Raw genomic sequence first — 57671 nt, 5'->3', positions numbered from 1 at the left:
GATCGTCTTATCATTATGCTGCACGGGGGCGTGGTGGCGCAGGGCACGCCGGATGAGATTCTCACGGAGTCACTGCTGTGGGACGTGTTCAGGGTCAAAACACAGATCGAGACGTCCCCGGTACATGGTAAAAAACATATTCATTTCTATGTGTGAATCCCCGCGGCGCGCCGTCAGGACGGCCGGTTACCGGCCATCAGTCTGACGCGCGCGGGGGCGCGTCCGTTGCCGCGTTATGACGGGCTTCTTTCCCTGCGGCACATCCCACCTGTGCAGTCACGCACGGTTGCCGGTGAGCGTCAGGTCATCGGGAGCAAGCACGGGAAACACTAAAGAATAAACCATTTACAGGATTTGGTTCCGGCCTCTCTTTTTAGCAGTCCACTGTTTTCCAGTTTTAACAGCCAGTTTCTTGCAGCATAAATAGATATATCGCACTCATCGGCGACGTCCCGGGTTAATATGCCTTCCGACTGTTTTTTAATAAGACACATAATGACGTCTTTCATCTGTGGTTTTTTCTCAGTGTCCTGAAGCTGATTCCATTTCGCGTCACATTGAATTTTATAAGCAAGCTCTTTCATGGCCGTTTCCCCGTAAAGTGTTAACACCTCAAAAATTAAATTTTCCGGCTATGTCTGTTATTTCGTTACAGCGCCAGGCTGTAACGAACCCGGGCATGCTGCCGATATGAGGATTTAACAATTACGGGGCTCAAATAGATACAAACACCTTATAATGGTTAATTTTAGAAAGGAAAAACTGTTTTTATAAATTTATATAAAATTAAATTCCACACAAGAGACGCTCGCTGTGCAGGGTAGCCACCAGAAGGAGGCGTAAACCCGCACACATTCCGCAGGGCAAGGACGTGCGAAACGGCGCTACCCGCGTCTGCGGACAACGCCATTAGCGGGTATGACAAACGATAAGAGGTAATACCCGACTGCCTACCAATATCGCATCCTCCATTCCTTTAATTTTCGAAATATAGAGATAGGCAAAGTGGCTGTTTAATATATTTTCCGGTACGTTGTCGCGCAGACCGCGACTCACACTATAGTGGTCGAGCTTATAAAGTGACTGAATATAGGGTGAATACTGAAATTCGACATTACGTCTTAAGATATACGTATTTCCCGCTTGATAGACCGTTCCATCAACGGACACCATGCCTTCTCCGGAATGACGCAGCGTCAGAACAAAGCTGGCATCCAGATGATAATTCCGGGTGAGATCGCGCTGTTGAAAATTCGCTGCGCAGGTAAATTCGAACATGGCGCGTTGCGATTTTACAGAGTACAGGCCTCCCGCAATAACCAGGATGGCACAGAGCAAAACCAGACTGAGCGACACGACGTTCTTCTTATTCATTCTCTGCCCGCCATCCGAGTTCAGAATAGTTTGAGCAGTAGGCCTGGCCGCCCGTTACGTGGCGGCAGTAAGCGACGTAGACATTGCCCCAGTGGCCAGCCGTCACGTTTCTGTCCGCATAAAACAGATATTTGCCGCCCTTCTGACAGGGCATGCCGCTGCTGGCGATGATTTTGCGCCACACGGGTTCTGGCGGGAAAGCCGATTCCCCCGGATGCACCGGCAGATAGAGTACCTCGCAGCCGTTGACGTCTGCCACGCTGACAGGCGCGATCGATTTTTCAGGCCGGAGAGAAGACAGCACCAGCACAGTCATGCCTGCCAGCAGGAGCACCGCAATACCTGCAGCGTAATAACGACGGTCGCGTCGCGGCAGAGCCGCCGTCGGAGAGACCGGATCCGCAGTGGGAGCCGCCAGTTCCGGCTCAAGGTGCGTCGTTTGAATCGCCAGCGTGGGATTGAAAACAAAGCCCACTTTATAAACGGTGGTGATAACGTCCTGGCTGATGCCCAGCGAGGCAAAACCGCGTCGAATAGACGATACATAGGCATTCAGGCTGTTGAACGAAGGCGTTGCGCCCGTTTCCTGCCAGAAATTATCAAGAATATGTTCCCGGGCCAGCACCACGCCGGGGCTTTTCAGAAACATTTCCAGTAAATGATTGCAGGCAGGCGATAAGGGCACGCTGGTTTCACTGGACTCGACCAGGCACAGTCGTCCCTGAGCGGGTGAAAACCGAACCAGACCTTCAATTACATATTCTGTCTGCTGCATTTCAGGCTCCGGCAACACACAGGCAAGGCAGTAAACAACAACGCATGCGGGATAACGATCCTCAATCATCGGGCAAAAAAGTCCGCGCATCATCAGCGCCGGTCGGGTGTGGTATGCATGGCCACTGAGCAAAATCTTCTGACGTGGCGGGCAGTGTGCATTACCGGCCGGGGAAACGGGCGGCGTTCAGATACGTGTCCGTTCGCTGAGCTAACACGCATGATGACGGCAGATCCCTCCAACCCGGATATTGTCAGGTCAGGTTAAATAATTTCGCTGTAATTGTATCAGAGAACGCCACGGCAAGAGCGAGAATGGCAGAAAGGTTCGTCTACGTTATCGACATCACGTTTTTTGCAATGATATAGCACAAGTTCACGAAGACGGGCCGTGCAGATGCGCACAGAGGGAAAACCGGTCAATGCCACCCTCACCTTGTGGCATTGACCGGCGATGTTTTTACGGCTGAAGCATTTAATACCAGCGGCCAAAGCGTTTGATGTACGCCATCTTCATTCCCTGCGCCACCAGACAGTAGCTAAACAGGGTGAGCACCAGCCAGGGGAAATAGTGCCAGGGCAGCGGAACTAATCCCACCAGCGTACCCAGCGAAGAGAACGGCAGCAGGATACCCGCCGCACAGATACCCATCGTGGTCAGCAGCACCGGCAGCCGGGCGCAGCTTTGAATAAAGGGAATTTTCTGCGTCCGCAACATATGCACCACCAGCGTTTGAGACAATAACCCTTCCACAAACCAACCAGACTGGAAAAGCGACTGGGCGCTTTCATGATTTGCCCCGAAGACGTACCACATCAGCGCAAAGGTCGTGACATCGAAAATAGACGATGTTGGCCCCATCCACAGCATAAAGCGCTTGATGTTACCGGCATCCCACTTACGCGGTTTACGTAAAAACTCGCGATCCATCTTGTCCCAGGGCAGAGCCAGTTGAGAGATGTCATACATCAGGTTCTGAATCAGCAACTGGATAGACAGCATGGGCAGAAAAGGAATAAATGCGCTGGCAATCAGTACGGAGAACACGTTGCCGAAATTCGAGCTGGCCGTCATGTTCAGATACTTGATGATATTGCCGAAGGTTTCGCGCCCTTTGAGGACACCTTCGCCCAGCACGGCCAAATCTTTTTCCAGCAAGATAATGTCCGATGACTCTTTGGCAATGTCCGTCGCCGTATCGACAGAGATCCCCACATCGGCCTCGCGCAGTGCAGGCGCATCGTTGATGCCATCGCCGAGGAAACCGACGGTATGACCATTCTGCTGCAGCAGTTTAAGCACGCGTGACTTTTGCTGCGGCGTCAGCCGGGTGAAAATCATGCAGCGCTCCACTTCCGTGCGCAGCACCGCGTCGCTCATGTCATCAATCTCATTGCCGGTCAGCATGGCTTCAGAAGCCAGCCCCACTTCCTGACAGACGCGCAACGTCACCAGCGGATTGTCGCCTGTCAGCACTTTGACCTTCACGCCACTGTCTTTCAGCGCCTGAATCGCTTTGCCCGCGCTCTCCTTAGGCGGATCCAGAAAGGTCAGCATCCCTTCAATGGTCAGCTCGCACTCATCATTGCTGCTGAGTGGCAGCGCTATGCCGTGCTCACGGGTTGCCACCAGGAGGACGCGAAAGCCTTGCTGATTATAATGCTGCGTCAGGTTCAACAGTTCGACGCGTTTCTGTTCGCACAGCGGAATGACCGACTCGCCCTGACGTAGTGTGGTCGCAGCAGCCAGCATTTCCTCGACCGCCCCTTTGCAGATTAACAGTGGACGGTGCGTTTGCAGATCTTCCACCACCACAGAGACACGACGGCGGACGAAGTCAAAAGGCAGCTCATCCACCTTCTGAAACTGGATGCACTGGGCCGCAGACAGGGTTTGCTCTCCAAATTTCAGTACCGCGCGGTCCATCAAATTTTTTGCCCCGCTCTGGCTGCTGCTGTTGAGCCAGGCCAGCAGCAATACGCGCGCATCCTCTACGCCTTCCCCGTTCAGATGCGCCGACAAAAAAATGTTGTCCTGCGTCAGCGTGCCGGTTTTATCGGTACACAGCACATCCATTGCACCGAGGTTTTGAATCGCGTTCAGCCGTTTAACGATGACTTTGCGCCGTGACATCGCAATCGCGCCTTTGGCCAGATTGGCACTGACGATCATCGGCAGCATTTCGGGGGTCAGACCGACGGCAACCGCCAACGCGAACAAGGTGGCGTCCATCCAGTCGCCTTTAGTAAAGCCGTTGATCAGTAAGACAACCGGCACCATCACCAGCATGAAGCGGATCAGCAGTCTGGACACGCTGTTTACGCCACGGTCAAACGCGGTCTGCGGACGACGACCTGAGAGCGAGGCCGCCAGCGAACCAAACCAGGTTTCACTGCCGGTGGCGACGACCAGTGCGCGAGCCGTGCCGCTGGCGACATTGGTCCCCATCAGACAGCTGTTTCTGAGCTCCAGTACGCTGCGACCGGGCTGCTCTGCGATCTCTTCACCTGCGCTGAGATCGTTTTTCTCAACGGGCAGCGATTCACCGGTCAGGATCGCCTGGCTGATAAACAGGTCGCGCGAGGCCAGCAAGCGCACGTCGGCCGGCACCAGATCGCCCGCACTCAATAAAATCACATCGCCGGGCACCAGTTCACGCATATCGATATCGTGACGGCGGCCAGTCGTGCTGCCTTCTTCACGACGCAGTACGGTAACCTGCGTGCGAACCAGCGACTTTAAAGCCTGCGCGGCGCGGTTGGTACGGAACTCCTGCCAGAAACGCAGCAGTCCACTGAGCGTTACCATGGTAAGTATGATGATCACGCCAGACAGATCGGTGTCCTGACCGGCCCGCAGCGGTAGCCAGTAATCGGTTACCCAGCTGACCAGTGCCAGCACCATCAGCACATAGATGAACGGATTGTTAAAGGCCAGGATCAGCTGGACAAACGCGGAAGGCGCTTTTTCATGCACCACCTCATTGCGACCATAATCACCTAATCGCGCCCGGGCTTCCGTGTGCGTCAGGCCCTCATAGCTGCTGTGGAGGTTGCTCAGCGTGACATCGGTGCGATTGCGTGCTTCGCGTTCAATGGCAAAGGGCGTTTTGGTTTTTTTAAGTGCACGCTGGCGGTTGTGAATCATCGCGGCGTGTTCGAGTTTCATGTCGCTCATGTCGACATCTCCCTGATTTAAAGCAACAGATATCCTGCATGCGAAATAAAGCATGCCTGTATTTCCGGTTATTTCCGGTAAAGAGGTTCAGTCAGTTTTTAATAAATAAGCGCGCACGTCCGCCGCGCAGAAAAATAAAAATACCGCGCAATACCGGACCTGGCGAAATAAACGCACAAAAAATGACTGTATGAGAAAGGGTGCGCAGCCCGCGGCTACGCCTGTCGAGGCGGAGGAAAAAGGGCCTGAATATACATAAACATAATGCGCTCTCGCAGTGACTACAGCGTGTATTTCAGGGAGAGCAATCGGATCGTACAGAGAAGATTGCTGCCCGCCAGGTGGCAAGCAGCGAAATGCAGTTAGCTTGCCGGAGTAATAACGTATTTAGGGTGACTGTCCAAAGTATGACTCCTGCGACTATTTTCACTTAGTATAATCTCAGCCCCGTTCGGGTAAAGAAAAATAACGGTTCAATCCCGGTTTCGTTTATTAACCGTTGTGACTTCAGCATGACCGCCTGATCAGCCTTATAACTGTGCTGCATTTGTTATAACTTTTTTGCATATCATTAGCCCATAATCGACTATTCTTTGCATGAGCCCTTTCGTACACTCGCGTTACTTTCTCAGGCAAGGATTTTCCATGAAAAAAATAATTCCATCATTACTGGCCTTGTCACTGGCCACCGCATTCAGCGTTAACGCCGCCACACCAAAAGATACCCTGGTCGTCGTACAGTCAACAGACGATGCAGACAGCTTTGATCCGGCGAAAGGGTTTGAACTGACCAGCGTGCAAGCGTTTACCAACATTTATCAGCGCCTGGTGCAGTCGGATCCACAAAACCCCACAGATTTAAAACCGACCCTGGCGACATCCTGGCAGCCAGGTAGCGATAACCGCAGCCTGACGTTTGCATTGCGTAAAGACGCCAAATTCGCCAGCGGCAATCCCCTGCGCCCGGAAGATGTGATCTTCTCGCTGGGGCGCGTGGTGAAACTGAATCTGGATCCTTCCTTTATTCTGACCCAGCTCGGCTGGAACAAAGATAATGTGGATGGCTTCCTGAAAAAGGTTGATGACAACCATGTGCAGATTAGCTGGACGGCGAACGTCAGCCCGGCTTACGTTCTTAGCCTGCTGTCCGCACCGGTTTCCTCCATCGTCGATGAAAAAACTGTCAGCGCGCACGCCGAAAAAGGCGATTTCGGTAACGGCTGGCTGGCCACCAACTCTGCCGGTAGCGGCCCTTACCAGATTCGTAAAGTGGTGATGCATCAGGCCGTCATCCTGACCGCCAACCCGACGTCACCGGCCGGCGCGCCGAAGATTAAAAATATTCTGATCAAAAATGTGCCGGAACCGGCGGCCCGCCGGTTGCTGCTTGAGCAAGGCGACGCTGACATCGCCCGTAACCTGGGGGCAGACCAGATTGCCTCGCTGCAGGGCAAAAGCGGTGTGAAAACCGACGCGATTCCGATGGCCTCGCTGTATTACATCCAGTTCAACATCGGCAACAAAAACAATCCGGCGTTAAAAAACCCGGCCTTCTGGGAAGCGGCACGCTACCTGTTCGACTATAAAGGCATTGCCGGACAGCTGCTGAAAGGGCAGTTCGATGTGCACCAGACGTTTCTGCCGAAAGGTTTTCTGGGTGCCTTAAACGACAACCCGTACAGTTACGATCCGGAAAAAGCGAAAGCGATCCTGAAAAAAGCCGGCCTGACGAATGTCAGCTTTACCCTGTCCACCAGCAATCAGCCCCCGTATCTGGATATTGCCCAGGCCCTGCAGGGCAGCTTTGCTAAAGGCGGCGTAAAAGTGGAAGTGTTGCCGGGACTGAGCTCTGAAGTTTCTACCCGCGTCAAAGCGCATAACTACGAAGGCACGATCAACGCCTGGGGCGCAGACTACTTTGATCCGAATACCAACGCCTCGTCGTTCGCCTACAACCCGGAAGATGGCAGCAAGACGATTGCTTACCGTTCTGACTGGCATATTCCAGAGCTGAATAAGCAGGTGCTGGCTGCAACCGCGGAAAGCGATCCGAAAAAACGCGTTGAACTTTACCAGGCGATGCAACGTGAAGTGCTGAAAAGCTCGCCTTATGTTATTGGACTGCAGGCGAAAAACCTTATCGCCCTGCGCGATAACCTTAAAGGCTACGTTCAGGGCATTAACCCGGACATGGTTTACTATTCGCAGGTTACTAAGTAATGGCACACTCTGCCTCTTCTGCCGGGTCCGCCCGGCATTTTTGGCGGCGCGCTGGCCGCCTTTCATCAGACTTACTGTCACTGGTAATCACTCTGTCAGGATTGCTGGCGTTTACCTTTATGCTGTCGCATCTCTCGCCGATCGATCCGGTACAGCAAATCGCGGGCGATCATGCCAGTGAAGCGACCTATGCGCAGGTTCGTCACGATCTCGGGCTGGATCAACCGGTACTGATGCAGTTCTGGCACTACATTGCGCATCTGATGCGCGGCGACCTCGGCGTTTCGCGTCTGACGAATCAGCCCGTCAGCAGCGACCTGTTGCAGACGTTTCCGGCCACCATTGAGCTGGCCACCTGCGCAATGATTTTTGCCGTGATCTTTGGCGTTTCACTGGCGTTGCTGGCCGCCTGGAAACCCGGCAGCGTGATCGATAACGTGGCACGCTTTATCTCTCTGTTGGGTTACTCCGTGCCGGTCTTCTGGCTGGGCCTGCTGGGCTTATTGCTGTTTTATGCGGTGCTGCACTGGTCTGCCGGACCGGGACGGCTGGATGATATCTGGGCCTATACGCTGGAGCCGAAAACCGGCTTTGTGCTGATTGACAGCTGGCTGTCGGGCGACCGGGAAATTTTCTGGAACGCGGTGGCCCATCTCTGGTTGCCGGTGGTGATTTTGGGCCTGCTGGCGATGGCGGGCATTACCCGTTTGCTGCGCGCGGCGCTGCTGGAAGAGAGCAGTAAAGAGTACGTGGTGCTGGCGCGGGCAAAAGGCGCGGGCCGGGTGCGGATTCTGCTGCGCCATATCTTCCCGAACGTGCTGGGTACGCTCATTACCGTGATTGCGCTGTCCTATGCCACGCTGCTGGAAGGCTCGGTGCTGACAGAAACCGTGTTTGCCTGGCCTGGTGTAGGGCGCTATATGACCAATGCGCTCTTCTCTGGCGATGTGCCAGCCATTCTGGGGGCCACTCTGTTGATTGGAAGCTGTTTTATTCTGATCAATGCGCTGGCGGACGCCCTCACCTGGTTAACCGATCCGAGAACACGATGACGCAACAACTTACTGAACTTGAAACGGTGCGACCACGACGCAGCCGCCGACGCATCACCTCGTTAACCATCGGGTTAACGCTGGTGGCGATTGTCATTCTGATGGCAGTGCTGGCACCGCTCATCGCGCCTTACGATCCCAATCTGCAAACCATCTCCAGCCGCCTGCTGCCGCCTTCGGCTGCACACTGGTTTGGCACCGATGGCTTTGGCCGCGACCTGCTCTCACGGGTGATCTATGGCGCACGTCCGACGCTGCTGCTGGTATCACTGATTCTGATCCTCACTATCCCGGTGGGCCTGCTGGTGGGCATTACCGCCGGCTATACGGGCGGCTGGACCGAGCGCGTCTTAATGCGCATCACCGATATTTTTCTTTCACTGCCAAACCTGGTGATTGCCCTGGCGCTGGTTTCCATTATGGGACCGGGCCTGATGAACGGTGCGCTGGCGCTGGCGCTGACCAGTTGGCCGCCGTTTGCCCGTCAGGCGCGCGCCGAAACCCTGGCGTTGCGGCGCAGTGACTATCTGGCCGCCGCCCGTATGCAAGGCATTACCGGCTTTCGCCTGATGTTCGGCCATATTCTGCCGCTGTGCCTGCCCACCGCCGTGGTGCGCGCGGCGCTGAGCCTGGGCGGGATTATCCTGGCCGCTGCCGGACTGGGCTTTCTGGGCATGGGCGTGCAACCGCCTACCGCCGAGTGGGGTTCAATGGTTGCGGAAGGCAGTAAGGTGATCTTTGACCAGTGGTGGGTGGCGGCGGCTCCCGGCGCGGCCATTCTGTTTGCCAGCCTGGCGTTTAACCTGACAGGCGATGGCCTGCGTGACCGACTGGATACCCGACATGCAAAATAACATTCTTGTGGAGTCACTCAGCATCCGCAGCGAGGCGGCGACACTGGTCGACAATATCAGTTTCTCCATCGGGCGGGAGCGCGTGGCGCTGGTCGGTGAATCCGGTTCGGGTAAATCGCTGACCGCCCGGACGTTAATGGGCTTACTGTCCCCTGCCCTGCATCTGCAGGCCAGCCAGCTTCAGGTCGCGGGTGAAAATGCCCTGACCCTGAACGAGCGCGGCTGGAGTAAGCTGCGGGGCGAGCGCGTGGCCATGGTCATGCAGGACCCCAAATATGCGCTGAATCCGTCACGGACGATCGGCTGGCAGGTGGAAGAGCCGCTGATTCTGCACCGTCGTCTGAGCCGCGCAGCGCGCAAAGAAAAGGTGTGCGACATGCTGGATGCCGTCGGGCTGCCTAATCCGCGCCAGTTGATGCAGGTTTATCCGCATCAGCTGTCCGGCGGGATGGGACAACGCGTGATGCTGGCCATCGCCCTGATTACCGATCCGGCCTTTTTGATTGCCGACGAGCCGACATCCGCACTGGATCACGCCATGCGCGATCAAGTGCTGTCGCTGATTCGTGAGCTGGTGGAGTCCCGCAACATGGGCCTGCTGCTAATTAGCCATGATCTGCAACAGGTCTCAGAGCACTGCGAGCGCGTGATGGTAATGTACAAAGGTCGCGTGCTGGATACGCTGCCTGCGGCGGATTTGCCGCGCGCAACCCATCCCTACACTCGCACGCTGTGGTCCTGCCGCCCCAGTAAAGCCACGCACGGACAACCGCTACCGGTGCTGGACCGCGCAGCGCTGGAGGCCCACCATGATTAATCTGCAACACCTGAGCGTGTCACACAAACAGGGTTACGATCTGCGTACCGTCGTACACGACGTTAACCTGCAGGTTAACGCGGGCGAGTGTTTTGGTCTGGTCGGCCCGTCTGGCTGCGGCAAGTCATCTCTGCTGTGGGTGATGGCCGGACTGAACCCGCACTGGCAGGGGAATATGGAACTGGCAGGGCACAAAGTCCTGCCGGGCAAAAGCTTTACCGGCGCGCTGCGTCAGGAGGTGCAGATGGTGTTTCAGGATCCCTATGCCTCCCTGCATCCCCGCCATCGCCTGCGCCGTACGCTGTCCGAGCCGCTCAACCTGCTGAAACGGGACAACATCGACGATCGTATTCATGAGGGATTTCGCCATGTGGGGCTGGATCCGTCGCTGGCCGATCGCTATCCTCATCAGTTGTCCGGCGGTCAGCGCCAGCGTGTGGCTATCGTGCGCGCCCTGTTGCTTCAGCCCAAAATACTGCTGCTGGATGAGCCAACATCGGCACTGGATATGTCAATCCAGGCTGAGATTCTCAATCTGCTTAACGATCTTAAGCGTCAGGATGGTCTGACGATGGTGCTGGTCAGCCATGATCCCGATGTGATTGATCACATGTGTGACCGTGCCGTCCGGATGGCGCAGGGACGGATCGTTGAGCAGATTGCCGCCTCAGCCTGATGCAAGGAAAAACCATGAGCATCCGACTTCGCCCACTGGAACGAGAAGATCTTCACTTTGTGCATCAGCTGGATAACAACGCCAGCGTCATGCGCTACTGGTTCGAAGAGCCGTATGAAGCCTTCGTGGAATTGTCCGATCTGTACGATAAGCACATTCACGATCAGACCGAACGGCGCTTCGTGGTTGAGCATGAGGGGCAAAAAGCGGGGCTGGTGGAGTTAGTGGAGATTAACCATGTTCACCGCCGCGCTGAATTTCAGATCATCATTGATCCGGCGCATCAGGGCAAAGGTCTGGCCACCCAGGCGGCGAAGCTGGCGATGGATTACGGTTTTTCCGTGCTGAATCTGTATAAGCTCTACCTGATCGTCGATCAGGAAAATGAGAAAGCCATCCACATCTACAGCAAACTGGGCTTTGAGATTGAAGGCGTGCTTAAACACGAATTCTTTATCAATGGCGAATACCGCAACACCATTCGTATGTGCATTTTCCAGCATCAGTATCTGGAACGCCATAAAGCACCGGGCGGTATGGTAAAACCTACCGCCCAGTAATCAGCCGCGTGCGCCGACCGGGTTCATGTAAGGCTTTGGATGCTCGGGCTCCAGGTTATACATGCCCCCGTAGAACGGATCGACCAGCAGCCAGCCGGGGAAGCCCAGCAGTGGAATATTCCCCAGCAGGTACCACAGGTTGGCACGGGCTTCGATCGGCACCGTGACGGGCACATAGCCCGGACTTTCCAGCATCAGCAAATAGTGCTTTTTACCAAAATAGCGATGGGTGGATTTTTCCAGGATGACGGTTTTTGGCGTATAGCCTTCCGCAACCGGACGACCAGTTTCATCCTGTACGGTAAAACGCGCGCCGGGCGGCTGCGAATCGATCAGAACCGATTGGGTTTCGTTGCCAACAATGGTGGCGCAACCGCTCAGTAGCATCGCGGCAGCGAGAGCCAGAATGTGCTGTTTCATGGCAGGATCCGATAAAAGTCAGGAAGCACAGTGTAAACCGCCCTTCCCACCTTTTCATCCTTCTCAATCGGGCTATCATCGCCCGATTCTGCTGCTTTATTGCGGTTGACAATGGCGGGCAATCGCCGCGATGTCACGGGGTGAGGTGCGGCAGCAGCCGCCAATCAGTCGGGCGCCGGCCTGCTGCCATTCGGCAAATTTGTCATGCAGCGTGCAACCTGAGGGCGCGGAGTGCCAGCTTTTGCTGTTGGCATCGTACTGCTCACCCGAATTGGGATACACCACCAGGGGCTTCTCTGTCAGGCGCTGAAGCTGCTGCAGAGCGGGTGTGACACTGTCCAGCGCGATGCAGTTGATCCCCACGGCAATAACCTGCGGCTGCGCATTCAGGTAGGCCGCAACGTCACGCAGCGACGTGCCATCGCTGAGGTGTTCCGCATCACGCAGCGTAAAGGAGAACCAGGCACAGCTGTCAGGGAATTCGCGCAGCAGGTTGACCAGCGTCTGCGCTTCGGCAAACGAAGGCAGGGTTTCACAGGCCAGCACATCCACGCCCGCTGCCAGCAAGGCAGCTATCCGGGGGCGATGAAACGCCATCATCTCGGCTTCGGGCAACGTATAGTCGCCGCGATATTCCGACCCGTCCGCCAGAAACGCGCCATAAGGGCCCACCGAGCCTGCTACCAGCAATATCCTGTCGTCTGTCTGCGTCGCCAGGTAATCTGCGCGGGCACGTTGAGCCAGTTCGACGCTTTGTGCGATCAGCGCCAGCGACTGCTGTTCGTTCAAACCGCGTGCCGCAAAGCCTTGTGGCGTCGCCTGATAGCTGGCGGTAATCGCGCAGCGCGCGCCAGCAGCAAAATAGTCATAGTGCACCTGGTAAATCAGCTCAGGATTTTCCATCAGCACTTTCGCGGACCACAACGCATCCGTCAGATCGCAGCCCCGGGCTTCCAGCTCAGTCGCCAGCGCCCCATCCAGAATCAACGGAGCAGTCTGCTGCAGTGCGTGTGATACAGGATTACGCGACATCTCTGGCCTCCTTAGCCTGTGATTTTTTGTGGGTCACATGGTAAGCGCCATAGCAAAACAGCACAAACGGAATTCCGCACCACAGGGCAATGCGCTGTGAGGGATCAAACGCCAGCCCGGCACAGGCCAGCAGGCAGAGTAAAAAGCCCAGAATCGGCGTAAACGGATAGAGTGGCGCGCGGTAAATCAGGTCCGCTGGCGCTTTGCCCTGCTGCACATGGCGGCGACGGAAAACATAGTGCGATGCACAGATGCTGAGCCACACCGCCACGACGGCAAAGCCAGAGATAGCAGACAGCGCCACAAATACGGTGTCCGGCGCGACCACACTGGAAAACAGCGCCAGCAGCCCGCCAATCATGCTGACGGTGATAGCCAGCAGCGGTACGCCACGTTTATTTACCCGGGCGAAGGCGCGCGGCAAGGTGTTTTCATTGGCCAGCGACCACAGCATCCGGCCCGAGGCATACAGGCCCGAGTTCGCCGCTGACAGGATGGCCGTGAGGATAACAAAGTTGATGATATCCGCCGCCCATGGAATACCGATTTTCTCAAACACCAGCACAAACGGGCTTTTGACGATACCGGCCTGATCCATCGGGATCAGCGCCGCCAGCACGAAGACGGTGCCGACAAAGAACAGGATGAGACGAGCGACGGTGGTACGAATAGCCAGCGGCACGACTTTTTGCGGGTTTTCGGTTTCACCGGCGGCAATACCGATTAACTCAGTGCCGGAAAAGGCAAAGTTCACCGCCACCATGGTCATGATGATCGGCAACACACCGTTGGGCAACCAGCCGTGCGCGGTAAGATTGCTCAGCCCGGGTGCTGGCGTACCGTCCTTCATGGGAATAAACCCGAACATGGCTGCACCGCCCAGGACGATAAAGGCGACAATGGTGATGACCTTGATGATGGAAAACCAGAATTCCCCTTCCGCAAAGAAGCGGGTAGAAATCACGTTCAGCAGATAGATGGCAATACAGAAGACCAGGCACCAGATCCAGACCGGCACATGCGGAAACCAGTACTGCATACAGAACCCTGCCGCCGTCAGGCTGGACCCCAGCGCGACGGTCCAGGTCAGCCAGTAGAGCCAGGCCACGGTATAGCCGGTTGCCGGACTCAGATAGCGGGCCGCATAGACGTGGAATGCGCCGGTTTCGGGCATCGCCACGGACAACTCACCCAGGCAGGCCATGACCAGCCAGACCACCAGCGCGCCAATCAGATAAGCCAGCAGCGTACCGGCGGCCCCTGTCGTGGAAATGATGTAGCCGGTGTTAAAAAACAGGCCCGTACCGATCACGCCGCCCAGCGATAACATCACCAGGTGGCGTACTTTCATGGTTCGCTTGAACTGACCCTGCGAAGACGTATTCTGCTCGCTCATAAACCTCATCCGTATGGACGTCTAAACATCTATATGCAGCAGATTTATACGCGTCGTCGCGCCGAAATGCAACGGGCGAAGCGGTAAGGTGCCAGAAAGGCCGGGATCGGCGCCCCGTGATAACGGGGCGGAATGCGTTAGCCAAACACGCTTTGCAGGTAGCGTTCCAGCGCCATTCGCGAACTGAAACCGTGCGGAATACCGTAGTGTTCCTGCGTATCACCGGCCAGGTAGAGAGGGAACTGTGTGTAGTGATCACAGGTTTTCATTTCTGAGGCCGGTTCGGCGAAAGGCTGACTTTTTTCTTTTAACGTCGGGTGGATGACCAGCGCCGTGCGCCCCATGCGCGCTTCGCGATTGACGTAAACATAGTTGTCGCCACGACGATAGCCGTACGCACGGGGGGTAATTTCATCGACTTCAAAGCCCACTTTTTCCAGGACGCGCGCTACCTCATCTGGTCGTAAATACATGCTTGATCCTCTCCTCTTCAAAAGCCACGCAACCTTACATCAGCGTGGCTGTACGGGCATTCGGAATTTTCCCTAAAGGGTCGTCCCGCGCCTCGTTAAGCAAAACGTGGTCTACACTGAGTATTACGTGTTAATGACAAGGGAGCCAAAAATGTTTAATCGAACGCAAAAAAACGATGACATTGATATCAATCAGGATGTTAATGAGTTGGCAGATTCACTTGAAGCCCTGCTGAAGTCTTACGGCAGCGAGGCCAAAGACGAAGTCAATTCTGCGCGCAGTCAGGCTGAAGCCCTGCTTAAGCAAACCCGGGCAAAACTGAACGGCGGCGGTAACCGTGTCACGCAGGTGGCCCGCGATGCCGGCTATCAGGTTGACGCGTATGTCCATGACAAACCCTGGTACGGTGTCGGTATCGGCGCGGCCGTCGGCATTGTGTTAGGCGCACTACTGGTTTCACGCCGCTAACGCTGTTCCACCCCGTTATCATCCGCCTCGCTCACTGAGCGGGGCTTTTTTATGCCTGTTTTTTAATCAATCAGCTTTACAAATTTATTTTTCGGGTGGCAGAGCGCGCCAGGCCTGACTTGCCGCGATAATCGCGATTAACCCTACATATGGTGCTATTGACCGCCATAAATACTACATCTAGTATTCATTTCATTGTCAGCCCACAAGATGTTTGCACGAACGAAGCCTGATTCAGGAATATACACGTCGTTATTCGCAGCAGGACCGCAATGAAAGAGGAATACGAATCATGCGCATTATTATTTACACTAAAAACCACTGTGTCCAGTGTAATGCCACGAAGAATGCACTGGATCGCCACGGCATCGATTACCAACTGATCAATCTGGATACCCAGCCGGACGCAATCGACAGCCTGAAAGCGCTGGGCTATCGCCAGGTGCCCGTGGTGATGACCCATGACGATCACTGGAGTGGCTTTCGTCCTGACAAGATAGCCCGTTTAACCCAAACCACGACCATCGGCGGGTAGTCACATGTTCCCACTGGTCTATTTTTCCAGCCAGTCGGAAAACACCCATCGGTTTATTACCCGTCTGGGCCTGCCCGCGCACCGCATACCGATTGAGAGCAAGCAACCGCTGCATATTCACCAGCCTTATATTCTGGTGGTGCCGAGCTATGGCGGTGGCAGTCATCGCGGCGCCGTGCCCAGACAGGTGATTCAGTTTCTTAATGATGAAGCCAATCGTCGCGGTCTGCGCGGCGTGATCGCGGCCGGTAACCGTAACTTCGGTGAAGGCTACTGCCTGGCGGGCGACATCATTGCTAAGAAATGTCAGGTTCCCTACCTGTATCGGTTTGAACTGATGGGAACGCCGGACGATATCGCCAATGTAAAAGCGGGAGTAACCCAATTTTGGCAACAACAGACACTCTGAACAACGTTGCGCTGGACTACCATGCGCTGAACGCCATGCTGAATCTGTACGACGCCGATGGCCGTATTCAGTTTGAAAAGGATCAGCAGGCGGCGCGACAGTTCCTTATTCAGCACGTGCAACCCAATACGCTGCACTTTGCCAGCGTAGCCGAGCGCCTGCGCTATCTGGTTGCAGAAGGCTACTATGAAGCGGACGTGCTGAATCAGTACGATTTTGACTTCCTGTGTGCCCTGCACGATGAAGCCGACGCATGGGGTTTTGAGTTCAAAACCTTTTTAGGCGCGTGGAAGTACTACACCAGCTACACGCTGAAGACATTTGACGGCAAGCGTTATCTGGAAACCTTTGCGCAGCGTGCCTGTATGGTGGCACTGACGCTGGCACGGGGCGACGAAAGCCTGGCACGCGCAGTGCTGGCGGAAATCCTCAGTGGCCGTTTTCAGCCTGCCACGCCGACGTTCCTTAACTGCGGCAAGCAACAGCGCGGCGAGCTGGTTTCCTGCTTCCTGTTGCGTATTGAAGACAATATGGAATCGATTGGCCGGGCGGTGAATTCCGCCCTGCAGCTGTCCAAACGCGGCGGCGGCGTGGCGTTCCTGTTGTCGAACCTGCGGGAAGCCGGTGCGCCGATTAAGCGCATTGAAAACCAGTCTTCCGGCGTCATTCCGGTCATGAAAATGCTGGAAGATGCGTTCTCCTATGCTAACCAGTTGGGCGCACGTCAGGGAGCGGGCGCAGTCTGGCTCAGTGCTCACCATCCTGACATTTTACGTTTTCTGGATACCAAGCGCGAAAACGCCGACGAGAAAATCCGCATTAAAACCCTGTCGCTGGGCGTGGTGATCCCGGACATCACCTTCCAGCTTGCCAAAGAGAATCAGCCGATGGCGCTGTTCTCGCCCTACGATGTGGAGCGGATCTACGGTCAGGCGTTTGGTGATATCAGCGTTAGTGAGAAATATCACGAGATGCTGGCGGATGACCGCATTCGTAAAACCTATATTCAGCCGCGCGATTTCTTCCAGACGCTGGCGGAAATTCAGTTTGAATCGGGTTATCCCTACATCATGTATGAGGACAGCGTCAACCGCGATAACCCTGTTGCCGGTCGCATTAATATGAGCAACCTCTGTTCAGAGATTTTGCAGGTGAACAGCGCCAGCGAGTTTAATGAAGACCTGAGCTACCGCCGCGTGGGAAAAGACATTTCCTGTAATCTGGGTTCCCTGAATATCGCGCATGCGATGGACTCGGGCAATCTCGCACAGACGGTGGATACGGCAATCCGCGCCCTGACGGCGGTATCAGAGATGAGTGATATTGCGTCCGTGCCTTCCGTTGCAGAAGGTAACCGGCGTTCCCATGCGATCGGCCTGGGCCAGATGAACCTGCATGGCTATCTGGCGCGGGAAGGCATCGTCTATGGTTCCCCGGAAGCACTGGATTTCACTAATCTCTATTTTTACTGTGTGACCTATTATGCGCTGCGCGCCTCGAATCAGCTGGCAAAAGCACGCCAGCAAACCTTCGAGGGTTTTGAGTCCTCGACCTATGCCACCGGCGCTTACTTTGACAAGTATCTGAACGCTGACTGGCAGCCGCGCACCGCCCGCATTGCCGCCCTGTTTGCCAAAGCGGGCATTGCGCTGCCCGGACGTGAAGACTGGCTGGCGCTGCGTGAAGCGGTGATGACCTCGGGTTTATACAATCAGAATCTGCAGGCTATCCCGCCCACGGGGTCGATCTCCTACATCAATCACGCCACCTCCAGTATTCATCCGATTGTGTCGCGTATTGAGATCCGCAAAGAGGGTAAAACCGGTCGCGTATACTATCCCGCCCCCTTCATGACCAATGACAATCTGGCGTTCTATGAAGATGCCTACCAGATTGGGCCGGAGGCCATTATTGATACCTACGCTGAGGCAACCCGACATGTGGATCAGGGCCTGTCACTGACCCTGTTCTTCCGGGACGACGTGACTACGCGCGACATCAATAAAGCGCAGATTTACGCCTGGAAGAAAGGCATCAAAACGCTCTATTACATTCGACTGCGCCAGATGGCCCTGCAAGGCACCGAAGTGCAGGGCTGCGTCTCCTGTGCACTGTGAGAAACCTGTTATGCAACTTCGACATATTCACGCGATTAACTGGAACCGGATTCAGGATGAGAAAGATCTTGAGGTCTGGAACCGTCTGACAAGCAACTTCTGGTTGCCGGAAAAAATCCCGCTGTCCAATGATTTGCCGGCCTGGCAGACGCTGGACAAGTCACAACAGCAGCTCACCATTCGCGTCTTTACCGGCCTGACGCTGCTGGACACCATTCAGAATGTGCTGGGCGCACCGGGGTTAATGCCTGACGCGCTGACGCCGCATGAGGAGGCGGTGCTGTCGAATATCAGCTTTATGGAGGCGGTGCATGCCCGATCCTACAGCTCGATTTTTTCGACCTTATGCAATACCAGCGATGTGGATGCGGCGTACCAGTGGAGTGAAGAGAACCAGGCCCTGCAAAATAAAGCCGGGATTATCCTGACCCATTACCGCGCTGACGATCCGTTAAAGAAAAAAATCGCCAGCGTCTTTCTGGAGTCGTTTCTGTTTTATTCGGGCTTCTGGCTGCCGATGTACTGGTCCAGCCGCGGCAAGCTGACCAATACGGCGGATCTGATTCGTTTAATCATCCGCGATGAGGCGGTACACGGCTACTATATCGGCTATAAATACCAGAAAGCGCTTGAGCAGGTCGATGAGGGCCGCCGCGAAGCCTTACAGCAGTTCGCCATCGATCTGCTGCTGGCGCTGTATGAAAATGAAGTGGCCTATACAGAAGCGCTGTACGGCGAAACAGGCTGGGCAGACGAGGTGAAAACCTTCCTGCATTACAACGCCAATAAAGCGTTGATGAATCTGGGCTACGAGGCTCTGTTCCCGGCGGAGCTCACGCAGGTCAATCCGGCCATTCTGGCGGCACTGTCACCCAATGCGGATGAGAACCATGATTTCTTCTCGGGCTCAGGATCGTCTTACGTGATGGGGAAAGCGGTCGAAACCGAAGACGAAGACTGGAATTTTTAAGACGTTGTGTGCCGTGCTGTCAACGGCACGTTTCCCCTTAGCGAAGGGACAGGCGCGCGGCATTTTCACAGCGCGCTGAACCTTCCCTCTCCGTCCGCGGAATGGGTGCCGATCGCGCCACAATAAATGACGGTAACGATTTGGCCGCCGTTGCCAGGGTTAACCAGACCGATATCACTGCTCACGCACTGACCGCTCTCAGCATCGCGCTGCCTTTGGCATGGCGTTGAGAAACCCGTTTATTCCGACGCCAAAACGGGGCGCCGTACCCGGATCCAATCTGACAGAGGGATAAGTCTGTGCCTGCCACGACCCGAGAGATCGCGACCAACAAACCCGACGTAAACGGCTGTCGATCTTTACTGTTACCCGACTATCACATAAACATAGCTATCAAATTATTTTTTAGGTTATTATTAACGCCACATTATTATTCATCTTTGCTACTGACGACCTATGACAACGTCTCACCCTGGTTTATCTTCCGCGCTGGTGGGACTGATGTCCGTTGCCACGGGACTGTGCGTCGCCAGTAATTATTATATTCAGCCTCTGCTGCATACTATCGCCCTTCACTTTCACTTATCCGTCGCATTCGCCGGGTTTATCGTGACCAGCGCGCAACTCGGCTATGCCTGCGGTCTGCTGTTGCTGGTCCCACTTGGCGATATGCTGGAACGGCGTGGACTGATTGTTGCCATGATGGTGCTGGCGGCGCTTGGTATGGTGATCATTGCCCTTTCCTCCTCCTTTCCTGTGTTGTTACTGGGAACGGTACTCACCGGGCTCTTTTCTGTCGCGGCGCAAATTCTGGTACCGCTGGCGGCCACCCTGGCCCGCCCGGAAACACGGGGCAAAGTGACCGGCACCGTTATGAGTGGCTTGCTGTTGGGTATTTTGCTGGCGCGCACCGTGGCGGGCGGCCTGGCTCAGTTGGGCGGCTGGCAAACCGTCTACTGGGTCGCCAGCGTCTTAATGCTGTTGATGGCGCTGGCGCTGTGGCGCGCGCTGCCGCGTATTACCCCCTCGGTCTCGTTAAATTATCCGCAGCTGCTGGTTTCCATTTTCAGGCTGTATGCGGCCGACGCTGTTCTGCGCACCCGGGCCTTTACCGGTTGCCTGACGTTTGCCAATTTCAGCATCCTGTGGACCTCAATGGCCTTTCTGCTCTCTTCCGCGCCCTACGGTTATTCGGAAGGGGAGATCGGCTTACTGGGGCTGGTGGGTGCCGCTGGCGCACTGGCGGCCAGAAAAGCCGGGGCGCTGGCGGACAAAGGTAAAGCGAAACTGACCACCAGCATGGGCTTGCTGATTATGCTGCTGTCATGGAGCGTGACCACCTGGGGCACACAGCATCTTGCAGCTCTGATTATCGGCATTTTGCTGCTGGATCTGGCGGTACAGGGCGTGCATATCACCAATCAGAGCGTGATTTACGCGCGTCAGCCTGATGCCCGTAACCGCCTGAATGCCGGCTATATGACCAGCTACTTTATCGGCGGTGCGCTGGGTTCGCTGCTGTCTGCCAATGCCTATCATCTGGGCGGCTGGCATGGGGTTTGCGCAGCCGGTGCAACACTGACGTTACTGAATTTACTTGTCTGGTGGAGGAATCACCGCTTAGAGCAACCGAATAGCCAGAATAGTGTGATTTAGCCTGTTCAGCCGAGTGTGAGTTTGCTATGGTTGGCCCCAAAGTTATTCACGTCGGTTATTTTTTCTTTCGAAATCATTTGATGTCGTACCGTTTCGCTCTACGACCAACGCCTGTGATATCGATGCGCACCACCTTCACCCTGGGGTCAAGGACAGATCTTGAATCACCACAGTGGAACAGCCCGAGAACACCGCTTCTGTGTCCGGTGACTCAACAGTCATGCTGTCGCCGTGGTTACTATAAAAGTTGAAATTAGTGAGGTTTTTTCTAATGGAAAGTTCGTTTACTCCCATTGAGCAAATGTTAAACATCCGCGCCAATCGTCATGCGGATTTCCCCTTTCAGGAGATTCTTCTGACGCGACTCTGCATGCATATGCAAGGTAAGCTGCTGGATAATCGTAATAAAATGCTGAAAGAACAGGGCATCAATGAAACCCTGTTTATGGCATTGCTGACCCTGGATGCGCAGGAAGATCAGAGCATTCAGCCTTCTGAACTGAGCACCGCGCTGGGTTCATCACGTACCAACGCCACGCGCATCGCTGATGAGCTGGAAAAACGCGGCTGGATTGAGCGCCGTGAAAGTGCGCAGGATCGCCGCTGTCTGCATCTGCATCTGACCGACAAAGGTAATGCCTTCCTGCAGCAGGTTCTGCCGCCGCAGCATCAGAGCCTGCAATATCTGTGGTCCGCTCTGACCGCTGACGAAAAGTCGCAGCTCGAAAGCATCACCCGTAAGTTGCTTACCCGACTGGATAAAATGGAAGAAGACAAACTGTCTGCCTCGTTATCACGGTAATAGCAAGATCTGCGACACAATCACCTGACGAAATCGTTATTTTAACCCTCTTTCATCCGGCCAGCGCTTAGTCGCTGGCTTTTTTGGCTCGGGCGAAGGCGAAAACGGACTTGACCTCGCCGACATAGTGGAAAACGTGGAGAAATACATGAGTGCATCAGAGGCGCAAAGCCCGCATCAGCCTGTGAACAACAAAAAGAAAAAGCGCAAAGGCGCACTGATTTTACTGGCGCTGGTGGTCGTACTGCTCGGCATTGCGTGGGGCGTATACTGGTTTTTAGTGTTGCGTCATTTTCAGGAAACGGATGATGCCTATGTTGCGGGTAATCAGGTGCAGATCATGGCCCAGGTATCAGGCAGCGTGAACAAAGTCTGGTTTGACGATACGGACTATGTCAAAAAAGGGGATGTGCTGGTGTCGCTGGATAAAACTGACGCACAGCAGGCCTTTGAAAAAGCGCAGACGGAGCTGGCTACCAGCGTTCGTCAGGTGCACCAACAGATGATTAATGCGAAACAGTATCAGGCCACCATTGCACTCCGTCAGACGGCGTTGGATCAGGCGCAGGCCGATCTGAAACGCCGCGAACCGTTGGGTGCGTCCAACCTGATTGGCCGTGAAGAACTGCAACATGCGCGCGATGCCGTGGCCTCCGCGAAAGCAGAGCTGGATGTGGCAATTCAGCAATACAACGCCAACCAGGCGATGATCCTGAACACCTCACTGGAAAACCAGCCTGCCGTAAAACAGAGCGCCGCGCAGCTGCGCGACGCCTGGCTGGCACTGCAACGTACCGACATTCGCAGCCCGATGGACGGTTATGTCTCGCGTCGTAGCGTCCAGGTCGGATCGCAAATCAGCACCAGTACCCCGCTGATGGCTGTCGTCCCGGCGACGGATTTGTGGGTGGATGCAAACTTTAAAGAAACCCAACTGGCAGGCGTGCGTATTGGTCAACCGGCCACCGTTGTGGCAGATATCTACGGCGACGATGTGGTCTATCACGGCAAAGTGGTGGGGCTGGATATGGGCACAGGCAGCGCGTTTTCCCTGTTACCTGCACAGAACGCCACGGGCAACTGGATTAAAGTCGTTCAGCGCCTGCCAGTGCGCATTGAGCTGAACCAGGACGAAGTCGCGAAGCACCCACTGCGTATTGGCCTGTCAACGTTGGTCAAAATTGATACCGACAATAAAGACGGTAGCGTACTGGCTACCAGCGTACGTCAGCAGGCAGCCTACAGCACTAACGCGCTGGCCATTGGCCTGGCACCGGTTAATACGCTGATCACCGATATCGTCCACGCGAACGCCGGATGATGAGCCGGAGGCTGTAATGGCACAAACACCGCTTAAAGGGATGCCGCTGGTCTTAATGACCATTGCGTTATCGCTGGCGACGTTCATGCAGGTTCTGGACTCTACCATTGCGAACGTTGCGATTCCGACGATTGCCGGTAACCTGGGGGCGTCCAACTCCCAGGGAACCTGGGTCATCACCTCATTCGGGGTGGCCAATGCTATCTCGATTCCGATTACCGGCTGGCTCGCCAGGCGCATCGGTGAAGTCAAACTCTTTACCTGGTCCACTATCCTGTTTGCGCTGGCCTCCTGGGCCTGCGGTATGTCAGAAAGCCTGGAGATGCTGATTTTCTTCCGCGTCATTCAGGGGATCGTGGCCGGTCCGTTGATTCCGCTGTCGCAAAGCCTGTTGCTGAACAACTATCCCCCGGCCAAGCGCAGTATCGCCCTGTCGCTCTGGGCGATGACGGTGATCGTGGCCCCGATATGTGGACCGATCCTCGGCGGCTGGATCAGCGATAACTACCACTGGGGCTGGATCTTCTTTATCAACGTTCCTATCGGGGTTGTCGTCATTATGCTGACGCTGCAAACCCTGCGTGGTCGTGAAACCCAGACACAGATTCGACCGATCGATACCGTCGGCCTGGTCCTGCTGATTGTCGGAGTCGGTTCGCTGCAGGTCATGCTGGATCGGGGTAAAGAGCTGGACTGGTTTAGTTCGACGGAAATCATCGTTCTGACCATTGTCGCCGTGGTGGCGCTCGTGATGTTGCTGATATGGGAGTTGACGGATGAGCATCCGATAGTCGATCTGTCGCTGTTCAAATCGCGTAATTTCACCATAGGCTGTTTGTCGATTAGCCTGGCCTACATGCTCTATTTTGGCTCGATTGTCCTGTTGCCGCAGTTGCTGCAGGAGGTCTACGGCTATACCGCAACCTGGGCCGGGCTGGCGTCGGCACCGGTGGGGATTATCCCGGTTATCCTGTCGCCGATTATTGGGCGTTTCTCGCATAAGATAGACATGCGGCAACTGGTAACGTTTAGCTTCATTATGTATGCCATTTGTTTTTACTGGCGAGCTTACACCTTTGAGCCCGAGATGGACTTTGCGGCCTCCGCCTGGCCTCAGTTTATTCAGGGCTTCGCGGTGGCCTGCTTCTTTATGCCATTGACGACAATCACGCTTTCCGGTCTGCCACCGGAGCGCATGGCCGCGGCATCCAGCCTGTCTAACTTTGTGCGTACGCTGGCGGGCTCGATTGGCACTTCCATTACCACGACAATGTGGACGGATCGTGAGGCAATGCACCACAGCAACCTCACCGAATCGGTGACGCCGTACAACATCAATGCGCAGCAGATGTACAGCCAGCTTGAAGGGATGGGCATGTCGCATCAGCAGGCATCGGCCTACATCGCCCAGCAGATCACCAATCAGGGGCTGATTATCTCTGCCAATGAGATTTTCTGGGCCTCGGCGGGCGTGTTCCTCGTCTTGCTGGTCCTGATCTGGTTTGCCCGTCCACCGTTCGGCGCAGGCGGCGGAGGCGGCGGCGCGCACTAGCGGCTGCCGCACTGTCTTCGCCGGTTCTGGCGTACCTGCCCGGTACGCCAGAACGTCCTTACCAACGCGTCGCTTTTATATCAATCACGAACCGGTATTTCACCTCCCCTTTCAGCATCCGCGCAAATGCCTCTTCTGTCTGCTCTCCGCGAATCAATTCAATGTCAGCCGTAATATTGTTCTCACCGCAGAAGTCCAGCATGTCCTGCGTTTCTTTGATGCTGCCAATAGAAGAGCCGCTGATGCTTAAACGGCGGAATACCATAGGCGTGATATCCGGTGAGGCGTGCGGGCTGTCGGGAATGCCCACCAGCACCAGACGGCCATTGGTTTTAAGCGTGGCCAGATAGGGATCCAGATCGTGAGGCGCGGCAACGCAGTCCACGATCAGATCCAGCGACTGCTGACTGGCCTGCATCTCTGCTGCATGGCGTGATACCACGACATGACGGGCACCAAGTCGGCGCGCATCTTCCGCTTTGTCGGGAGAGGTGGTGAACAGCGTGACGTCCGCACCCAGTGCGCTCGCCAGTTTTACCGCCATGTGCCCCAGGCCACCCAGGCCAATGACGCCAACCTTGTCGCCCGCTTTGACATCAAAGTGACGGAGCGGTGACCACACAGTGACGCCCGCACACAATAGCGGGGCCACGCCTGCCAGCGGCAAGTGCGAAGGAACCGATACGACAAAATCCTGATCGACGACAACGTGTTCCGCATAACCGCCCCGGGTGCGCTCCCCGGTATATTTATCTGTGCCGTTATAGGTCGCGGTGAAGCCGGCTTCGCAATACTGCTCTTCCTGCTGCTGACAAAAACGACAGGTGCGGCAGGCATCCACCATCACGCCCACACCGACAAGATCGCCGGGGGCAAAACGGCTGGCCTTTCCGCCGGTTTCAATAACCCGGCCCACAATTTCATGACCGGGTACTAATGGATAGTGGCTCACCGCCCACTCATTGCGGGCCATGTGCAAATCGGAGTGGCAAACGCCACAGTAAAGAATTTCGATTCTGACATCACTGGGCTGAAGCGGACGCAGCGCTATCTGGCCGGGCGTCAGGGGTTGTGTCGCATCGTGGGCGATCAGTGCATTGATTTTCATTGTGCCTCTCATCGTATCTGGCGTTATTTAACGGAAGGCGGCAAACTCTACTGAAATGGGTTCATTATTGATAGTAGTCACCCTTTGGTGACCATAGAAAGGAAGGACACTATGCCAGCCTGGGTTGACGGAAAACTGGTTTTTTATGTGGATTCGCCACCACGCCGCCTGATGGATCTGTTTTCGGTGAAGTGGAGCACAATGGTGCTGCACGCGCTGTTTCACTGGCCTGGTGGCCGTGCACGCACGGGGGAACTGCAGCGAAGCCTGCAGGGAATATCGAAAAAGATGTTGTTTCAGACGCTAAAAGAGCTGGAGCAACGCGGACTAATTTCCCGCCATGTTTATGACGTGGTGCCGCCTAAAGTGGAATATCAGTTAACGGCGCTGGGCAGAACCTTTGCGGAACCGGTGGAACAGCTTTATCAATGGGGACTGGAGAATCAACAGGTACTTGATGAGATGGATGCGCATTATCAGCGATCAAAGCCTGAGGGAGAGTAAAGCGCGGTAACGAACGGCATAGAGCATGATGGCGCCTTGGCCGCGCCATCGTTTTGCTCGCACAGATTATGCGTTCTGACGCCACCATTCGGCTAACAGCACACCGGTCGCGACCGACACATTCAGACTTTCCACATTACCGGTGCCGCCAATTGACAGGCTCATATCGCCCTGCTGGAACGTGCTGTCGGACAAGCCTTCACGTTCCTGCCCTAACACCAGGACCATTTTGGCAGGCAGCTCGGCTTCAGACAGCGGCGTACCCTGATGGCTGGATGTGGTTACGATGGTGTAACCCGCTTTACGGAACGCGTCGAGGCCTTGCGTAAAGGTTGTGCCGCTGATGGCCTGAACGTGTTCCGCCCCGCCTTCCGCGGTACGAACTGCCGCGCCGGATTCCAGCAACGAGGCATCATTCACCAGCAGCCCTTTCACACCGAAATGTGCACAGCTACGCATGATAGCGCCAAGGTTATGTGGGTTACTGACATCTTCAAGGGCCAGCACGCAGTCTTTGCTTTCGGCCTTCTCCAGCCACGCGGCCACATCCATGCCCATGCGCTTTTTAATCAGGAAACACACACCGCCATGGTGTTCGGTGCCGGAGGCTTTGGTGATCTCAGCGTCATCAACCACGTGGTAGGCTTTACGGTTCGCTGCCAGCCAGCGCAGCGCGTCGCGAAAACGCGGCGTAACGCTCTGCACAAACCAGGCACGCACGATGCTTTCGGGACGGCTCTGGAACAGCGCCTGACAGGCGTTTTCGCCATAAACCCGGGTTTCTTCCAGGCGCTGGCGGCGGATCTGCTCTACGTCCACGACACCTTTACCGCTGATGCCCGGGTTATCCGATTTGGGCTCATCGACCGGTGCACGGGAAACGGTGCGCCAGGGCGAATCACTGCTGCCGTAAGCGTCGCGGTTATCGCTGCTGCGATCGTTGCGGCGAGGTGCACTGTCATTGCGCCGTGGCGCGCTGTCGCTGCGACGACCTGTACTGCGTCCGCCTTCTTCACTGCGCTCAGTACGTGGGCCGGATGAACGACGAGTGTCTTCACGGCGAGCAGCAGGACGGCCACCTTTGCCTGTACGAGGATTGGGCGCACGCGCGCTTTGCTCATCTTCGCCACGCACATACATGACTTTGACCTTACCACTTTTGCCTTTAAATTCGTCGTTCATTTCTTCCTCCTGCATTGAGAGCGCGAAGATTACCTGATGTGACTGCGCTTAGCTATCAACTATTGAACCTATAGAGCAATCCACATTGAGCGGATCTTATCACCCTTTCATAATGGACAATATTGAGCAAAGCGCTCTACATCATTATCAGAGGTTTTTTATGAATACGGTATGCACGTCTTGTCAGGCAACCAATCGCGTTCCCGAAGAACGGCTTGCCGATGGTGCCAAATGTGGTCGTTGTGGCGAAAGCCTGTTTTCGGGTGACGTGATCAACGCCACTGCCGCCACGCTGGACAGCTATCTGCAGGATGACCTGCCTGTCGTCGTGGATTTTTGGGCACCCTGGTGCGGCCCTTGTGTCAACTTTGCGCCCGTTTATAAAGACGTCGCGCAGGAGCGTAGCGGCAAGGTTCGCTTTCTGAAGGTGAATACCGAAGCCGAGCCCGCCCTGAGCAGCCGTTTCCGCATTCGCAGTATCCCGACCATTATGGTGTTTAAAAAAGGCGAGATGGTGGATGTGCTGAACGGCGCGATGCCGAAAGCCCCCTTTAATGAGTGGCTCGACGAATCCCTGTAAGTCCCTGAGGCCAGCATCTGCTGGCCTTTTCCTTTTGTCCGACGCTTCGATTACACTACGCTTTTTCCTGTCCTGAAGAATCATGTCTGATAACGCCGTTTTACGTTTACGCAGCCAACGTCTGGCGCGTGCTACGCGTCCTTTTTTAGCCCGCGGAAATCGTGTGCTTCGCTGTCAGGGCTGTCTGTTGCCGGAAAAACAGTGCCTGTGCGACAGCATCGTTACACAGTCCGCCCGGAGCCGCTTTTGCCTGGTGATGTTTGATACCGAGCCGATGAAGCCAAGCAATACCGGCCGGTTGATTGCAGATGTGTTGCCAAATACGCAGGCCTTTGGCTGGTCACGCACGGAGCCCGATCCGCTGTTACTGGCGGCGGTGGCCGATGGGGCTTATCAGCCGATGGTGGTTTTTCCTGCCTCCTATGCGGATGACGGTCGCGAGGTTCTCCACGCGCCGCCGCTGTCGGGCAAACCGCCGCTGTTTATTATGCTGGACGGTACCTGGAATGAGGCGCGGAAGATGTTTCGCAAAAGCCCCTGGCTTGATCGTTTCCCGGTGCTGTCGCTCAATGTAACGTCCCCTTCCCGCTACACGCTGCGTGAAGCACACGGCGAAGGCCAGCACTGTACGGCAGAAATTGCAGCGGCATTACTGCAGCAGGCGGGCGACAGCGACGCAGCGCAGGCTTTATCCCGGCATTTCGAGCAGTTTCGCCAGGCTTACCTGGCCGGTAAACCGCACCATCCCGGTCAGAACCGATAACGTTAGCGGTCACGTACATGCGTGACGAATAGTGTCCCGGGCGCGCTGATGTACACCCTTCTTCAGCCTGCGATCTGCCCGGCGGTAAAACGGGGCAAATACGTTTACAATCACCTAAATCCTGATGAATGGAGTACGTGATGAGTCAACGCGGACTGGAAGCGCTGTTAAGGCCGAAATCCATTGCGGTTATCGGCGCCTCGATCAAACCGGGACGCGCAGGCTATTTCATGATGCGCAACCTGCTGGCCGGCGGCTTTAGCGGACCGGTGTTGCCGGTTACGCCAAAATACAAAGCCGTCAGCGGCGTGCTGGCCTGGCCTGATATTCACAGTCTGCCTTTCGCCCCGGATTTGGCGGTGATTTGCACCCATCACAAAAGGAATCTGGAATTGCTGCAGCAGCTTGGCGAGAAAGGCTGTAAAGCCTGCATCATTCTTTCTGCGCCCACCAGCCAGCTTCCCGAATTAAAACAGTGCGCCAGCCGCTGGCAGATCCGTCTGCTCGGCCCTAACAGTCTGGGCCTGCTGGCACCGTGGCAGGGACTGAATGCCAGCTTTTCGCCCGTACCCATTGCTAAGGGCCGCATTGCGTTTATTTCGCAGTCATCCGCCGTCTCTAATACCATTCTCGACTGGGCACAGCAGCGTAACCTGGGCTTCTCCTGGTTTATCGCGCTGGGAGACAGTTTGGATACCGACGTGGATGACCTGCTGGATTTTCTTGCCCGCGATGGCAAAACCAGCGCGATTCTGCTTTATCTTGAACATCTTAGTGATGCACGCCGTTTTGTCTCGGCTTCGCGAAGCGCCTCACGTAATAAGCCCATCCTGATCATCAAAAGTGGGCGCAGCCGTCAGGCACAGGCGTTGCTGGGAACGCACAGTGGTCTGGATGCCGCCTGGGATGCGGCCATTCAGCGCGCCGGGTTACTGCGGGTACAGGATACCCACGAGCTGTTTACCGCAGTGGAATCCTTAAGCCATATGCGCCCGCCGCGTGGTCATCGCCTGATGATCGTCAGCAATGGTGCCGCGCCCGCCGCACTGGCGCTGGATGAACTCTATGCCCGCAACGGTAAGCTGGCCGTGCTGAGCGACGAGACCGTGCAGCAGCTCAATGCTGTCCTGCCGGAGGGCGTCGGACATGGCAATCCGCTTGATTTAAAAGACGATGCCACACCGACGCGTTATCTTGACTGTATTAGCGTGCTGCTCGACAGCCATGATTTAGATGCGTTGATGCTGATTCATGCCCCCAGTGCCGTTGCCCCCGCCACCGAAACCGCAGAGAAAATTATTCAGCTGGTGCAACAACATCCGCGCGGTAAACAGCTTACGCTGTTGACGAACTGGTGCGGGGAATACTCTTCTCAGGCGGCGCGCCGGGCTTTTACGCAGGCGGGCATTCCTACCTGGCGCACGCCGGAAGGTACCGTTACCGCCTTTATGCACCAGGTGGAATACCGGCGTAATCAGAAGTTACTGCGGGAAACCCCCGCGCTACCGGCCAGTCTGACTCAGGACAGTGCGCAGGCGCACCAGATCTTATCTCAGGCATTAAATCAGGGTGTGTTATCGCTGGATACGCATGAGGTGCAGCCGGTGCTCAAAGCCTACGGACTGGCCACTCTGCCCACCTGGATTGCGAAAGACAGCGATGATGCGGTCACCATTGCCGAACAAATCGGTTACCCGGTTGCGCTAAAACTGCGCTCCCCGGACGTGGCGCATAAATCCGACGTCCAGGGCGTGATGCTGTATCTGCGCAATGCTGCTGAAGTGCGGCGCGCGGCAGACGCCATTATCGACCGCGTAAAACAGACGTTACCCAGCGCCCGAATCGAAGGGCTGGTCGTGCAGAGCATGGCAAATCGTGCCGGAGCACAGGAGCTGCGCATCGTCGTGGAACAGGATCCGCTGTTTGGCCCGATCATCATGCTGGGTGAAGGTGGCGTGGAATGGCAGGCTGAGAAACAGGCTGCCGTAGCGTTGCCGCCGCTCAATATGACGCTGGCGCGCTATCTGGTCATACAGGCGATCAAAGGCGGTAAGATCCGCAGCCGCAGTGCGCTCATCCCTCTTGATGTTGCCGCGCTGAGCCAGTTACTGGTACAGGTGTCTAACCTGGTGGTGGATTGCCCGGAAATAGCGCGCCTGGATATTCATCCGCTGTTGGCGGCGGGCAGTGATTTCACGCTGCTGGACGTCACCCTGGCGTTGGCCCCCTTTGACGGTGACAGCGAAACCCGCCTGGCGATTCGTCCTTATCCTCAGCACCTGGAAGAGGAGGTGGAGCTGAAAGATGGTCAGCATTGCCTGTTCCGCCCAATCTTACCCGAAGATGAACCGCTGCTGCGTGACTTCATCAGTCAGGTAACCAAAGAAGATCTCTACTACCGCTATTTCAGCGAAATTAACGAATTCACACATGACGATCTGGCCAATATGACGCAGATCGACTATGACCGGGAAATGGCGATCGTCGCGGTGCGTCAGCACCAGGGACAGCCGGAGATCATCGGCGTCACCCGCGCCATTTCGGATGCCGACAACATTGATGCAGAGTTCTCCGTGCTGGTACGTTCCGATCTGAAAGGTCTGGGAATGGGGCGGCGGTTACTCGAAAAAATGATTCGTTACACCCGCGCCCATGGCCTGCAACAACTGAACGGCATCACCATGCCGGGCAACCGTGGCATGGTCACGCTGGCGAAAAAACTCAATTTTAACGTGGATGTGCAGATGGACGATGGTATCGTCAGCCTTAAGCTTTTGTTACAGGATAATGTCAATTTACCGTGTACAGAAAAGTAAAAATCGCCCGGTCAGCTCGGGTTGATGTTATTATTTAGCGTTATGACCCTGATTTGGTGGCAAAAGGCCATACAATGAACCGAGAAGAAGTGCACTGTGATGTTGTCTAAATTTAAGCGCAATAAACACCAACAACACCTCGCACAGCTGCCTAAACTGTCACAATCTGTTGCGGATGTGTCGACGCTTTATTCGCCTGGCGAATTCCGTGAGACGCTTTTGGAAAAGATTGCGTCAGCGCAATCGCGCATTTGTATCGTCGCCCTTTATCTGGAAAATGACGATGCGGGCCGCGCCGTCATGAACGCACTCTATGCGGCAAAAATCGCGCGTCCACAGCTGGATATCAGTATTTTAGTTGACTGGCACCGCGCCCAGCGCGGGCGCATTGGTGCCGCGCGCGGCGTCACTAACGCCGACTGGTATTGTGAGATGGCCCAGCAACATCCCGACAGCGTAATTCCGGTGTACGGCATCCCGGTGAATACGCGTGAAGCGCTGGGCGTACTGCACCTTAAAGGTTTCATTATTGATGACATGCTGCTTTACAGCGGTGCCAGCATTAATGACGTCTACCTGCACCAGCATGATAAATACCGCTACGACCGCTATCAGCTCATCCGTAACCCCGCCCTGGCTGACACCATGTTCGAATGGATTAATCACCATTTGAAAGAGGCGGAGGCGGTGAATCGTCTGGACTATGCAGAGCGGCCTTCCAGCCCGGAAATTAAAAATGAAACCCGGCAGTTTCGTCAGGACCTGCGCGGTTTTAACTATCAGTTTGAAGGCAACGCTGGCAACGATGAACTGGCCGTAACGCCTTTAGTAGGCTTAGGCAAACACAGCCTGCTGAACAAGACCATTTTCCATCTGATGCCCTGCGCAGAGAAAAAACTCACTATCTGCACCCCCTATTTCAACCTGCCCGCCTTGCTGGTGCGCAATATCATTGCCCTGTTACGTCAGGGCAAAGATGTCGAGATCATTGTGGGTGATAAGACGGCGAATGACTTCTATATTGCACCCGATGAGCCGTTCAAGATCATCGGTGCACTGCCCTATCTCTACGAAATTAATCTGCGTCGCTTTTTGAGTCGCCTGCAGTATTACGTCAGTAACGGACAGCTGATCGTGCGCTTATGGAAAGAGGGTGAGAACAGCTATCACCTGAAAGGGATGTGGGTCGATGATGAATGGCAGCTTATTACAGGCAACAACCTGAATCCGCGCGCCTGGCGGCTGGATCTGGAAAATGCGGTACTGATCCACGATCCGCATCAGCAGCTGGCCGATCAGCGCCAGCACGAACTGATGCTGATTCGCCAACATACCACTGTGGTTAAGCATTTCCGTGAGCTGGAAAGTATTGCTGACTACCCGGCTAAAGTCCGTAAACTGATACGACGCCTGCGTCGTATCCGTATTGACCGCCTGATCAGTCGTATCCTCTAGTTTTTCAGCATGCCGCAGACTGACTGCGGCATGCTGACCGATTAAAGCGTCATGCCCTTACCCTGCCGGTGCAGCAACAGCGATACCACGAAGGCCAGTGCCCCCATCCCAGAAACATACCAGAAGAACGTGGTTTCCATGTCGTGGTGTTTCATCAGCAACGCAACATACTCTGCCGATCCACCAAAAATGGCATTCGCCACCGCATAGGAAAGCCCGACACCGAGCGTCCTGACCTGCGGTGGAAACATCTCTGCTTTTAAAATCCCACTGATCGAGGTGTAAAAACTGGTGATCAGCAGCGCCAGCATAATCAGAATAAATGCCATGCCCGGACTCTGAACGTTTTGCAAAAGTGTCAGAATGGGCACAGTACAGATTGCTGCCCCAGCCCCAAAGATCATCATGGACGTGCGGCGGCCGATTTTATCCGACAAACCACCGATAATCGGCTGCAGCAGCATATAAACCAGTAACGCGCCGGTCATTAATCCGCTGGCCGTTTTCGCATCCATGCCTGACGTATTGACCAGGTACTTTTGCATATAGGTGGTAAAGGTATAGAAACTCAGCGATCCGCCCGCGGTAAAGCCCAGTACCATCAGAAACGGCTTAGTATGATTTCGCAATAAGCCGATGACGCTGCCCGCATCGCGGTGTTCACGGGTTTGTTTATCCGAGGTCTCATCCAGCGAGCGGCGCAGCCATAACGCCACAACAGCCAACGCGGCGCCTAAAAAGAACGGGATACGCCAGCCCCAGGTTCGTAGCTCATGATCGGTTAACAGAAACTGCAGCACCACGACCGTCAGTACCGCAGCCAGTTGGCCGCCGATTAAGGTGACATACTGGAATGAGGCATAAAACCCTTTTCGTCCTTCCAGCGCGACTTCACTCATATAGGTGGCGCTTGTGCCGTATTCACCGCCTACTGACAGTCCCTGAAACATACGCGCCAGCAAAAGCAGTGCGGGCGCGGCGATGCCAATACTTTCGTAGCCCGGCAGGCAGGCGATCACCAGCGATCCGAAACACATCATGCAGACCGAGATCAGCATGGATTTTTTGCGGCCGTGGCGGTCGCCAATGTAGCCAAATAACCAGCCGCCAATCGGCCGCATTAAGAAGCCCGCCGCAAAGACGCCTGCGGTCTGCAGCAGTTGGGTTGTGGTGTCGCCCTGGGGGAAGAAAATATGGGCAAAGTAGAGTGAGAAAAACGAGTACACATAAAAGTCGAACCATTCGACGAGATTACCTGAGGACGCGCCTACGATGGCCCAGATACGTTTTTTTCTGTCGATCGCCTGCGTGTGGGGAGTGCTGTTCATGTCTGACATGCTATGCCTCGGCTCCTTGCTGATAAGCAGCGTTAAAGCGTTGAGTAAAGCATGGACGGCAATAAAACGGAAAGAGGTGTTGCCCCGAGCCTATAAAATGTGACCTGTGTTGCTAATTTACTGAAATCATTGCGTGATATATCAGGCGGCTTTTACCGATAACGCCGCGTCAGCGCCTCACGATGACATCCTGGAAGCACTGACATGCGCACAGGAAGACCGTTAAAATGCGGTGATCACCGTAACACCGGGCGATTCAAACTTATCCATATTCATTAACGCCTCTATGGATTGCTCCAGGTTAATGGTTCTGCCGATCAGTTTTTCCGGACAAAGTTTTCCTGCATGAATCATGTTCATCATCACATCATAGCGATGGGCCTGCATGCCGTGGCTGCCAATAATTTCCAGTTCATTAGCAATGACCCGCGCCATAGGAATGGGCGGTGCGCTGTGTTCACCTGCCATCAGGCCAACCTGAACGTGCCTGCCTCTTTTTCTTAACGAGTTGATAGCGTTGACACAGGTTGCCGTATGACCCAGCGCATCGATTGAAACGTGCGCCCCGCCGTGGGTGAACTCTCTGACCGCTTCCGCTACGTCGGCGACCTGCGTGGCATTTACGATGGCAACAGCGCCCAGCTCACGCGCCAGTTGCAGCTTTTCATCCGAGATATCCACCGCTATAACATTGGCGCCAAGTGCATTGGCAATCATGATGGCGGAAAGGCCTACGCCACCACAGCCGTGCACAGCAAGCCACTGCCCTGCGGACGTTTTCCCCTGATCAACAACGGCCCTGAAAGAGGTGATGAAGCGACATCCCAGACTGGCCGCAGTGGTGAAATTCAGCGTATCCGGAAGAGCAATGAGGTTCAGATCCGCCTGCTGTATGGCGACATATTCTGCGAAGGAGCCCCAGTGGGTAAAGCCTGGCTGAAACTGATGATCGCAGACCTGTTGATTGCCTGAATGACACTCATGGCATAAACCGCATCCCGAGACAAAGGGCACGGTGACATTATCGCCCGGCCGCCATTTCGTCACCGCACTGCCGACCGCTTCAATCGTGCCGGCGAATTCATGCCCCGGCACGTGGGGTAACGGGATATCAGGATCGTGGCCGACCCAGCCATGCCAGTCGCTTCGGCAAACCCCAGTTGCTTTAACCCGAATCACAACGCCATGGGGTTCCGGTGTGGGATCCGGCAGCGTTTTCAGGACAGGCGGGGACAGAAATGATTCGTATATGACCGCTTTCATCAGTAAACCCTCATGTATGGTTTATTAAAAGTATACTGACGGGCCGTGAAATTACTTTTCGTGTATTGCAGGCGGATCATGGTTTATGAAATTATCTTTCATTAACGATAATAAGGCTGAGTGGATATTTCAGTGAGTATTCTTGATAAGAAAGATGTGGCGTTACTGCGCTATCTGCAAAAGGACGGCAGAGTATCGAGTCTTAAGCTGTCTCAGGATTTGGATATGAGCCCGGCGTCAACATGGCGGCGCCTGAAGCGGCTTGAGGACGAAGCCTTCATTGAAGGTTATCAGGCGGTAGTGAATCGTCGAAAGATGGGGTTTGGCGTGATGGCATTCGTGCGTCTGGTCTGCAGCCAACACAGTGAGGCGGCAACACGAGACTTTGAAGAGCGGATCAATGCGAATCCTTATGTCCTGTCATGCCACAATATCACTGGCGAGGCCGACTTCCTTTTGCAGGTGGTTGCGCGGGATTTAGATCATTACAGCCTGTTTATTGAAAAGGAACTGCGCAAGCTGCCGGGGATCCTGAGCATTAATTCTTCGATTTCGCTCAGGGAAGTGAAAAAAAGCCATCCCCTGCCGGTCTGAGGGTACGGTTTACTTTCTGACCCAGGATGGCGGGCCTGGAGAATTTATACAAAGAAACGGTACCAGGCGACGATGGAAGGAGTCTTGCCAACCGGTTCAGTGCAAACAGCAGCGTAGGATATCGGGCTCAAGAGGCTTTAAACGGCCATAAGATTCTGCCCGGCTGCCTGCTGAACCATGATTTGCGGACGTAAAAAAGCCCCGTACTTCCGTACGGGGCTTCTCTACTTGATTGATGCCTGGCAGTTCCCTACTCTCGCATGGGGAGACCCCACACTACCATCGGCGCTACGGCGTTTCACTTCTGAGTTCGGCATGGGGTCAGGTGGGACCACCGCGCTACAGCCGCCAGGCAGATTCTGTCTGCCGCACCGCCCTCTCGGGCCGCACGGCGTTATCCGGTAAACAAGGCTGAAAATTCTTTCTGTCTCTCAACCAAAACGCCTCTGGCGTTGTAAGGTTAAGCCTCACGGGTCATTAGTACCGGTAAGCTCAACGCATCGCTGCGCTTACACACCCGGCCTATCAACGTCGTCGTCTTCAACGTCCCTTCAGGAGGCTCGGAGCCTCAGGGAGAACTCATCTCGGGGCAAGTTTCGTGCTTAGATGCTTTCAGCACTTATCTTTTCCGCACTTAGCTACCGGGCAGTGCCACTGGCGTGACAACCCGGACACCAGCGGTGCGTTCACTCCGGTCCTCTCGTACTAGGAGCAACCCCCCTCAATTCTCCAGCGCCCACGGCAGATAGGGACCGAACTGTCTCACGACGTTCTAAACCCAGCTCGCGTACCACTTTAAACGGCGAACAGCCGTACCCTTGGGACCTACTTCAGCCCCAGGATGTGATGAGCCGACATCGAGGTGCCAAACACCGCCGTCGATATGAACTCTTGGGCGGTATCAGCCTGTTATCCCCGGAGTACCTTTTATCCGTTGAGCGATGGCCCTTCCATTCAGAACCACCGGATCACTATGACCTGCTTTCGCACCTGCTCGAGCCGTCACTCTCGCAGTCAAGCTGGCTTATGCCATTGCACTAACCTCCTGATGTCCGACCAGGATTAGCCAACCTTCGTGCTCCTCCGTTACGCTTTGGGAGGAGACCGCCCCAGTCAAACTACCCACCAGACACTGTCCGCAGCCCGGATCACGGGCCCACGTTAGAACACCAAACATTAAAGGGTGGTATTTCAAGGACGGCTCCACGCAGACTGGCGTCCACGCTTCAAAGCCTCCCACCTATCCTACACATCAAGGCTCAGTGTTCAGTGTCAAGCTGTAGTAAAGGTTCACGGGGTCTTTCCGTCTTGCCGCGGGTACACTGCATCTTCACAGCGATTTCAATTTCACTGAGTCTCGGGTGGAGACAGCCTGGCCATCATTACGCCATTCGTGCAGGTCGGAACTTACCCGACAAGGAATTTCGCTACCTTAGGACCGTTATAGTTACGGCCGCCGTTTACCGGGGCTTCGATCAAGAGCTTCTCCTTACGGATAACCCCATCAATTAACCTTCCGGCACCGGGCAGGCGTCACACCGTATACGTCCACTTTCGTGTTTGCACAGTGCTGTGTTTTTAATAAACAGTTGCAGCCAGCTGGTATCTTCGACTGGCCTCGGCTCCGGGAGCAAGTCCCCTCACCTACGCGCCAGCGTGCCTTCTCCCGAAGTTACGGCACCATTTTGCCTAGTTCCTTCACCCGAGTTCTCTCAAGCGCCTGGGTATTCTCTACCTGACCACCTGTGTCGGTTTGGGGTACGATTTCGTGTTACCTGATGCTTAGAGGCTTTTCCTGGAAGCAGGGCATTTATCACTTCAGCACCGTAGTGCCTCGTCGTCACGCCTCAGTGTAAAGTGCACCGGATTTGCCTGGCGCACACACCTACACGCTTAAACCGGGACAACCGTCGCCCGGCCGATATAGCCTTCTCCGTCCCCCCTTCGCAGTAACACCAAGTACAGGAATATTAACCTGTTTCCCATCGACTACGCCTTTCGGCCTCGCCTTAGGGGTCGACTCACCCTGCTCCGATTAACGTTGAACAGGAACCCTTGGTCTTCCGGCGACAAGGTTTTTCACCTTGTTTATCGTTACTTATGTCAGCATTCGCACTTCTGATACCTCCAGCATGCCTCACAGCACACCTTCAACGGCTTACAGAACGCTCCCCTACCCAACAACGCTTACGCGTCGCTGCCGCAGCTTCGGTGCATGGTTTAGCCCCGTTACATCTTCCGCGCAGGCCGACTCGACCAGTGAGCTATTACGCTTTCTTTAAATGATGGCTGCTTCTAAGCCAACATCCTGGCTGTCTGTGCCTTCCCACATCGTTTCCCACTTAACCATGACTTTGGGACCTTAGCTGGCGGTCTGGGTTGTTTCCCTCTTCACGACGGACGTTAGCACCCGCCGTGTGTCTCCCGTGATAACATTCTCCGGTATTCGCAGTTTGCATCGGGTTGGTAAGCCGGGATGGCCCCCTAGCCGAAACAGTGCTCTACCCCCGGAGATGAGTTCACGAGGCGCTACCTAAATAGCTTTCGGGGAGAACCAGCTATCTCCCGGTTTGATTGGCCTTTCACCCCCAGCCACAGGTCATCCGCTAATTTTTCAACATTAGTCGGTTCGGTCCTCCAGTTAGTGTTACCCAACCTTCAACCTGCCCATGGCTAGATCACCGGGTTTCGGGTCTATACCCTGCAACTTAACGCCCAGTTAAGACTCGGTTTCCCTGCGGCTCCCCTATACGGTTAACCTTGCTACAGAATATAAGTCGCTGACCCATTATACAAAAGGTACGCAGTCACACCACGAAGGTGCTCCCACTGCTTGTACGTACACGGTTTCAGGTTCTGTTTCACTCCCCTCGCCGGGGTTCTTTTCGCCTTTCCCTCACGGTACTGGTTCACTATCGGTCAGTCAGGAGTATTTAGCCTTGGAGGATGGTCCCCCCATATTCAGACAGGATACCACGTGTCCCGCCTTACTCATCGAACTCACAACCTGTGCACCTTTGTGTACGGGAGTATCACCCTGTACCCTGCGACTTTCCAGACGCTTCCACTGATGCACAAGCTGATGCAGGTTCTGGGCTCCTCCCCGTTCGCTCGCCGCTACTGGGGGAATCTCGGTTGATTTCTTTTCCTCGGGGTACTTAGATGTTTCAGTTCCCCCGGTTCGCCTCATGCCGCTATGGATTCACTGCATGATAGTGTGACGAATCACACTGGGTTTCCCCATTCGGGTATCGCCGGTTATAGCGGTTCATATCACCTTACCGGCGCTTATCGCAGATTAGCACGCCCTTCATCGCCTCTGACTGCCAGGGCATCCACCGTGTACGCTTGGTCGCTTAACCTCACAACCCACAGGCGTTTTGCGCTTGCGTGTCGTGAGCTTTTGAGAGACCCGAACGCATCGTGCTGTGTTCCTTATTACGGAGGAACACGACGTGCGTCGTTTCAAATTTTCAGCTTGTTCCGGATTGTTAAAGAGCATAATACTTCGCAGCACACCGTCGCCGGTACGCTCTGAAGTATTGTCAGAAAAAAAACAGCAAGTATGGTGGAGCTAAGCGGGATCGAACCGCTGACCTCCTGCGTGCAAGGCAGGCGCTCTCCCAGCTGAGCTATAGCCCCATACAGTTACTGCAGAGACCACTACCACCACTCAACTGCGTGCACTTCATGAGAAATGCACTTCGTGCTCAGGCAAGGCGTGTGTCCGCGAAGCATAGTGAACTATGCGAGCCGGAGACATAACGCAGCATGAGTGCGAAGTTGGTAGGCCTGAGTGGACTTGAACCACCGACCTCACCCTTATCAGGGGTGCGCTCTAACCACCTGAGCTACAAGCCTGTAGAGGTTTTTCTGCTCGTGACTTTCTATCAGACAATCTGTGTGAGCACTTCGCACGAAGGTATCTTCAGGTAAGGAGGTGATCCAACCGCAGGTTCCCCTACGGTTACCTTGTTACGACTTCACCCCAGTCATGAATCACAAAGTGGTAAGCGCCCTCCCGGAGGTTAAGCTACCTACTTCTTTTGCAACCCACTCCCATGGTGTGACGGGCGGTGTGTACAAGGCCCGGGAACGTATTCACCGTGGCATTCTGATCCACGATTACTAGCGATTCCGACTTCACGGAGTCGAGTTGCAGACTCCGATCCGGACTACGACGCACTTTATGAGGTCCGCTTGCTCTCGCGAGGTCGCTTCTCTTTGTATGCGCCATTGTAGCACGTGTGTAGCCCTACTCGTAAGGGCCATGATGACTTGACGTCATCCCCACCTTCCTCCGGTTTATCACCGGCAGTCTCCTTTGAGTTCCCGACCGAATCGCTGGCAACAAAGGATAAGGGTTGCGCTCGTTGCGGGACTTAACCCAACATTTCACAACACGAGCTGACGACAGCCATGCAGCACCTGTCTCAGCGTTCCCGAAGGCACCAAGGCATCTCTGCCAAGTTCGCTGGATGTCAAGAGTAGGTAAGGTTCTTCGCGTTGCATCGAATTAAACCACATGCTCCACCGCTTGTGCGGGCCCCCGTCAATTCATTTGAGTTTTAACCTTGCGGCCGTACTCCCCAGGCGGTCGACTTAACGCGTTAGCTCCGGAAGCCACTCCTCAAGGGAACAACCTCCAAGTCGACATCGTTTACGGCGTGGACTACCAGGGTATCTAATCCTGTTTGCTCCCCACGCTTTCGCACCTGAGCGTCAGTCTTCGTCCAGGGGGCCGCCTTCGCCACCGGTATTCCTCCAGATCTCTACGCATTTCACCGCTACACCTGGAATTCTACCCCCCTCTACGAGACTCAAGCCTGCCAGTTTCAAATGCAGTTCCCAGGTTAAGCCCGGGGATTTCACATCTGACTTAACAGACCGCCTGCGTGCGCTTTACGCCCAGTAATTCCGATTAACGCTTGCACCCTCCGTATTACCGCGGCTGCTGGCACGGAGTTAGCCGGTGCTTCTTCTGCGGGTAACGTCAATTGATGAGGTTATTAACCTCACCACCTTCCTCCCCGCTGAAAGTACTTTACAACCCGAAGGCCTTCTTCATACACGCGGCATGGCTGCATCAGGCTTGCGCCCATTGTGCAATATTCCCCACTGCTGCCTCCCGTAGGAGTCTGGACCGTGTCTCAGTTCCAGTGTGGCTGGTCATCCTCTCAGACCAGCTAGGGATCGTCGCCTAGGTGGGCCGTTACCCCGCCTACCAGCTAATCCCATCTGGGCACATCCGATGGTGTGAGGCCCGAAGGTCCCCCACTTTGGTCTTGCGACGTTATGCGGTATTAGCTACCGTTTCCAGTAGTTATCCCCCTCCATCGGGCAGTTTCCCAGACATTACTCACCCGTCCGCCACTCGTCACCCGAGGAGCAAGCTCCTCTGTGCTACCGTCCGACTTGCATGTGTTAGGCCTGCCGCCAGCGTTCAATCTGAGCCATGATCAAACTCTTCAATTTAAAGTTTGATTTGCTGCAACCAGTGCAGCGATGCTCAAGGAAAACGTCGTAATGAATTTCAATACGTGTTCACTCTTAAGACTTGATATTTTTTGCGTCCGGAGACGCGGATATCAATCCTGCGAGTGCCCACACAGATTGTCTGATAAATTGTTAAAGAGCAGTGCAACCAGCGGGTTAACCGTCTGTTGCGAGGTGGCGTATATTACGCTTTCCTCCTTCAGAGTCAACTTCTTTTTCAGAAGTTTTTCTCCGGCGAAAACTCTGGGGAGCTCTCTGCTGAACACCGCGTTACGTAAGCCGTTGTGCCGTGTCAGTGGAGGCGCATTATAGGCAAATATTTTGGGCTGGCAAGGGGGTAATTCAAAGAAACTTCTCAACCGCTCACTTTCCAGGCAAACCGTCGCAGAAACCACCAATCCGGCCCGTTTCAGAAACAAAAAACGGGCATTACGCCCGTTTTTAACAGAGACAACCTTACTGATGTGCCGTAATGACGTCGTCTTTGACATCCATTTCTATCACTTTTCCCGGAACCAGTTGCCCGGAAAGGATCTGCTGTGCCAGCGGATTCTCTATCTGTTGCTGGATAGCGCGTTTCAGTGGACGCGCACCGTACACCGGATCATAACCGTTCTCACCCAGCAGCTTGATCGCGGCATCAGAGATATGCAGCTGATAACCGCGATCCTCCAGACGTTTGTACAACCGTTGCAGCTGAATCTGTGCGATAGAGGCAATGTGTTTTTCACCCAGAGGATGGAACACCACCACCTCATCAATACGGTTAACAAATTCAGGACGGAAGTGCTGTCCTACCACACCCATGACAACCCCCTTCATTTCGGCGTAGTTCAGATTGCCGAAACGTTCCTGAATCAGATCGGAGCCCAGGTTCGAGGTCATGATTACCACCGTGTTGCGGAAATCAACGGTGCGACCTTGCCCATCCGTTAACCGGCCATCATCCAGCACCTGCAGCAGGATATTGAAGACATCGGGATGCGCCTTCTCTATCTCATCCAGCAGAATCACCGAATACGGACGACGGCGAACCGCCTCGGTCAGATAGCCGCCTTCTTCATAGCCAACGTAGCCCGGAGGTGCCCCCACCAGCCGCGATACCGAGTGTTTCTCCATAAATTCAGACATGTCGATACGGACCATCGCATCGTCACTGTCAAACAGGAAGTTAGCCAGCGATTTACACAACTCGGTTTTACCCACACCCGTTGGGCCGAGGAACAGGAATGACCCGACAGGACGGTTTGGATCGGCCAGACCCGCACGGCTACGACGAATGGCATTGGACACCGCTTCGACGGCTTCATCCTGTCCGATAACGCGTGAGTGGAGCTCCTGTTCCATTCGCAGCAGTTTGTCTCGCTCCCCTTCCATCATGCGGGCAACCGGAATACCGGTCCAGCGCGCCAGCACATCGGCAATTTCCACATCTGTCACGCGATTGCGCAGCAGCTTCATGGTTTTGCCTTCAGACTGGGTGGCAGAAGCCAGTTGTTTTTCCAGCGCCGGGATTTTGCCGTACTGCAGCTCAGACATCTGCGCCAAATCACCAGAGCGACGCGCCTGCTCAAGCTGGAGGCGTGCCTGTTCCAGCTCCGCTTTAATATTCTGCGTACCGGTTAATGAGGCTTTTTCCGCTTTCCACTCTTCTTCCAGCTCAGCATATTCACGCTCTTTCTGATTCAGCTCCGCTTCGAGCATCTCCAGACGTTTCACGCTGGCATCATCAGACTCTTTCTTCAGCGCCTGCTGTTCCAGTTTCAACTGAATAATGCGCCGCTCCAGTCGATCCAGTGCCTCTGGTTTGGAGTCAATCTGCATACGAATGCTGGATGCCGCTTCATCGATCAGGTCAATCGCCTTATCGGGTAACTGACGATCGGCGATATAGCGGTGAGAAAGCGTGGCCGCCGCAACGATAGCCGGGTCAGTAATCTGTACATGATGGTGCAACTCATAGCGCTCTTTTAACCCGCGCAAAATGGCGATGGTATCTTCAACGCTTGGCTCTGCGACAAACACTTTCTGGAAACGACGCTCCAGTGCCGCATCCTTCTCAATGTACTGGCGATATTCATCCAGCGTGGTGGCACCGACGCAGTGCAGCTCACCACGTGCCAGTGCCGGCTTCAGCATATTACCGGCATCCATTGCGCCGTCCGCTTTGCCTGCGCCCACCATGGTATGTAACTCATCGATAAACAGGATGACGTTGCCTTCCTGTTTGGCCAGGTCGCTGAGTACGCCTTTCAGGCGCTCCTCGAATTCACCCCGGTATTTTGCCCCTGCCACCAGCGCGCCCATATCCAGCGCCAGTACACGGCGACCTTTCAGCCCTTCCGGCACTTCGCCATTGATAATGCGTTGGGCCAGCCCTTCAACAATGGCGGTCTTACCTACGCCGGGCTCACCGATTAACACAGGGTTATTTTTAGTACGGCGCTGCAATACCTGGATGGTACGGCGAATTTCCTCATCACGACCAATCACCGGATCCAGCTTGCCTTTCTCGGCACGCTCAGTGAGATCGATTGTGTATTTCTTTAACGCCTGACGCTGATCTTCAGCACCCTGATCGTTCACGTTGTCACCTCCACGAAGTTGTTCTATCGCTTTGGTGAGCTTGTCGTTAGTGGCACCCGCAGACTTCAGAATGTCTGCCAGCGAGCCACGTGAATCCAGGGCTGCCAAAACAAATAATTCAGATGAGATAAAGTTGTCATTGCGCTTCTGTGCCAGCTTGTCGCACAGATTAAGCACTCTGATCAGGTCGGCAGAAGGTTGCACGTCGCCGTCGCTGCCTTCCACCTGGGGCAGACGATCGATAGCCTGGTCAATCTGCGTACGCAGAGAGGCCACATCTATGCCGGTAGAGGACAACAGCGGAGCGACCGATCCCCCTTCCTGTTTGAGCAGTGCGCTCATCAGATGCAAAGGTTCGATAAACTGGTTGTCGTGTCCCAATGCCAGAGACTGCGCGTCGGAGAGAGCAAGTTGAAATTTATTAGTAAGACGATCCAGACGCATAATTCCTCCCATTACAGGTCAAATGCTACTGGAGATTAAAATGAGGTCATCCCTCAAGTTTTCAAGGATAATGACCTGAGATATGAGTAAAAAATGCACTGCCTGGATCGTCTTATGGCGTAAGACTATAACAGCCAAATTAAAGTTGCCATACGCCCGGTGATCCTGTCCCGGCGGTAGGAGAAGAAATTGTCGGGTTCACTGAAGGTGCAGCGTGAATCTGCACTGACAGACTGGACCCCTGCGGCCTGCAGGCGTTGTCGGGCCAGGTGCCAGATATCGGCAAAAAATTTATCCCCGACGGGGCGGAATGCATCCGCCGCACGCGGATCAATGTCCATGAATGCACGACGAACCTCCGCGCCGACTTCAAAAGCATCAGGACCGATCGCCGGCCCCAGCCAGGCATGGATTCTGTCGGGCGGCGCCTGAAACTGCGCCAGCGTATTTTCCAGCACGCCGCCACAAAGCCCACGCCATCCGGCATGTGCAGCGGCCACTTCACGCCCATCGTCAGAACAAAACAGCACGGGCAGGCAGTCAGCGGTCATCACAGCACAAACTACGCCCGGCTCACGCGTTATGCAGGCATCGGCTTGCCGCGGCTGAGGAACCATGCGGGCAGAGAGATGTTCAACGTCAGTTGAATGCACCTGATTCAGCCATTGCGGCATCGCGGGCAACGCCGCAAGCGAGACCAGTCGCTCACGGTTAGCACGAACATGTTCTGCTTTATCACCGACATGGCCCCCGAGATTCAGCGAACACCAGTTTCCCTCACTGACGCCACCGTGGCGTAATGTCGAGACAGCTCGCACCTGCGCTGGCGCAGGCCATTGTGGGATAATCAGACTCATAACCAGTCCAGTTGATCCTTGAACATCTCTGTGTCGGCTTTCAGCGCGTCAATCAGATCGATCATATCCTGCGGAATGGCCGCATGAAACTCCATCTCAATACCCGAGATGGGATGATAAAGACGGAGCATTGTGGCGTGCAGGGCCTGACGATCAAAACCGCGTAAGGTCGCGATAAATTCTTCAGACGCGCCTTTTGGCGGACGCGGCCGGCCACCGTAGAGCGGATCGCCCACCAGCGGATGATTAATATGCGACATATGCACGCGAATCTGGTGCGTACGGCCGGTTTCCAGTCGCAGACGAAGCCGCGTATGGGCGCGGAAATGCTCCATAATGCGATAATGGGTCACAGCGGGTTTACCCATTGGATGCACGGACATATGCGTACGTTTCGTCGAGTGACGGCTAATCGGTTCATCCACCGTTCCCCCCGCCGTCATGGTGCCAATGGCCACCGCCTCATATTCACGCGTAATTTCACGACGCTGCAGGGCATCAACTAAATGCGTCTGCGCCGGTACGGTCTTCGCCACCACCATCAAACCGGTGGTGTCTTTATCCAGACGATGGACAATCCCCGCACGCGGAACGTCCACAATGGCGGGATAGTGATGCAGTAGTGCATTCAGTACCGTACCGTCGGGATTTCCCGCCCCAGGATGAACAACCAGGTCACGTGGTTTATTGATGACGATAATATCTTCGTCTTCGTATACGATATCCAGCGGGATGTCCTGGGGTTCCCAGCGCTGCTCCTCTTCGATCTCTGCATCAATCGTGACGCGCTCGCCGCCAAGCACTTTCTCTTTCGGCTTATCAATGACAGTGCCGTTAACACTGACGCGCTGGTTGAGAATCCACTCTTTTATGCGGGAACGTGAATAATCAGGGAACAATTCCGCCAAAGTCTGATCTAAACGTTGTCCGAGTTGTGACTCGGATACCGTTGCGGTGAGTTGAACTTGTTGTGCCATATACAGCTTCTTCGTTAACGTTGGGTTTTACGGCGATGCCGTTTAATATAATGTGCTATCGTACCTGGTCATTACCGGGAGCTATACGGACAGCTTCCGCCATAACATTTTGAGGATAATCACTTCGTCATGACGCGTATGAAATATCTGGTGGCTGCAGCCACACTGAGCCTGGCACTTGTTGGTTGTTCCGGCTCAAATGACGCGGTACCGGACAACCCGCCTTCTGAAATCTATGCTACAGCGCAACAAAAGCTGCAGGACGGTAACTTTAAAGCGGCGATTAAGCAACTGGAAGCGCTGGATAATCGTTACCCGTTCGGTCCCTATTCGCAGCAGGTTCAGTTGGATTTGATCTACGCGTACTATAAAAATGCCGATCTGCCCATGGCGCAGGCGGCGATCAGTCGCTTTATGCGTTTAAATCCTACGCACCCTAATATCGATTACGTCATCTATATGAAAGGTCTGACGGATATGGCGCTGGACGATTCAGCATTGCAGGGCTTTTTTGGCATTGACCGTTCGGACCGTGATCCTACGCATGCGCGCGATGCTTTCCGCGACTTTGCACAGCTGCTGCGCAGTTACCCGAACAGCCAGTATGCCGCTGATGCTTACAAGCGTCAGGTCTTCCTGAAAGATCGTCTGGCTAAATATGAACTCTCGGTGGCGCAATTCTATACCAAGCGCGGGGCTTATGTCGCGGTCGTTAACCGTGTTGAAGGCATGATGCGCGATTATCCTGATACGCAGGCGACCCACGACGCGCTTCCGCTGATGGAAAATGCCTACCGTCAACTGCAGTTGAATGCAGAGGCCGATAAAGTGGCAAAAATTATCGCCGCCAATAACGGTTAATCAGCCTTCCTTTCCCGAAACAAAAAAAGCAGCCCTGAGGCTGCTTTTTTTTGCGCACAGAACAGGCAATATTGACACGTTGCCGCTGAGCTAACCTATCAACAATGCCTTGTTAATGCCCTGGCTTCAAGCCTTTTCGACCACATTCTCGCCCTTTCTCACAATTTGCCCTGGTTGACAAAAAATGACATTTTTTTGTGATAAAAATCACACAAATACAGAATTATCGCGCTATGCTGGATCTATTCCGACGGCAATCACAGAGAGGTAAGCATAATGATCGTGAACATTACCAGTAAGCAAATGGAAATTACTCCAGCCATCCGTGAACACGTCGAAGACCGCCTTGCCAAGCTTGAGAAATGGCAAACTGACCTGATTAATCCGCATATCGTCCTGTCGAAAGAGTCCAAAGAGTTTGTGGCAGACGCGACCATCAACACACCAAACGGTACCCTGGTCGCCAGTGCCAAACATGACGACATGTACACCGCTATCAATGATTTGATCGGCAAACTTGAGCGCCAACTCAATAAAGTCCAACACAAACCTGAAGCGCGGCGTGCGGCCAGCAGCGTGAAAGATTTCACGCCAGCAGCCGAAGAGTAGCCTCATCCCGGTTTTCTGACGCGCCTCCGGGCGCGTTTTATTCCCTTGTAGCATATTGAAATAGAAGGAATTATTTCAATTAATGTCCACATATCGACCACATCGACTATAAAACCCCGTTTATCGGGGTTTTTTACTCAATTTTCTTTAGTCAGATAATAACATTAGTCTACGCCATTGACTTACTCTCTTACCATGATAACATCACTCCATTCATACGCCAATGACGTACAGTTATGCTTTTTATTGAAACCCATATCTTCACCGAAGATGTAAAGGAACTACTGAGCGATGATGAGTATCTTGAGTTTCAGCAGTTCATGGCAGATAACCCCGACTGGGGCGATGTAATCCAGAATACTGGCGGCCTGCGCAAAGTTCGCTGGGCGGCCAAAGGCAAAGGCAAGCGCGGCGGCGTCAGGGTGATCTACTACCACAAGGTGTCTGAATCACAAATCAGGCTGCTGCTGATCTATAAAAAAGGCATCCAGGATGATTTATCCGGGGATGAAAAACGCCAGCTTAAAACGTTGAACGAGGGGTGGTAATGGACAAAAAACTGTTTGAGCGTCTCACAGAGAGTATGACGCAGATGAACGAAATTGTTGAAGGCTCCCGAGAACCTTCCCGCGAGACGATTGTTACTGCGGTTAAGGTCAAGGCTATACGAAATGCCACGGGTCTTTCGCAGAGTGGGTTCGCCAAACTGATTTCAGTGAATGTTGACACGTTGAAGAACTGGGAACAGGGGAGACGCGAACCGACTGGGCCTGCTAAAGCATTATTAAGAGCCATCGAGCGTGACCCCCAGCATGTAATCCCTGCACTTTCTCAAAAGCACTGAAACAGATCGAACCAGCTTGTCAGCTGGTTTCTTTCTATTCAACCTCTGAATCTAATCTTCATTCCTTTCTCTGAAAGACTGCATTAATTTGAAATAACAGTCTTCGCAAAATTCACTGTCCGTATCAAGTAAACGCTCAATAAGGGAGCGCTTCTTTCCACAGATCCGGCAAAATTTCAAACCCAGAACATTCATTTCCTTATGCCCTATTTACTGGTTTTATTTTCTGTTCAAGCGACATAATCTCAAACACTTTGCTTGAGTCATTTGACATGACTTGAAGTCATAACCATGACATTTGCTGCAACATGTAAAAAAGTATAACAAAAAGAGTTTTCTGGTTCTAATTTTAGTCGGCCATCGGAAAACCGTCACAACCATCACACGTCAAAGAAACGCCACCTATCCACATGATTATCATGAATAAAATTTGTGACGGTAAAACTATCACAAAACGTAACACAAACCGTCACACCTAATAAATTCATTAAGTTACAAAACAGCATTGTGATGATTTCAGACCGTCACACTGTGATGCTCCTGTGATGCTTTTGTGATGGTTATGAATGTGCTTATATATATCTATATATCATATAGATAGATGATAATTTTAAACCTTGTGACGTTTGTGATGTTTTTCCGATGCCCCCCTCAAATTTTGGAAATCCCAGAATTGTCTATAAAATGCACTAAATTACTGGTGTTTGGTGGTTAAAATATGCTGTCTACATGGAAACCCTGTGAAGGGCAGAAAGCAAGGCGGGTGGAAAGACGATACTCACTAAAACGATAAAGGTTGAGGAGGTATAAAGATCGACTTCAGCTCTTTGGATGGGCAGACCTGAGACCTGCTGACACGTTAAAAATCAGGATATGTTGCCTGTTTGTTTATTCAACAATCAGTATGATAAAAATCATTACTTGACTTGTGATGACAGAGAGAAGTGATGAAGGAAAGAAAATCAGGGAACGAAAAGGCAGCCCGCTACGTATTAGCCTTCACTCTTATCTACATGATTTCTTGCGGCGTCCTTGCTTGTCTATTTTTTAAATATCCTCATTTTTTTTATTCGGTCCTGGGTTGAACCGGCCTACCGACACATACTGAAAATCAGAGCATAGCTGTAACGTAAGAACTTCTTGAGTGAGCGAAATAAACCATTCCATGCTTCATTGCTGTAGCATGAACCAGCATCAACTGCACTTTTAACTTCTACAAAAAAATAAAAAATTATGCCACTAGCGCAAACCACGGCAATCAGCATCCAGTATTTTTTCACAAATGTGCGCAGTACAGCCATTCTTTGACGAAGTATGTTCATAAGAGTGTCTTTACTAAAATTACCCACATATAATAACATAAAGTAATTACAAACAGTGATTAAGTTCTCTATCACAGATGATGGATTGTCATTGGGTAATGCAAACTCAAAAATGTTAAAGGCCACCGGGGGTGAGCCGGTGGCCTTACTTACGTTTTCTGACTGCTTATGGTAAGCAGGCCAGAATCAACTCAATGAAAGCAACAAGTGCTTTCAAAGCGATGACTGCAATCTTTAAGAATGACTTCATCCGTTCGCCTCTGTAAAAGAAGCGCGGTTTACCAGTCATAGCCTTTGAGCTGCCTGTCCGACTGGCTCTCCATAAATTGTTAGTTTATGAGAATCGCGCTCTGGCCGAGGCTCTGCATCAGCACCACCTGTATGCAGCCAGGACTATTAAATCCATTTTACAAGCCGACCGCTTCCGTGACCTTTACGTGATTCTCACTAACAGGCCGGATTATAAGTAGAATCCGGAGATAAGCAAACAGGCAACTCAATTTTTGAAGGCAAAAAAAACCCAGCTGGTGAGGCCGGGTTTCTCTTATTTTGCTACTGGCGATTTGTTCAACCACAGTAGCAGCACGATTCTCATAAACTAACGAGGAATAGTTTAGCCACAACAAGCCTCAATGGCAATCAGTGATCCACAAGGCATCGCTATGGCATTGAAAAGGATTTCAGTTAACAATGTTGCTAAGAGACTGTAATAAAACACATCAGTGAAACTCAACACGGTATCGCCTATACGTTATTTTTCACGAAAAGCACTACGAACCCGCACCGCGTCTGACTTCATGTTTTTACATCACGACCGCCCATCGCCCAAAAACTGAAATCTCTGAAATCTGTTTCACACATTTCAGTTTGGGTTCAGGCATCAAAGCCCCAGCGCTGGCGCGGTCTGGCGATATGTTCTGTACCCCACGAAAAACTGAAATCATTCTCAACACGAAAACCGCAGGCGGGTGCGGTGTAGCGCCGTTTTCGTCACTTCTGCAGTTATTTTGTCATCTTTAGACGCACCTGAAAGCGACCAACGCTTTAATTAAAGGTGGCTGATTGAGCTTTTATGGCGATACTGAGAAAGCGTTCTGCAATGTTTAACTGAAGAGGTTTTCTGAATGTCTGAAACTTCAAAATGATTTACAATCACTTGTCGGTGATATGGAAAATATTTTGTTGATACATGTCCCTTACTTGTATCGATACAAATTTTGCAGATACCTTAAAGAGATAATTAAATCCGAAAAAATATGAAGGTTTTAGATGATGAAAAGCAAAAACTTGATTGTCCGGATGCTTATCGCATCAACACTAACGCTAGGGGGCTGCACATCTTATGATTCTGTGCAGTTAGATAAGCATCAACTGAATGACGATTATACTTTTTACAAACTGTCACCCCCTCTGTATGAGGGAGACGTTGTTCGCTACAAGCTTACAGATGGTGTTAGCAATACGATAACTGTTAAAAAAGCAACGCCTCAAAGCATCATAAGCAGTACTGAACAAACTATACCTTTCAAAGATATGGCAGTACTTGAAAGAAAGGAAATTTCAAAAGGTAAAACTGCAGCCGCTGCTGCAGCCGGTATAGGCGGTACCGCTGTGGTAGTTGGTGCAATATTACTTATTGGTTTAGGCGCTGGGTTTGCCGCGGTATTGTCAGGCGGTTGAACAAAGACTTATCATTTTCAGTAATGAAGCCTATATTACATTGGCCTGTATATGCCCGGCATCAAGTTCGCGCAAGTCGGGTGCTGTCAATTTGACCGAAAACAATGCAACAATCAAAGTCCCTCCAATCTGGAAGCTTGGACATCTCCCTAAAGTGAGCATTAATAATTAAAGCTTACCTGGCAATCAACCGGGAATACTTAACTTTCAGCTGTAGGGACTCTGTGCCGATGCTGCGAACGTCAGCGGCGTTCAACGGTGCGCCTGTATTGTTGTGCGTATGGCCGGCCGTCAGTTCTGCCAGCTGCTTTACCACATCAAGCGTATCCAGCATCAACTGCGCCACATTTACGCTTTCAGAGCCTATCCACACCACCGGCGCGATAATCTGCTGTTGAACGGCCGCAATGCTTTTCCGAATCTGGCCAATCTGCTCCGTCAGGTTTCCGCCAGTCCTCAACGTACTGCTGCCGGCTATATCGGTTTCGTCGCTGCCGCCGACAGTGGCCAGCCGGCTACCCTTAATCGCCTGACTAAACTTGCCTGTGCTGACCTGCTGAATGGCTCCGGCCAGCAGCATGGACGTACCGATGACGCTGGTTTTATCCGTGGCCTTGATGGTCGTTTCACGGCTGACCAGTTCCCGCCTTTCCGTATCGGCCTTAACGATTCTGGCCATAGAGGTTTCGCTGATTGTCTGGTCAGTCTGTCGCACCCAGTCCCCGGCCTGCGTCACGCGCTGGGAGACTTCCGCCCGCTGCTGCTGGAGCTGCTCACCGGGTTTGATATCAGGCAGGCTCGTACCATCCGGTACGGTCTGGCGGATGAAAGGCTTATCCGGCCGGCCATCAGTAAACGCAACTTCTACCAGCGTTCCTTCAGGCGGGAACTGGTACATGCCGGAATCATTGCCGGCCATCGGCACCGGTAGCGGCACGGCGGAATAGGTCGGCGTCTGTGCGTCAGGCTTTCCGTCTGCGTCAAGCAGCTGCACGTCCACGGCATACCGAGGGCGGAACGGATCCGAAAAGTTGCCGCTCTTTACGGCTTCTGTCGGCGCTATTACACGGGCAAACTTCGGCAAATGCAGCCCGGACGCCAGCTCCGGAAAATGGCTTTCAATCTGTCGCTGTACCGGTGATTTCTGCAATGGCTGGCCTGTTGCCCGATTACGCGGCGTCCAGGTAACGGCCATCGTATCGTTAGTCAGGTGTATCTTTGTGACGCGCTCGCCGTTCATCTCAACACCCGGCCGCAGGCTCTGGACAACCGGCAATGTCATGGTGTTGCCGCCAGCTACCCCCTGACTGAACCCGGCCGGGATATCCACCGGTTTACCGGCAAAGAGGGATTTTTCCGCGCCTCCCACATACACGCCGCCGTCCGGTAGCGGATACCAGATGTAATCCGTAATGCCAAAGGCTTTACCCAGATTATTCAGCAACTGATACCCGCTGCCGCTGTGGGTAAAGTGGGGGATCGGCTTATCGGCATAACCGGTATCAGGTACCGTCACCGTAATGCCGCTGTTCTCTTCCAGCCAGCCGGCCACGCTGCGCAAAGTCGGGTGCTGAAGTGAGCATGGCCACAGGCGTTCAAACACACCAGCCAGCTCACGTACATAAAGCCGCTGGAAGCCGTTATCTGCCGGCTGCGACCGTTCCACATACCCCGTAAACCACCGCAAAAGAAGGTCAGTATACCCGACATTAAGGCGTACCAGCTTACCGGTGTAGTCCTGGTCAGTTTCGGCCGTAATAAACCCCCGGCCGCAGCTGTTAAGCTCCAGCACCAGGCTGACATCAGCAAGATGTACCTCATCCGTTGACAGATACAGGCGTTTTACCGGTTTCATCCTTACCCCAGCGCATCGTTGACGGGCTTCAGGACTTTGCGCTCAAACCACGTCATTTTTTCATCACTTTCATCACCAGACTGACCCGTGCTGCCGGCACCGCCTCCCTGTTTTTTTGCGGTGGTTTTGCTGATCGCCCTTGCCTCGCGTTTTTCCTGAACGCTGATATGCTCAGTCAGGGTAAAAGTCACCAGCCAGGACATTTTCCCGTCCTGCTGTGGCGCATCCAGCGTGCCGGTGAAGATCGCTTCACGAAAATTAACCGCACGCGCCTGATCGTGCGCAACGCGGTATTTCTGGCGCTGACCGCTGGCATCGGTGGCGCTGGCCAGCTCAAAAATGCGGCGCAAAATCGCCTTATTTCTGAAGGGGATCTCGCCAGATACGCGCAGTTCCTTTCCCTTTGCGCCCTGTTCAGATTTCGTGGTGGAACTGGTCTGGCCGGACTGGTCTTTATCCTGAAACTGCTGCGTTACCGTCACACGCATGTTTTTAAGCCTTATCGCTTCGCCGTTAAGCGCCAGCGTCGGGTTCGGGGTCATGTATCATTCCTTTTATACCGTCGAGATTGTCACCAATCAGCATCATCGCCGCAGAGTAAATCGCCGATTGCAGCGGGATTCCTTTTACCAGTTCCAGCAATGTGGTAGCCAAATCACCCCTTGCAGTGAACACCCAGGCTCTGGCGCTTTTGCCCTGCAACGCTTCCAGGTCACCGGCGATATCAGCCAGCACGCTATCGCGCAGCCGGCTAAAGTCGTCCAGCTGTTGCTTCAGCGATCCAATATCCACTACGGCGGCGGCTTCTTCCTGCGCTTTTTTGACTGCCGCTGCTGCCAGTGCGGTACGGCTGGTTGGTACGGAGAGAGGAAGGGTATCTGCCAGACCCGGACTGTATTTTGCAGGTATCTGCATCTTTTCAAGCGCCGTTTCAGCAGCCGACTGCGCCAGACGTTTTACCTGTGTGAACGCCGGCGCAGGAAAAACATCTGTCAGCTGGTTAAGGCTGTTCATGAAGCTGTCATGCGTCTGACCTGCGACCATCATAATAACCACATCAGCAGTATCCCCTGTTCCTGCCAGCTTTTCGGCCAGATAGGCAATGGCATTAACGGGGCTGAGATAGGTTCCGTTTTCCGTCTGCTGCCCCAGCCCGTAAATCCACGGGTGCGCCGGAACGATGGTACAGTTCACTGCTGCCACCGGGTTTGTAAAAGCCAGGCGCGCTTTACGCCACACCATCAGGAGCCTCCGGCCAGTTCACCTCTGACACCACAGCGGTGTCGACACGATTAACCAGGACGCGGTACTTTTTCCATGCCTTCAGTTTCTGGGCTTCTTCTTTCGTAGCCATATCCAGATCAACGGCATCCTGAAGCGGTTCGATGACCTTTGATGCAGCAGCAAGCAGCCTGCTTTTTTCAGCCTCTGCCAGGGCGGTCAGTTCCTGCTGAGTGTAGACCCGCTCACTTATGCCTTTGCCGTCAAACACCCAGCCACCAGTGATATCGGCACGCTGGTTCTGGGCTGTGTTTTCCACTTCCGCCACGCTCATACCGTCAGGGAACAGGGACGACACGTCGGTAAAGTTTGTCGCTATGGCCGCAATGACGCCGTTTTCCCGGTACGCAATTTTCATCGTATCCGACGCAAACCGCGCCTGACTTTCGTACCATTCGTTGCCGTCTTCATCAAACAGAAACCATGCCCCGGAAAGCGCCAGTTCTTTCTGCTGCTCTGTCTGCGGTTCACCGCGTCTGAAGTTTTTGAGATTTATCATTATGAACGTCCCACCGTTATCCACTGACCACCTCGGTAATACTGGATATAGCTCCAGAAAAGCCCTTCAGGAGAATAATCACCGTCACCGTTCGTGAAGCCTGAGAGAACGGTATTGCCGTTGCGGTAGTCCCAGACGCCAGTAGCGCCCACCTGGTGCTCTGACGTGAAGCGAATGTCCGATACCCTGTTGACCTGTGCGTCATTGGCTTTGTTCCAGGCGTCGTCAGCGCGGTTAGTAATGTTACGTAATGCACCTTCCAGATTGGTTGCACCCCAGTAACCCCTGAAAATACTTGAAGTACCAGACGTCTCAACAATATCCCCGTTACGCTGGAAAACATGCCCCATGCCGCCAAAACTGACGTTGAGATCTGTTTCCATCGTCACAGCACCGGTGGCCGCATTGATTTTTAAAGGACGGGCATCATCCCAGCTACCGTCCGGGTCACCTGCTGCCGTTTTGAGGATATAAAAATCACTGCCGTCAAAACGCAGGAAAAAAGCCCGGTCTCCGGCCTTTATCCGGTAGCTGTCCATATTTGTTGTGCTAAGTTGGCCGCTCATGGTGCCGCCGGAAAGAGGAACCGCGCCCACCTGTTCAGGGGTTGGCGGATTAGTTTCATTAAACACAGTGCCTAGCGGGGCTGAATCGATTTGCGCAAGTAGTCGCTCACCACTCCAGCCCAGCATAATTTGATTCAAACCTTGTGCTGCCATTCCTTCACCACCGCCTGCCTGAACCGCGTTTACATCAGTTGCATCCAGGCTGTCTTTTACAGCAAGGTTACCCAGTCCGAGATTTTTCCGGCCTGCCTCGTTATCCTGCAGATCACTGAGATTGTTGTCCGCGCTGAGGCGGCTGTTGGCGTTATCACTGGCGGCCTTAACCGCTCTTGACGTTGCCGCCAACGACTCACTGTCACTGGTGACGCTGTTGGATAACCGCACAAACCCTTTTTCCGTCAGAGACGCATCAGGATGATTACGTGACTGCTCATGCTGTCTGAGCGCCTCATTCGCCTGCCGGTCAGGCAGTGAACCTTTCGGGCGCAGGTCGGTGATATTTCCGTTTTCATCAATGCTGGCCAGCGCACACACATAATGCTTAATACCGTCCTGCCCGTAGTCTTCCATACTGTCGGCCACAATGATTTTACTCTGAACACCCCAGACGCTGGTCAGCGCTCCCGTCCAGCACACATCCAGCCAGACACTGACCGGTTTTTTTGTTACGGTGATGTTCTGGTTCGCCGTCAGCACTGCCCGCAGCCCCGCAACATAGCCCGCGCCTTTGGTCACAAAATACTGATTACCGGATTTCCCAACCAGCCAGCCATCACCAAAGAACGCCGCCGCGCTGTAAATATCGATGTTCTCCACCCGCTGGCGCTCGTCCATCGCGGCCATGCGAGCGGTGAAGTCGATCTGCCAGGTTTCAGCTGGCGTATTAATGCCGGTTTCGGTTTGTGCACCGTTATATTCCATCAGGAACGAGCGGGTAAGCACGTTGCCCTGCTGACCTTCTTTCGTCTTTAGCTTCTGCTGCTCAGGCGCATGAACAATCATCGCCAGCGTAGCGGTAGCCTTATTTATCAGCCCGATCCAGTTAAAAGAGAAATCGCCTACATCCGCGCCCAATACTGCCGAATGCACCACAGCATTGTCATTCACGACCCCTTTACGGTCGACGGGGGCGCGGTAAACAATCTGCGCGGCCGGTGGCAGCATTTCATTGCGATCAACAGGCAAATCCGGATCCAGACCCGGTACCAGTGCGAAAACAAACTCATCAAGCATGACAGGCTCATCCGTTGCAGCCTGCTGCGCCTTCCACTGCTCAAATGCCAGCGTGATAGCGGTCTGTGACATAAAAACTACTCTCCCTGTAAGCTCGCGCTGAATGTCGCGCTACTGGTTTCCGTACCGGCAATACTCGCCGGATAAACAATATATTCACCCTGATCCCACCCTCCCCGGATGGCCAGACTTTCGGAAGTGATAACCTCAAACTGATAACGCCGGCACGTTCGGCCGTACTGGCGAATAATCTGGATCATCAGCTCAGTGTTATCGGCTATCTGGCTGTCAGTAACGCGAAC

48 protein-coding genes, 2 tRNA genes and 3 rRNA genes (2 of these 53 running past the window's edge) are annotated in these 57671 nt (G+C 53.9%); 27 read left to right on the top strand and 26 right to left on the bottom strand.

The window, feature by feature from the left end:
• Nucleotides 1-156: the end of a siderophore ABC transporter ATP-binding protein EitC gene (locus GC087_RS06220; RefSeq protein ID WP_006120484.1), read on the top strand. The gene continues 606 nt to the left of window position 1, outside the view; only the last 156 of its 762 coding nucleotides appear in the window; its start codon lies off the left edge, out of view; the stop codon is at nucleotides 154-156.
• 173 nt (nucleotides 157-329) lie between these two features.
• On the opposite strand, the gene GC087_RS06215 is transcribed toward GC087_RS06220, so the two are convergent.
• The 4 genes from GC087_RS06215 to mgtA form a co-directional block, all read right to left on the bottom strand.
• Nucleotides 330-584 carry a FaeA/PapI family transcriptional regulator gene (locus GC087_RS06215; protein ID WP_058702301.1) on the bottom strand — a complete coding sequence of 85 codons (255 nt, stop codon included), beginning with the start codon at nucleotides 582-584 and terminating at the stop codon, nucleotides 330-332.
• Between the two features lie 325 nt (nucleotides 585-909).
• Nucleotides 910-1374: a hypothetical protein gene (locus GC087_RS06210; RefSeq protein WP_006120666.1), complete on the bottom strand. Its 465-nt coding sequence runs from the start codon at nucleotides 1372-1374 to the stop codon at nucleotides 910-912.
• Complete coding sequence (locus tag GC087_RS06205) at nucleotides 1367-2149, bottom strand: winged helix-turn-helix domain-containing protein (protein ID WP_039340102.1); 783 nt, start codon at nucleotides 2147-2149, stop codon at nucleotides 1367-1369. The genes GC087_RS06210 and GC087_RS06205 overlap by 8 nt, the downstream gene beginning before the upstream one ends.
• Nucleotides 2150-2623: 474 nt before the next feature.
• Nucleotides 2624-5326: a magnesium-translocating P-type ATPase gene (gene mgtA, locus GC087_RS06200; protein ID WP_324029964.1), complete on the bottom strand. Its 2703-nt coding sequence runs from the start codon at nucleotides 5324-5326 to the stop codon at nucleotides 2624-2626.
• 645 nt (nucleotides 5327-5971) lie between these two features.
• Between mgtA and GC087_RS06195 the strand changes: the two genes are divergently transcribed.
• From GC087_RS06195 to speG, 6 genes are read left to right on the top strand one after another with little or no spacing between them, the layout of a single operon-like run.
• The gene (locus GC087_RS06195; RefSeq protein WP_033739429.1) at nucleotides 5972-7546 is read left to right on the top strand and encodes an ABC transporter substrate-binding protein; all 1575 of its coding nucleotides are present in this window, start codon (nucleotides 5972-5974) and stop codon (nucleotides 7544-7546) included.
• Entirely contained in the window at nucleotides 7546-8598 is a 1053-nt protein-coding gene (locus GC087_RS06190) for an ABC transporter permease (protein WP_324029963.1), read from the top strand. The genes GC087_RS06195 and GC087_RS06190 overlap by 1 nt, the downstream gene beginning before the upstream one ends.
• Nucleotides 8595-9452 carry an ABC transporter permease gene (locus GC087_RS06185; RefSeq protein WP_054633264.1) on the top strand — a complete coding sequence of 286 codons (858 nt, stop codon included), beginning with the start codon at nucleotides 8595-8597 and terminating at the stop codon, nucleotides 9450-9452. Before GC087_RS06190 ends, GC087_RS06185 begins: the two co-directional genes overlap by 4 nt.
• Nucleotides 9442-10269: an ABC transporter ATP-binding protein gene (locus GC087_RS06180; RefSeq protein WP_058702299.1), complete on the top strand. Its 828-nt coding sequence runs from the start codon at nucleotides 9442-9444 to the stop codon at nucleotides 10267-10269. The genes GC087_RS06185 and GC087_RS06180 overlap by 11 nt, the downstream gene beginning before the upstream one ends.
• Nucleotides 10262-10945: an ABC transporter ATP-binding protein gene (locus tag GC087_RS06175; RefSeq protein WP_058702298.1), complete on the top strand. Its 684-nt coding sequence runs from the start codon at nucleotides 10262-10264 to the stop codon at nucleotides 10943-10945. The genes GC087_RS06180 and GC087_RS06175 overlap by 8 nt, the downstream gene beginning before the upstream one ends.
• Before the next feature lie 14 nt (nucleotides 10946-10959).
• A complete protein-coding gene (gene speG / locus GC087_RS06170; RefSeq protein ID WP_006120674.1) occupies nucleotides 10960-11505 on the top strand; it encodes a spermidine N1-acetyltransferase in 546 nt (181 codons plus the stop codon).
• Here the strand turns inward: speG and GC087_RS06165 are convergent, their stop codons facing one another.
• The 4 genes from GC087_RS06165 to GC087_RS06150 all read right to left on the bottom strand — a co-directional run bounded on the left by GC087_RS06165 (nucleotide 11506) and on the right by GC087_RS06150 (nucleotide 14826).
• Complete coding sequence (locus tag GC087_RS06165; RefSeq protein WP_006120675.1) at nucleotides 11506-11925, bottom strand: hypothetical protein; 420 nt, start codon at nucleotides 11923-11925, stop codon at nucleotides 11506-11508.
• A gap of 96 nt (nucleotides 11926-12021) precedes the next feature.
• On the bottom strand, nucleotides 12022-12957 hold the full coding sequence (gene mmuM / locus GC087_RS06160) for a homocysteine S-methyltransferase (protein WP_033739440.1): 936 nt from the start codon (nucleotides 12955-12957) through the stop codon (nucleotides 12022-12024).
• Entirely contained in the window at nucleotides 12947-14353 is a 1407-nt protein-coding gene (gene mmuP / locus GC087_RS06155; protein ID WP_006120677.1) for an S-methylmethionine permease, read from the bottom strand. Before mmuP ends, mmuM begins: the two co-directional genes overlap by 11 nt.
• A gap of 137 nt (nucleotides 14354-14490) precedes the next feature.
• Entirely contained in the window at nucleotides 14491-14826 is a 336-nt protein-coding gene (locus GC087_RS06150; RefSeq protein ID WP_006120678.1) for a DUF2002 family protein, read from the bottom strand.
• Between the two features lie 151 nt (nucleotides 14827-14977).
• Between GC087_RS06150 and GC087_RS06145 the strand changes: the two genes are divergently transcribed.
• The 9 genes from GC087_RS06145 to emrB all read left to right on the top strand — a co-directional run bounded on the left by GC087_RS06145 (nucleotide 14978) and on the right by emrB (nucleotide 24657).
• Nucleotides 14978-15295 (top strand): DUF883 family protein, encoded by a 318-nt coding sequence (locus GC087_RS06145; protein WP_033739441.1) that lies wholly within the window; start codon nucleotides 14978-14980, stop codon nucleotides 15293-15295.
• Nucleotides 15296-15587: 292 nt separating this feature from the next.
• A complete protein-coding gene (locus GC087_RS06140) occupies nucleotides 15588-15830 on the top strand; it encodes a redoxin NrdH (RefSeq protein ID WP_006120680.1) in 243 nt (80 codons plus the stop codon).
• Between the two features lie 4 nt (nucleotides 15831-15834).
• Entirely contained in the window at nucleotides 15835-16239 is a 405-nt protein-coding gene (gene nrdI, locus GC087_RS06135) for a class Ib ribonucleoside-diphosphate reductase assembly flavoprotein NrdI (RefSeq protein ID WP_006120681.1), read from the top strand.
• Nucleotides 16218-18356, top strand: a complete 2139-nt coding sequence (nrdE, locus tag GC087_RS06130; RefSeq protein WP_416383430.1) for a class 1b ribonucleoside-diphosphate reductase subunit alpha — start codon at nucleotides 16218-16220, stop codon at nucleotides 18354-18356. The genes nrdI and nrdE overlap by 22 nt, the downstream gene beginning before the upstream one ends.
• 10 nt (nucleotides 18357-18366) lie before the next feature.
• A complete protein-coding gene (gene nrdF / locus GC087_RS06125) occupies nucleotides 18367-19326 on the top strand; it encodes a class 1b ribonucleoside-diphosphate reductase subunit beta (RefSeq protein ID WP_006120682.1) in 960 nt (319 codons plus the stop codon).
• Nucleotides 19327-19782: 456 nt separating this feature from the next.
• On the top strand, nucleotides 19783-20982 hold the full coding sequence (locus GC087_RS06120) for an MFS transporter (RefSeq protein ID WP_324029962.1): 1200 nt from the start codon (nucleotides 19783-19785) through the stop codon (nucleotides 20980-20982).
• Between the two features lie 271 nt (nucleotides 20983-21253).
• Nucleotides 21254-21784 (top strand): transcriptional repressor MprA, encoded by a 531-nt coding sequence (mprA, locus tag GC087_RS06115; protein ID WP_033739447.1) that lies wholly within the window; start codon nucleotides 21254-21256, stop codon nucleotides 21782-21784.
• 148 nt (nucleotides 21785-21932) lie between these two features.
• Nucleotides 21933-23105, top strand: coding sequence for a multidrug efflux MFS transporter periplasmic adaptor subunit EmrA (gene emrA, locus GC087_RS06110; protein ID WP_058702297.1), 1173 nt, complete (start codon nucleotides 21933-21935; stop codon nucleotides 23103-23105).
• 16 nt (nucleotides 23106-23121) lie between these two features.
• A complete protein-coding gene (gene emrB, locus GC087_RS06105; protein ID WP_039340119.1) occupies nucleotides 23122-24657 on the top strand; it encodes a multidrug efflux MFS transporter permease subunit EmrB in 1536 nt (511 codons plus the stop codon).
• Between the two features lie 58 nt (nucleotides 24658-24715).
• Here emrB and GC087_RS06100 read toward each other — a convergent pair whose 3' ends face one another.
• The gene (locus GC087_RS06100; RefSeq protein WP_039340121.1) at nucleotides 24716-25765 is read right to left on the bottom strand and encodes an NAD(P)-dependent alcohol dehydrogenase; all 1050 of its coding nucleotides are present in this window, start codon (nucleotides 25763-25765) and stop codon (nucleotides 24716-24718) included.
• Nucleotides 25766-25876: 111 nt separating this feature from the next.
• Between GC087_RS06100 and GC087_RS06095 the strand changes: the two genes are divergently transcribed.
• On the top strand, nucleotides 25877-26269 hold the full coding sequence (locus GC087_RS06095) for a winged helix-turn-helix transcriptional regulator (RefSeq protein ID WP_006120688.1): 393 nt from the start codon (nucleotides 25877-25879) through the stop codon (nucleotides 26267-26269).
• A 66-nt stretch (nucleotides 26270-26335) separates the two neighbouring features.
• Here GC087_RS06095 and GC087_RS06090 read toward each other — a convergent pair whose 3' ends face one another.
• Complete coding sequence (locus GC087_RS06090; RefSeq protein WP_006120689.1) at nucleotides 26336-27451, bottom strand: tRNA/rRNA methyltransferase; 1116 nt, start codon at nucleotides 27449-27451, stop codon at nucleotides 26336-26338.
• A 160-nt stretch (nucleotides 27452-27611) separates the two neighbouring features.
• Here GC087_RS06090 and trxC point away from each other — a divergent pair, with 160 nt between their 5' ends.
• From trxC to pssA, 4 genes are all read left to right on the top strand, one after another.
• Nucleotides 27612-28031, top strand: coding sequence for a thioredoxin TrxC (gene trxC, locus GC087_RS06085; RefSeq protein WP_039340125.1), 420 nt, complete (start codon nucleotides 27612-27614; stop codon nucleotides 28029-28031).
• An 82-nt stretch (nucleotides 28032-28113) separates the two neighbouring features.
• Nucleotides 28114-28794 (top strand): tRNA-uridine aminocarboxypropyltransferase, encoded by a 681-nt coding sequence (locus GC087_RS06080; protein ID WP_033739452.1) that lies wholly within the window; start codon nucleotides 28114-28116, stop codon nucleotides 28792-28794.
• A gap of 140 nt (nucleotides 28795-28934) precedes the next feature.
• Nucleotides 28935-31610, top strand: coding sequence for a bifunctional acetate--CoA ligase family protein/GNAT family N-acetyltransferase (locus GC087_RS06075; RefSeq protein WP_058702296.1), 2676 nt, complete (start codon nucleotides 28935-28937; stop codon nucleotides 31608-31610).
• 99 nt (nucleotides 31611-31709) lie between these two features.
• The gene (pssA, locus tag GC087_RS06065) at nucleotides 31710-33065 is read left to right on the top strand and encodes a CDP-diacylglycerol--serine O-phosphatidyltransferase (RefSeq protein ID WP_039340129.1); all 1356 of its coding nucleotides are present in this window, start codon (nucleotides 31710-31712) and stop codon (nucleotides 33063-33065) included.
• A 41-nt stretch (nucleotides 33066-33106) separates the two neighbouring features.
• Here pssA and GC087_RS06060 read toward each other — a convergent pair whose 3' ends face one another.
• A complete protein-coding gene (locus tag GC087_RS06060; protein WP_039340130.1) occupies nucleotides 33107-34402 on the bottom strand; it encodes an MFS family transporter in 1296 nt (431 codons plus the stop codon).
• A gap of 222 nt (nucleotides 34403-34624) precedes the next feature.
• Complete coding sequence (locus GC087_RS06055; RefSeq protein WP_058702295.1) at nucleotides 34625-35665, bottom strand: zinc-dependent alcohol dehydrogenase family protein; 1041 nt, start codon at nucleotides 35663-35665, stop codon at nucleotides 34625-34627.
• A 132-nt stretch (nucleotides 35666-35797) separates the two neighbouring features.
• Between GC087_RS06055 and GC087_RS06050 the strand changes: the two genes are divergently transcribed.
• Nucleotides 35798-36259 carry an Lrp/AsnC family transcriptional regulator gene (locus tag GC087_RS06050; protein WP_233255815.1) on the top strand — a complete coding sequence of 154 codons (462 nt, stop codon included), beginning with the start codon at nucleotides 35798-35800 and terminating at the stop codon, nucleotides 36257-36259.
• A gap of 237 nt (nucleotides 36260-36496) precedes the next feature.
• Here GC087_RS06050 and rrf read toward each other — a convergent pair.
• The 8 genes from rrf to rluD all read right to left on the bottom strand — a co-directional run bounded on the left by rrf (nucleotide 36497) and on the right by rluD (nucleotide 46619).
• Nucleotides 36497-36612 (bottom strand): 5S ribosomal RNA (gene rrf, locus GC087_RS06045).
• 103 nt (nucleotides 36613-36715) lie between these two features.
• Nucleotides 36716-39621: ribosomal RNA gene (locus GC087_RS06040) — 23S ribosomal RNA — on the bottom strand.
• 204 nt (nucleotides 39622-39825) lie between these two features.
• A tRNA-Ala gene (locus GC087_RS06035) sits at nucleotides 39826-39901 on the bottom strand.
• 142 nt (nucleotides 39902-40043) lie between these two features.
• Nucleotides 40044-40120, bottom strand: a tRNA-Ile gene (locus GC087_RS06030).
• Nucleotides 40121-40192: 72 nt separating this feature from the next.
• Nucleotides 40193-41734, bottom strand: a 16S ribosomal RNA gene (locus GC087_RS06025).
• The 16S, 23S and 5S rRNA genes sit together here with 2 tRNA genes alongside, the layout of an rRNA operon.
• 477 nt (nucleotides 41735-42211) lie before the next feature.
• Complete coding sequence (gene clpB / locus GC087_RS06020; protein ID WP_033739502.1) at nucleotides 42212-44785, bottom strand: ATP-dependent chaperone ClpB; 2574 nt, start codon at nucleotides 44783-44785, stop codon at nucleotides 42212-42214.
• 125 nt (nucleotides 44786-44910) lie between these two features.
• A complete protein-coding gene (gene yfiH, locus GC087_RS06015; protein WP_058702175.1) occupies nucleotides 44911-45642 on the bottom strand; it encodes a purine nucleoside phosphorylase YfiH in 732 nt (243 codons plus the stop codon).
• Complete coding sequence (gene rluD / locus GC087_RS06010; RefSeq protein ID WP_006120699.1) at nucleotides 45639-46619, bottom strand: 23S rRNA pseudouridine(1911/1915/1917) synthase RluD; 981 nt, start codon at nucleotides 46617-46619, stop codon at nucleotides 45639-45641. Before rluD ends, yfiH begins: the two co-directional genes overlap by 4 nt.
• A gap of 129 nt (nucleotides 46620-46748) precedes the next feature.
• Here rluD and bamD point away from each other — a divergent pair, with 129 nt between their 5' ends.
• The 5 genes from bamD (at nucleotide 46749) to GC087_RS05985 (ending at nucleotide 51935) form a co-directional block, all read left to right on the top strand.
• Complete coding sequence (bamD, locus tag GC087_RS06005; RefSeq protein WP_006120700.1) at nucleotides 46749-47480, top strand: outer membrane protein assembly factor BamD; 732 nt, start codon at nucleotides 46749-46751, stop codon at nucleotides 47478-47480.
• A gap of 276 nt (nucleotides 47481-47756) precedes the next feature.
• On the top strand, nucleotides 47757-48089 hold the full coding sequence (gene raiA / locus GC087_RS06000) for a ribosome-associated translation inhibitor RaiA (RefSeq protein ID WP_006120701.1): 333 nt from the start codon (nucleotides 47757-47759) through the stop codon (nucleotides 48087-48089).
• A 236-nt stretch (nucleotides 48090-48325) separates the two neighbouring features.
• Entirely contained in the window at nucleotides 48326-48637 is a 312-nt protein-coding gene (locus tag GC087_RS05995) for a type II toxin-antitoxin system RelE/ParE family toxin (protein WP_324029959.1), read from the top strand.
• Nucleotides 48637-48933, top strand: a complete 297-nt coding sequence (gene nadS, locus GC087_RS05990; protein ID WP_324029957.1) for a type II toxin-antitoxin system RelB family anti-toxin transcriptional regulator — start codon at nucleotides 48637-48639, stop codon at nucleotides 48931-48933. Before GC087_RS05995 ends, nadS begins: the two co-directional genes overlap by 1 nt.
• 2591 nt (nucleotides 48934-51524) lie before the next feature.
• Entirely contained in the window at nucleotides 51525-51935 is a 411-nt protein-coding gene (locus GC087_RS05985) for a hypothetical protein (protein ID WP_324029955.1), read from the top strand.
• Between the two features lie 175 nt (nucleotides 51936-52110).
• Here the strand turns inward: GC087_RS05985 and GC087_RS05980 are convergent, their stop codons facing one another.
• The 6 genes in view from GC087_RS05980 to GC087_RS05955 are tightly spaced (at most 5 nt apart) and all read right to left on the bottom strand, a layout consistent with a single transcriptional unit that may run on beyond the window.
• Nucleotides 52111-53790: a hypothetical protein gene (locus GC087_RS05980; RefSeq protein ID WP_324029953.1), complete on the bottom strand. Its 1680-nt coding sequence runs from the start codon at nucleotides 53788-53790 to the stop codon at nucleotides 52111-52113.
• Between the two features lie 2 nt (nucleotides 53791-53792).
• Nucleotides 53793-54332: a baseplate complex protein gene (locus GC087_RS05975; RefSeq protein WP_324029952.1), complete on the bottom strand. Its 540-nt coding sequence runs from the start codon at nucleotides 54330-54332 to the stop codon at nucleotides 53793-53795.
• Entirely contained in the window at nucleotides 54304-55029 is a 726-nt protein-coding gene (locus GC087_RS05970; RefSeq protein WP_324030590.1) for a hypothetical protein, read from the bottom strand. Before GC087_RS05970 ends, GC087_RS05975 begins: the two co-directional genes overlap by 29 nt.
• The gene (locus tag GC087_RS05965; RefSeq protein WP_324029950.1) at nucleotides 55019-55570 is read right to left on the bottom strand and encodes a tail fiber assembly protein; all 552 of its coding nucleotides are present in this window, start codon (nucleotides 55568-55570) and stop codon (nucleotides 55019-55021) included. Before GC087_RS05965 ends, GC087_RS05970 begins: the two co-directional genes overlap by 11 nt.
• Nucleotides 55570-57441: a phage tail-collar fiber domain-containing protein gene (locus GC087_RS05960; RefSeq protein ID WP_324029948.1), complete on the bottom strand. Its 1872-nt coding sequence runs from the start codon at nucleotides 57439-57441 to the stop codon at nucleotides 55570-55572. The genes GC087_RS05965 and GC087_RS05960 overlap by 1 nt, the downstream gene beginning before the upstream one ends.
• Nucleotides 57442-57446: 5 nt before the next feature.
• Nucleotides 57447-57671 carry the 3' portion of a hypothetical protein gene (locus tag GC087_RS05955; RefSeq protein WP_324029947.1) on the bottom strand. 372 nt of this gene lie beyond the right edge of the window, so the window shows 225 of its 597 coding nt (coding positions 373-597); its start codon lies beyond the right edge, outside the window; it ends in the stop codon at nucleotides 57447-57449.

The organism is Pantoea sp. JZ2 (assembly GCF_035191405.1).
GTDB lineage: Bacteria > Pseudomonadota > Gammaproteobacteria > Enterobacterales > Enterobacteriaceae > Pantoea > Pantoea stewartii.
Note: the sequence above shows the minus strand (reverse complement) of the source record. Positions and strands in the feature narration are given on the sequence as shown.

Excerpts from the sequence above, each read along its gene's own strand:
- GC087_RS06215 (WP_058702301.1), bottom strand. The coding sequence starts at position 584 with ATGAAAGAGCTTGCTTATAAAATTCAATGTGACGCGAAATGGAATCAG.
- GC087_RS06210 (WP_006120666.1), bottom strand. The coding sequence starts at position 1,374 with ATGAATAAGAAGAACGTCGTGTCGCTCAGTCTGGTTTTGCTCTGTGCC.
- GC087_RS06205 (WP_039340102.1), bottom strand. The coding sequence starts at position 2,149 with ATGCAGCAGACAGAATATGTAATTGAAGGTCTGGTTCGGTTTTCACCC.
- mgtA (WP_324029964.1), bottom strand. The coding sequence starts at position 5,326 with ATGAGCGACATGAAACTCGAACACGCCGCGATGATTCACAACCGCCAG.
- GC087_RS06195 (WP_033739429.1), top strand. The coding sequence starts at position 5,972 with ATGAAAAAAATAATTCCATCATTACTGGCCTTGTCACTGGCCACCGCA.
- GC087_RS06190 (WP_324029963.1), top strand. The coding sequence starts at position 7,546 with ATGGCACACTCTGCCTCTTCTGCCGGGTCCGCCCGGCATTTTTGGCGG.
- GC087_RS06185 (WP_054633264.1), top strand. The coding sequence starts at position 8,595 with ATGACGCAACAACTTACTGAACTTGAAACGGTGCGACCACGACGCAGC.
- GC087_RS06180 (WP_058702299.1), top strand. The coding sequence starts at position 9,442 with ATGCAAAATAACATTCTTGTGGAGTCACTCAGCATCCGCAGCGAGGCG.
- GC087_RS06175 (WP_058702298.1), top strand. The coding sequence starts at position 10,262 with ATGATTAATCTGCAACACCTGAGCGTGTCACACAAACAGGGTTACGAT.
- speG (WP_006120674.1), top strand. The coding sequence starts at position 10,960 with ATGAGCATCCGACTTCGCCCACTGGAACGAGAAGATCTTCACTTTGTG.
- GC087_RS06165 (WP_006120675.1), bottom strand. The coding sequence starts at position 11,925 with ATGAAACAGCACATTCTGGCTCTCGCTGCCGCGATGCTACTGAGCGGT.
- mmuM (WP_033739440.1), bottom strand. The coding sequence starts at position 12,957 with ATGTCGCGTAATCCTGTATCACACGCACTGCAGCAGACTGCTCCGTTG.
- mmuP (WP_006120677.1), bottom strand. The coding sequence starts at position 14,353 with ATGAGCGAGCAGAATACGTCTTCGCAGGGTCAGTTCAAGCGAACCATG.
- GC087_RS06150 (WP_006120678.1), bottom strand. The coding sequence starts at position 14,826 with ATGTATTTACGACCAGATGAGGTAGCGCGCGTCCTGGAAAAAGTGGGC.
- GC087_RS06145 (WP_033739441.1), top strand. The coding sequence starts at position 14,978 with ATGTTTAATCGAACGCAAAAAAACGATGACATTGATATCAATCAGGAT.
- GC087_RS06140 (WP_006120680.1), top strand. The coding sequence starts at position 15,588 with ATGCGCATTATTATTTACACTAAAAACCACTGTGTCCAGTGTAATGCC.
- nrdI (WP_006120681.1), top strand. The coding sequence starts at position 15,835 with ATGTTCCCACTGGTCTATTTTTCCAGCCAGTCGGAAAACACCCATCGG.
- nrdF (WP_006120682.1), top strand. The coding sequence starts at position 18,367 with ATGCAACTTCGACATATTCACGCGATTAACTGGAACCGGATTCAGGAT.
- GC087_RS06120 (WP_324029962.1), top strand. The coding sequence starts at position 19,783 with ATGACAACGTCTCACCCTGGTTTATCTTCCGCGCTGGTGGGACTGATG.
- mprA (WP_033739447.1), top strand. The coding sequence starts at position 21,254 with ATGGAAAGTTCGTTTACTCCCATTGAGCAAATGTTAAACATCCGCGCC.
- emrA (WP_058702297.1), top strand. The coding sequence starts at position 21,933 with ATGAGTGCATCAGAGGCGCAAAGCCCGCATCAGCCTGTGAACAACAAA.
- emrB (WP_039340119.1), top strand. The coding sequence starts at position 23,122 with ATGGCACAAACACCGCTTAAAGGGATGCCGCTGGTCTTAATGACCATT.
- GC087_RS06100 (WP_039340121.1), bottom strand. The coding sequence starts at position 25,765 with ATGAAAATCAATGCACTGATCGCCCACGATGCGACACAACCCCTGACG.
- GC087_RS06095 (WP_006120688.1), top strand. The coding sequence starts at position 25,877 with ATGCCAGCCTGGGTTGACGGAAAACTGGTTTTTTATGTGGATTCGCCA.
- GC087_RS06090 (WP_006120689.1), bottom strand. The coding sequence starts at position 27,451 with ATGAACGACGAATTTAAAGGCAAAAGTGGTAAGGTCAAAGTCATGTAT.
- trxC (WP_039340125.1), top strand. The coding sequence starts at position 27,612 with ATGAATACGGTATGCACGTCTTGTCAGGCAACCAATCGCGTTCCCGAA.
- GC087_RS06080 (WP_033739452.1), top strand. The coding sequence starts at position 28,114 with ATGTCTGATAACGCCGTTTTACGTTTACGCAGCCAACGTCTGGCGCGT.
- GC087_RS06075 (WP_058702296.1), top strand. The coding sequence starts at position 28,935 with ATGAGTCAACGCGGACTGGAAGCGCTGTTAAGGCCGAAATCCATTGCG.
- pssA (WP_039340129.1), top strand. The coding sequence starts at position 31,710 with ATGTTGTCTAAATTTAAGCGCAATAAACACCAACAACACCTCGCACAG.
- GC087_RS06060 (WP_039340130.1), bottom strand. The coding sequence starts at position 34,402 with ATGTCAGACATGAACAGCACTCCCCACACGCAGGCGATCGACAGAAAA.
- GC087_RS06055 (WP_058702295.1), bottom strand. The coding sequence starts at position 35,665 with ATGAAAGCGGTCATATACGAATCATTTCTGTCCCCGCCTGTCCTGAAA.
- clpB (WP_033739502.1), bottom strand. The coding sequence starts at position 44,785 with ATGCGTCTGGATCGTCTTACTAATAAATTTCAACTTGCTCTCTCCGAC.
- yfiH (WP_058702175.1), bottom strand. The coding sequence starts at position 45,642 with ATGAGTCTGATTATCCCACAATGGCCTGCGCCAGCGCAGGTGCGAGCT.
- rluD (WP_006120699.1), bottom strand. The coding sequence starts at position 46,619 with ATGGCACAACAAGTTCAACTCACCGCAACGGTATCCGAGTCACAACTC.
- bamD (WP_006120700.1), top strand. The coding sequence starts at position 46,749 with ATGACGCGTATGAAATATCTGGTGGCTGCAGCCACACTGAGCCTGGCA.
- raiA (WP_006120701.1), top strand. The coding sequence starts at position 47,757 with ATGATCGTGAACATTACCAGTAAGCAAATGGAAATTACTCCAGCCATC.
- GC087_RS05995 (WP_324029959.1), top strand. The coding sequence starts at position 48,326 with ATGCTTTTTATTGAAACCCATATCTTCACCGAAGATGTAAAGGAACTA.
- nadS (WP_324029957.1), top strand. The coding sequence starts at position 48,637 with ATGGACAAAAAACTGTTTGAGCGTCTCACAGAGAGTATGACGCAGATG.
- GC087_RS05985 (WP_324029955.1), top strand. The coding sequence starts at position 51,525 with ATGATGAAAAGCAAAAACTTGATTGTCCGGATGCTTATCGCATCAACA.
- GC087_RS05980 (WP_324029953.1), bottom strand. The coding sequence starts at position 53,790 with ATGAAACCGGTAAAACGCCTGTATCTGTCAACGGATGAGGTACATCTT.
- GC087_RS05975 (WP_324029952.1), bottom strand. The coding sequence starts at position 54,332 with ATGACCCCGAACCCGACGCTGGCGCTTAACGGCGAAGCGATAAGGCTT.
- GC087_RS05965 (WP_324029950.1), bottom strand. The coding sequence starts at position 55,570 with ATGATAAATCTCAAAAACTTCAGACGCGGTGAACCGCAGACAGAGCAG.
- GC087_RS05960 (WP_324029948.1), bottom strand. The coding sequence starts at position 57,441 with ATGTCACAGACCGCTATCACGCTGGCATTTGAGCAGTGGAAGGCGCAG.